At 52.8% G+C, this 51,210-nt stretch carries 47 protein-coding genes; 29 read left to right on the top strand and 18 right to left on the bottom strand.

Features of this window, described 5'->3' with window-relative positions; all coding sequences use genetic code 11:
- The first annotated feature begins 1,086 nt into the window (after nt 1–1,086).
- The 9 genes from MKMG_RS02170 to pdxT all read left to right on the top strand — a co-directional run bounded on the left by MKMG_RS02170 (nt 1,087) and on the right by pdxT (nt 8,648).
- Nucleotides 1,087–2,346 carry an ORC1-type DNA replication protein gene (locus tag MKMG_RS02170; protein ID WP_254059053.1) on the top strand — a complete coding sequence of 420 codons (1,260 nt, stop codon included), beginning with the start codon at nt 1,087–1,089 and terminating at the stop codon, nt 2,344–2,346.
- On the top strand, nt 2,343–2,846 hold the full coding sequence (locus MKMG_RS02165) for an Lrp/AsnC ligand binding domain-containing protein (protein WP_371415188.1): 504 nt from the start codon (nt 2,343–2,345) through the stop codon (nt 2,844–2,846). Before MKMG_RS02170 ends, MKMG_RS02165 begins: the two co-directional genes overlap by 4 nt.
- An 11-nt stretch (nt 2,847–2,857) precedes the next feature.
- Nucleotides 2,858–4,015: an aminotransferase class I/II-fold pyridoxal phosphate-dependent enzyme gene (locus MKMG_RS02160; RefSeq protein ID WP_165074993.1), complete on the top strand. Its 1,158-nt coding sequence runs from the start codon at nt 2,858–2,860 to the stop codon at nt 4,013–4,015.
- 390 nt (nt 4,016–4,405) lie between these two features.
- The gene (locus MKMG_RS02155) at nt 4,406–5,407 is read left to right on the top strand and encodes an adenylosuccinate synthetase (protein WP_165074991.1); all 1,002 of its coding nucleotides are present in this window, start codon (nt 4,406–4,408) and stop codon (nt 5,405–5,407) included.
- Between the two features lie 4 nt (nt 5,408–5,411).
- Nucleotides 5,412–5,615, top strand: a complete 204-nt coding sequence (locus tag MKMG_RS02150; protein ID WP_165074989.1) for a methytransferase partner Trm112 — start codon at nt 5,412–5,414, stop codon at nt 5,613–5,615.
- Nucleotides 5,616–5,643: 28 nt separating this feature from the next.
- Nucleotides 5,644–6,186, top strand: a complete 543-nt coding sequence (locus MKMG_RS02145; RefSeq protein WP_165074987.1) for a hypothetical protein — start codon at nt 5,644–5,646, stop codon at nt 6,184–6,186.
- Complete coding sequence (cbiB, locus tag MKMG_RS02140; RefSeq protein WP_165074985.1) at nt 6,168–7,088, top strand: adenosylcobinamide-phosphate synthase CbiB; 921 nt, start codon at nt 6,168–6,170, stop codon at nt 7,086–7,088. The genes MKMG_RS02145 and cbiB overlap by 19 nt, the downstream gene beginning before the upstream one ends.
- Nucleotides 7,089–7,165: 77 nt before the next feature.
- Nucleotides 7,166–8,062 carry a pyridoxal 5'-phosphate synthase lyase subunit PdxS gene (gene pdxS, locus MKMG_RS02135; RefSeq protein ID WP_165074983.1) on the top strand — a complete coding sequence of 299 codons (897 nt, stop codon included), beginning with the start codon at nt 7,166–7,168 and terminating at the stop codon, nt 8,060–8,062.
- Complete coding sequence (gene pdxT, locus MKMG_RS02130) at nt 8,052–8,648, top strand: pyridoxal 5'-phosphate synthase glutaminase subunit PdxT (protein ID WP_165074981.1); 597 nt, start codon at nt 8,052–8,054, stop codon at nt 8,646–8,648. The genes pdxS and pdxT overlap by 11 nt, the downstream gene beginning before the upstream one ends.
- Nucleotides 8,649–8,706: 58 nt before the next feature.
- On the opposite strand, the gene MKMG_RS02125 is transcribed toward pdxT, so the two are convergent.
- Entirely contained in the window at nt 8,707–10,836 is a 2,130-nt protein-coding gene (locus tag MKMG_RS02125) for a PAS domain S-box protein (RefSeq protein WP_165074979.1), read from the bottom strand.
- Between the two features lie 196 nt (nt 10,837–11,032).
- Between MKMG_RS02125 and MKMG_RS02120 the strand changes: the two genes are divergently transcribed.
- Both MKMG_RS02120 and MKMG_RS02115 read left to right on the top strand, forming a co-directional pair.
- Nucleotides 11,033–12,262, top strand: a complete 1,230-nt coding sequence (locus MKMG_RS02120; protein WP_165074977.1) for a histidine kinase dimerization/phosphoacceptor domain -containing protein — start codon at nt 11,033–11,035, stop codon at nt 12,260–12,262.
- Between the two features lies 1 nt (nt 12,263).
- On the top strand, nt 12,264–12,647 hold the full coding sequence (locus tag MKMG_RS02115; protein ID WP_165074974.1) for a response regulator: 384 nt from the start codon (nt 12,264–12,266) through the stop codon (nt 12,645–12,647).
- 2 nt (nt 12,648–12,649) lie between these two features.
- On the opposite strand, the gene MKMG_RS02110 is transcribed toward MKMG_RS02115, so the two are convergent.
- From MKMG_RS02110 to MKMG_RS02095, 4 genes are all read right to left on the bottom strand, one after another.
- On the bottom strand, nt 12,650–12,841 hold the full coding sequence (locus tag MKMG_RS02110; protein ID WP_165074972.1) for a hypothetical protein: 192 nt from the start codon (nt 12,839–12,841) through the stop codon (nt 12,650–12,652).
- A 416-nt stretch (nt 12,842–13,257) separates the two neighbouring features.
- On the bottom strand, nt 13,258–14,343 hold the full coding sequence (locus tag MKMG_RS02105) for a DMT family transporter (RefSeq protein WP_165074970.1): 1,086 nt from the start codon (nt 14,341–14,343) through the stop codon (nt 13,258–13,260).
- Nucleotides 14,344–14,501: 158 nt separating this feature from the next.
- A complete protein-coding gene (locus MKMG_RS02100; RefSeq protein ID WP_165074968.1) occupies nt 14,502–16,430 on the bottom strand; it encodes a HAMP domain-containing sensor histidine kinase in 1,929 nt (642 codons plus the stop codon).
- A 124-nt stretch (nt 16,431–16,554) separates the two neighbouring features.
- On the bottom strand, nt 16,555–17,232 hold the full coding sequence (locus MKMG_RS02095) for a HisA/HisF-related TIM barrel protein (RefSeq protein WP_165074966.1): 678 nt from the start codon (nt 17,230–17,232) through the stop codon (nt 16,555–16,557).
- A gap of 117 nt (nt 17,233–17,349) precedes the next feature.
- On the opposite strand from MKMG_RS02095, the gene MKMG_RS02090 reads away from it, so the two are divergent.
- A complete protein-coding gene (locus MKMG_RS02090; RefSeq protein ID WP_165074964.1) occupies nt 17,350–17,487 on the top strand; it encodes a hypothetical protein in 138 nt (45 codons plus the stop codon).
- A gap of 21 nt (nt 17,488–17,508) precedes the next feature.
- Here the strand turns inward: MKMG_RS02090 and MKMG_RS02085 are convergent, their stop codons facing one another.
- Complete coding sequence (locus tag MKMG_RS02085; RefSeq protein WP_165074962.1) at nt 17,509–17,973, bottom strand: CARDB domain-containing protein; 465 nt, start codon at nt 17,971–17,973, stop codon at nt 17,509–17,511.
- 88 nt (nt 17,974–18,061) lie between these two features.
- On the opposite strand from MKMG_RS02085, the gene MKMG_RS02080 reads away from it, so the two are divergent.
- Both MKMG_RS02080 and MKMG_RS02075 read left to right on the top strand, forming a co-directional pair.
- Nucleotides 18,062–18,541 (top strand): peptidylprolyl isomerase, encoded by a 480-nt coding sequence (locus MKMG_RS02080; protein ID WP_165074960.1) that lies wholly within the window; start codon nt 18,062–18,064, stop codon nt 18,539–18,541.
- A 287-nt stretch (nt 18,542–18,828) separates the two neighbouring features.
- Nucleotides 18,829–19,275 (top strand): ribonuclease III domain-containing protein, encoded by a 447-nt coding sequence (locus MKMG_RS02075; protein WP_165074958.1) that lies wholly within the window; start codon nt 18,829–18,831, stop codon nt 19,273–19,275.
- Nucleotides 19,276–19,894: 619 nt separating this feature from the next.
- On the opposite strand, the gene MKMG_RS02070 is transcribed toward MKMG_RS02075, so the two are convergent.
- Nucleotides 19,895–21,214: a PEGA domain-containing protein gene (locus MKMG_RS02070; protein ID WP_165074955.1), complete on the bottom strand. Its 1,320-nt coding sequence runs from the start codon at nt 21,212–21,214 to the stop codon at nt 19,895–19,897.
- A gap of 167 nt (nt 21,215–21,381) precedes the next feature.
- Between MKMG_RS02070 and MKMG_RS02065 the strand changes: the two genes are divergently transcribed.
- Both MKMG_RS02065 and MKMG_RS02060 read left to right on the top strand, forming a co-directional pair.
- Nucleotides 21,382–23,157 carry a YIP1 family protein gene (locus tag MKMG_RS02065; RefSeq protein WP_165074953.1) on the top strand — a complete coding sequence of 592 codons (1,776 nt, stop codon included), beginning with the start codon at nt 21,382–21,384 and terminating at the stop codon, nt 23,155–23,157.
- Complete coding sequence (locus tag MKMG_RS02060) at nt 23,157–25,292, top strand: PKD domain-containing protein (protein WP_165074951.1); 2,136 nt, start codon at nt 23,157–23,159, stop codon at nt 25,290–25,292. Before MKMG_RS02065 ends, MKMG_RS02060 begins: the two co-directional genes overlap by 1 nt.
- A 170-nt stretch (nt 25,293–25,462) precedes the next feature.
- Here MKMG_RS02060 and gpmA read toward each other — a convergent pair whose 3' ends face one another.
- The 8 genes from gpmA to MKMG_RS02020 all read right to left on the bottom strand — a co-directional run bounded on the left by gpmA (nt 25,463) and on the right by MKMG_RS02020 (nt 32,962).
- Nucleotides 25,463–26,212: a 2,3-diphosphoglycerate-dependent phosphoglycerate mutase gene (gene gpmA / locus MKMG_RS02055; protein WP_165074949.1), complete on the bottom strand. Its 750-nt coding sequence runs from the start codon at nt 26,210–26,212 to the stop codon at nt 25,463–25,465.
- A gap of 121 nt (nt 26,213–26,333) precedes the next feature.
- On the bottom strand, nt 26,334–27,251 hold the full coding sequence (locus MKMG_RS02050) for an AEC family transporter (RefSeq protein WP_165074947.1): 918 nt from the start codon (nt 27,249–27,251) through the stop codon (nt 26,334–26,336).
- 69 nt (nt 27,252–27,320) lie between these two features.
- Nucleotides 27,321–28,205 (bottom strand): hypothetical protein, encoded by an 885-nt coding sequence (locus tag MKMG_RS02045; RefSeq protein ID WP_165074945.1) that lies wholly within the window; start codon nt 28,203–28,205, stop codon nt 27,321–27,323.
- Between the two features lie 298 nt (nt 28,206–28,503).
- On the bottom strand, nt 28,504–28,794 hold the full coding sequence (locus tag MKMG_RS02040) for a hypothetical protein (RefSeq protein ID WP_165074943.1): 291 nt from the start codon (nt 28,792–28,794) through the stop codon (nt 28,504–28,506).
- Between the two features lie 173 nt (nt 28,795–28,967).
- Entirely contained in the window at nt 28,968–29,372 is a 405-nt protein-coding gene (locus tag MKMG_RS02035) for an LEA type 2 family protein (protein ID WP_165074941.1), read from the bottom strand.
- 50 nt (nt 29,373–29,422) lie between these two features.
- Nucleotides 29,423–29,980 (bottom strand): KEOPS complex subunit Cgi121, encoded by a 558-nt coding sequence (gene cgi121 / locus MKMG_RS02030; protein WP_165074939.1) that lies wholly within the window; start codon nt 29,978–29,980, stop codon nt 29,423–29,425.
- Complete coding sequence (locus MKMG_RS02025; RefSeq protein ID WP_254059052.1) at nt 29,973–32,249, bottom strand: ATP-dependent DNA helicase; 2,277 nt, start codon at nt 32,247–32,249, stop codon at nt 29,973–29,975. Before MKMG_RS02025 ends, cgi121 begins: the two co-directional genes overlap by 8 nt.
- 170 nt (nt 32,250–32,419) lie before the next feature.
- Nucleotides 32,420–32,962: a KH domain-containing protein gene (locus MKMG_RS02020; RefSeq protein ID WP_165074937.1), complete on the bottom strand. Its 543-nt coding sequence runs from the start codon at nt 32,960–32,962 to the stop codon at nt 32,420–32,422.
- A 265-nt stretch (nt 32,963–33,227) separates the two neighbouring features.
- Here MKMG_RS02020 and MKMG_RS02015 point away from each other — a divergent pair, with 265 nt between their 5' ends.
- The 3 genes from MKMG_RS02015 (at nt 33,228) to MKMG_RS02005 (ending at nt 36,263) form a co-directional block, all read left to right on the top strand.
- The gene (locus tag MKMG_RS02015; RefSeq protein ID WP_165074935.1) at nt 33,228–34,448 is read left to right on the top strand and encodes a glycine betaine/L-proline ABC transporter ATP-binding protein; all 1,221 of its coding nucleotides are present in this window, start codon (nt 33,228–33,230) and stop codon (nt 34,446–34,448) included.
- A complete protein-coding gene (locus MKMG_RS02010) occupies nt 34,448–35,287 on the top strand; it encodes a proline/glycine betaine ABC transporter permease (RefSeq protein WP_174235641.1) in 840 nt (279 codons plus the stop codon). Before MKMG_RS02015 ends, MKMG_RS02010 begins: the two co-directional genes overlap by 1 nt.
- A 139-nt stretch (nt 35,288–35,426) precedes the next feature.
- On the top strand, nt 35,427–36,263 hold the full coding sequence (locus MKMG_RS02005; RefSeq protein WP_371415189.1) for a glycine betaine ABC transporter substrate-binding protein: 837 nt from the start codon (nt 35,427–35,429) through the stop codon (nt 36,261–36,263).
- Here the strand turns inward: MKMG_RS02005 and MKMG_RS02000 are convergent.
- A complete protein-coding gene (locus MKMG_RS02000; protein WP_165074931.1) occupies nt 36,253–36,510 on the bottom strand; it encodes a hypothetical protein in 258 nt (85 codons plus the stop codon). The two genes, MKMG_RS02005 and MKMG_RS02000, sit on opposite strands and share 11 nt — an antisense overlap.
- 163 nt (nt 36,511–36,673) lie before the next feature.
- Between MKMG_RS02000 and MKMG_RS01995 the strand changes: the two genes are divergently transcribed.
- The gene (locus MKMG_RS01995; protein WP_254059050.1) at nt 36,674–37,510 is read left to right on the top strand and encodes a glycine betaine ABC transporter substrate-binding protein; all 837 of its coding nucleotides are present in this window, start codon (nt 36,674–36,676) and stop codon (nt 37,508–37,510) included.
- A gap of 593 nt (nt 37,511–38,103) precedes the next feature.
- Here the strand turns inward: MKMG_RS01995 and MKMG_RS01990 are convergent.
- Together MKMG_RS01990 and MKMG_RS01985 are read right to left on the bottom strand one after the other, a co-directional pair.
- The gene (locus MKMG_RS01990) at nt 38,104–38,886 is read right to left on the bottom strand and encodes a serine protein kinase RIO (protein WP_165074927.1); all 783 of its coding nucleotides are present in this window, start codon (nt 38,884–38,886) and stop codon (nt 38,104–38,106) included.
- A gap of 38 nt (nt 38,887–38,924) precedes the next feature.
- Complete coding sequence (locus MKMG_RS01985) at nt 38,925–39,872, bottom strand: tyrosine--tRNA ligase (RefSeq protein ID WP_165074997.1); 948 nt, start codon at nt 39,870–39,872, stop codon at nt 38,925–38,927.
- 141 nt (nt 39,873–40,013) lie between these two features.
- Between MKMG_RS01985 and MKMG_RS01980 the strand changes: the two genes are divergently transcribed.
- The 9 genes from MKMG_RS01980 (at nt 40,014) to MKMG_RS01940 (ending at nt 51,156) form a co-directional block, all read left to right on the top strand.
- Nucleotides 40,014–40,151, top strand: a complete 138-nt coding sequence (locus MKMG_RS01980; RefSeq protein ID WP_254059049.1) for a hypothetical protein — start codon at nt 40,014–40,016, stop codon at nt 40,149–40,151.
- Between the two features lie 120 nt (nt 40,152–40,271).
- A complete protein-coding gene (locus MKMG_RS11645; protein WP_256366056.1) occupies nt 40,272–40,403 on the top strand; it encodes a hypothetical protein in 132 nt (43 codons plus the stop codon).
- 235 nt (nt 40,404–40,638) lie between these two features.
- Nucleotides 40,639–40,989, top strand: coding sequence for a helix-turn-helix domain-containing protein (locus MKMG_RS01970; protein ID WP_165074925.1), 351 nt, complete (start codon nt 40,639–40,641; stop codon nt 40,987–40,989).
- Nucleotides 40,990–41,320: 331 nt separating this feature from the next.
- Entirely contained in the window at nt 41,321–42,106 is a 786-nt protein-coding gene (locus MKMG_RS01965) for a hypothetical protein (RefSeq protein ID WP_165074923.1), read from the top strand.
- A 5-nt stretch (nt 42,107–42,111) separates the two neighbouring features.
- Nucleotides 42,112–45,372 (top strand): tubulin-like doman-containing protein, encoded by a 3,261-nt coding sequence (locus tag MKMG_RS01960; RefSeq protein WP_165074921.1) that lies wholly within the window; start codon nt 42,112–42,114, stop codon nt 45,370–45,372.
- A 128-nt stretch (nt 45,373–45,500) separates the two neighbouring features.
- Entirely contained in the window at nt 45,501–46,934 is a 1,434-nt protein-coding gene (locus tag MKMG_RS01955) for a hypothetical protein (protein WP_254059048.1), read from the top strand.
- A gap of 35 nt (nt 46,935–46,969) precedes the next feature.
- Nucleotides 46,970–48,397, top strand: a complete 1,428-nt coding sequence (locus MKMG_RS01950; protein ID WP_165074917.1) for a hypothetical protein — start codon at nt 46,970–46,972, stop codon at nt 48,395–48,397.
- On the top strand, nt 48,397–50,118 hold the full coding sequence (locus MKMG_RS01945) for a PEGA domain-containing protein (RefSeq protein ID WP_165074915.1): 1,722 nt from the start codon (nt 48,397–48,399) through the stop codon (nt 50,116–50,118). The genes MKMG_RS01950 and MKMG_RS01945 overlap by 1 nt, the downstream gene beginning before the upstream one ends.
- A gap of 78 nt (nt 50,119–50,196) precedes the next feature.
- A complete protein-coding gene (locus MKMG_RS01940; RefSeq protein ID WP_165074913.1) occupies nt 50,197–51,156 on the top strand; it encodes a serine/threonine-protein kinase in 960 nt (319 codons plus the stop codon).
- The last annotated feature ends 54 nt before the right edge of the window (nt 51,157–51,210 follow it).

Here is a 51,210-nt window from a genome sequence, read left to right as displayed (position 1 = left end):
CCTGACAGTTACGATCCTAATTATGATCGGATTTACAATTCCTGATCGAGTTATGCCCTGACAGTTACGATCCTAATTATGATCGGATTTACAATTCCTGATCCATTTTGGATCTGATTTATTGTTTAACTGCCAATCTACGGTTTTTTGGTACATTATTAAAGTACTTTATATATCATTAAAAATAAAATGCTCAATGGCTTTTTTTATTACACTCTTAAAAAAATACTTATTTTTTCTCTCCACAAAATTTTACCCAACCATGAATTTTGTTGTTCCAATGGAAATAAAGGGGTGGGGGGGTAAACCATTCTCATAAAATTCTCATAATCTCAAAAAAATTAAACTCTTTCAATATTTTAGCAATTAAACCAAAATTATATGATTTTTTGAGAAGTGGAGATGAATATCAGGTTCCAGTGGAAACAAAGGGGTATTGATGATATTTTAAGTTGTAAAAATCAAACAATATTATATTTAAAAGTTGATCCTGAGTTATTATTGAAAAAGAACCATTAATTTGCTATTTTTTCAATTTATTGAATAATGTTTGATACTTAACTGAAAAATATTGAAAAATACTGAAAAAATTTTATTTGCATAGTGCGGCAGGTCAAAAAAACCCTTCAATTTTTTTCAACATTCACCACAAGGAGCCCCCGGTCTTTAGGCCGGGGAGGAATTGACTTCACATACGATTTTTCCACATCCCCTTTACCATTTGTTCATTCCATTTTTTTCCCTTCCCTGCCTAATCTCATTTAATGTTTCCAATGCTTTTCATCCGATGATCTGCACGTAAAATACCCTGATTTTCAAACAATCCGGACAATATTAAATCCATTTTTATCCCTGATATGGATCCCACTGCTCTTTCCCGGTTGCTTCTGTCTATCTTCTGACCTCGCGAAGACAGACCAGTTTAGATACCTTTAGTATAGCTCCCATCCACATACATACATCCAATGGAAATACCGCATATGGAGGTGACGGATTCAAATGGGGGATGAAGGTGACACACCCAATCATATATATGAAGACCGTCCAGAGGAAGGGGACCCATCTGAAGAGGAACAGAATTCTTCAATAGGGCTTTTTCAGAAATATCTTAAAGACCGATCGATCTTCAAAAACAGGGAGGTGCTCAGGCACTCGTACCGTCCACAGATACTGCCGCACCGGAAAGAGCAGATGGATACGATAGCATCCATCCTCGCACCGTCCATCCGGAATGAGACACCCTCAAATATCCTGATTTACGGGAAGACCGGAACCGGAAAGACGGCCTCTGTCCGTTATGTTGGTGCAGAACTGGAGAAGGCCTGTGGCTCGGTGGGGGTGGAGTGCAATGTCGTGCATCTCAACTGTGAGATCATCGATACCCAGTACCGGGTCTTTGCACAGATAGCAACGCTTCTCGAAGACGATGAAGGGCGCTCGTCTGATCGCCCGCGTTCCATCATCCCGATGACCGGGTGGCCGACTGACCAGGTATATACGGAACTCAAAAACCTCATCGAGGCAATCGGTGGAGTCCATATCGTCGTACTTGACGAGATCGACAAACTGGTCAAAAAATCAGGTGACGAAACTCTCTACAACCTCTCGCGCATCAATTCTGAACTGAAAAATGCGAAGGTCTGCATCGTGGGCATCTCCAACGATCTGCTCTTTACCAGTTATCTGGATCACCGGGTACTCTCGTCCCTTTCAGAAGAGGAGATTGTCTTCCCACCATATAATGCGCCGCAGCTTGTGGATATTCTTCAGCAGCGTGCTGATTATGCGTTCAATGAAGGTGTTCTTGATGAGGGCGTGATCCCGCTCTGTGCGGCCCTCGCCGCCCAGGAACATGGCGATGCCCGCCGGGCACTGGATCTCCTGCGGGTCTCCGGTGAACTCACAGAACGCAAGAATGCTGAGATGGTCACTGAAAAACATGTACGTGAGGCCCGCAATAAGATTGAAGCCGACAGCCTCATTGAATGCGTCAAGACACTGCCATCTCAGTCAAAGGCTGTCCTCTATGCAATGCTGCTCTTTCCAGAAATGAACAAACAGGTCTTCACTTCCGGAGAAGTGGTTCAGGTCTACCGCGACGTCGCCCTGGCGCTTGACCTTGATGTTCTCACCCACCGGCGTATCACTGACCTCATATCAGAACTCGACATGCTCGGTGTCATCAAGGCACGCCTCGTTTCGCGCGGGCGCTATGGACGGACAAAAGAGATGTGGTTTGGTGCCGGAACAAAGAAGATCCTCGAGACCCTTCAGCAGGAAGGCCGGTTTTCAGACGAGCGGCTGAATCAGATTGATATATCTCGATATAAAACATTATTCCGGTGAATAAAATCATGGACGCCAAAGACTGGCTGCTCCTTCGCATTCTCGAAGAAGACAGCACACAGGAGACGAGTGTGGTGGCTGACCTCACAGACCTGAGTGAGGCTGAGGTTAAAGACCGTGTCTGTGTCATGGAAAATGACAGGATCATCCGAGGCTACTGCGCGAGTGTAGACTGGGAGAAGGCAGGCGAAGGAGTGGCAGCGGCGACCGTGAATCTTAAAATAACTCCTGAACGTGACGTCGGCTACGACCGTATCGCCGAGCGCATCGCCCGGTTCCCACAGGTCTGTTCCCTGCGCCTCATCAGCGGAGAATACGATTTTGAACTCCGTGTTACCGGGAGGAATATCCAGGATATCACCCGTTTTGTCTCAGAACAGATCGCGCCGATGGAGCAGATTCGTGAGACTGCCACGATCATTGTGATGAAGACCTACAAGGAGAACGGGAGAATACTCTACGACAGGAAAGAGGGAGAACGCCTTCCATTTTCATTTTAGGGTGAAATATTATGAGAGATTTTATTTCAGCACGAACCCACAGGATTCCACCGTCGGGTATTCGCAGGTTCTTTGATATCGTACAGGAGATGGACGATGTCATCTCCCTCGGGGTCGGCGAACCTGATTATGCAACACCATGGGTTGCCTGCGAGGCAGGCATCGCCTCCGTTGAGCAGGGCCAGACGTCGTACACCTCAAACCGTGGCCTGCCCGAACTGCGCACCGAGACATCACGATACCTTGCAAAGCGCTTCGGGATCCAGTACCACCCGGAAGACGAGATGCTCATCACAACCGGCGCATCCGAAGCGCTCGACATCGCCATCCGGGCAGTCACTAACCGGGGCGATGAGATTCTCATCGCAGACCCGTCCTATGTCTCATACTCTCCCGGCGTCATGCTCTCCGATGGCGTGCCGGTGCCGGTGCCCTGCCGGATGGAGGATGAATTCCGGCTGACCCCGGACGCCCTGATGGAGAAGATCACCCCGAAGTCAAAGGCTGTCATCTGCAACTTCCCGAACAATCCGACCGGGGGGGTGATGTCACGGGAGGACTACCGTGGTATCGCGGATGTCATCTGTGATCATGACCTGCTCTTAATATCAGACGAAATTTATACCGAGATGACCTACGACGGCGAGATGACGAGCGCTGTCCAGGCGGAGGGCCTCCAGGAACGCACGATTCTCATCAACGGGTTCTCGAAGTCGTATGCGATGACCGGCTGGCGGGTCGCTTATCTCTGTGCCCCGAAAGAACTCTGTGACGCAGTACTCAAAATCCATCAGTATGTGATGCTCTCGGCGCCGACCATGAGCCAGTACGCGGCAGTCGGTGCCCTGAAGAACGCTGACCTCGACCGCGAGGAGATGGTGACCGAGTATCAGATGCGGCGCAACCTCTTTGTCCGGGGCTTAAACCGCATCGGTCTCACCTGCCATCTGCCCCGCGGGGCGTTCTACGCCTTTCCGTCCATTAAGGATTTCGGCCTCTCTGACGTTGAATTCTCAGAACGCCTCTTAAAAGAGCAGCATGTGGCAGTGGTACCCGGCAGTGTCTTCGGCCAGTCCGGAGAAGGGCACCTGCGCTGTGCCTATGCGGTCTCCCGCGAGGACCTGCGTGAGGCAGTTCGGCGGATTGAGGCATTTATCACGTCATTGTGACGGGGCATTTCCCCCTGCACAGTCTCTTTTTTTCCATGGGAAATCATCGCCGTGTGAGGAGAGGAATCATAGAGGCCAGATACAATATACCCCCCTTTTTCCACTGGAGCCGGAGTGGTCTGTCCAATAGTGCAGGACAGGTATTCAGACCTGGATCGTCTTTTCAGTCTATGCGACCCAGGCATTGTCCGGGTTGCCGGCCTGGTGGCCCGGTGGGGGCGGCAGGTCTGGTGACGCTACGTATCCGGGTGCGGCAGATAAAGCATTCCGATCCGTTTCAACCCCCCTGTTTCCACTGGAGACCTGTAGTGCATCAGCGCAACCGGCTGATTTTCAGATTCGATTGTAAGGTTTATGTGCTCGGTGTTCCAATGATTATCTGATCGAATAATGAGCTGCACAATCATCGTCGGTGGGTTTTTTGGAGATGAGGGGAAGGGCAAAATAGTTGCCCATGTCGCCCATAAGGACAAACCGTCCATCATCTCCCGGGGAGGAGTCGGTCCGAATGCCGGCCATACAGTAAAAGTCGGGGAAAAGGAGTACGGCGTACGGATGATTCCGTCCGGGTTTGTCTTTCCGGATGCACGCCTCTTTATCGGCACAGGCGTGCTGGTCGACCCAAGAGTACTGAAACATGAAATAGAGTCAGTCGAGGTTGACGGGCGGGTATTTATCGACGGGCGCTGCTCCATTATTGAGGAGAAGCATATCGAGCGGGACCGTGGCGATGAACACCTCTCCAAGACCATAGGTTCCACCGGAACCGGGTGCGGACCTGCGAATGTCGACCGGGTGCAGCGGGTTGCAACGCAGGCAAAAGATGTGCCCGAACTCGCACCGTTCATCATCGATGTCGCCCAGGAACTCAATGATGCCCTGGACCGCAACGAGACTGTTATTCTGGAAGGGACACAAGGGTTCGGTATCTCTCTTTATTACGGGACCTACCCATTCGTCACCTCCAAGGATACATCGGCGTCGCAGATTGCAGCCGACAATGGTGTCGGCCCGACCCGTATCGATGATGTGATCGTCGTATTCAAGGCCTATCCGACACGGGTCGGCGAAGGGCCCTTCGGGACCGAGATGACAAAAGAGGAGTCACATGCCCTTGGTATCGAAGAGTTTGGCACCGTCACCCACCGCGAACGCCGTATCGGCTGCTGGGACGGGAAGATGGCCCGTTACTCTGCCATGATCAATGGCTGCACCATCGGTGCCATCACCGGCATCGACAATGTTGACGAGGCATGTTTCGGGGCAACCGAGTACAGCCAGCTGACCGAGAAGGCACTGGCCTTTATCCGTCAGGCAGAAGAGGATATCGGTGTCCCTATCAAGCTCATATCAACAGGGCCCGAGATAACTCAGATCATCGATATCCGGTGAGAGCATGAAGACTGAAACAATTGAGATCCTCTGCTGCCCGGTCTGCAGGGGGGATCTTGAGCTGACTGCAACCGAGACTGTGGAAACAGAGAGCGGAGCCACCGATGTCGTGGTGGGTATCCTGCGGTGCGGCGCATGCGGCATTGATTATCCGATAGCGGATGGGATCCCGAATCTCCTCCCGCCGGAGAATAAACCGGACCAATAATATCCATCATAGGGGAGAATGGCACTGTATGACAGGTATCTGTGAAATACATCTGAACAGGCGGCAGATAAATGCGGTCGACGCACCGCAAAAGACAATAGTTGAGCCCGGGACTGACCTCGTCGTCCGGTTTGTCAACCACGGCTCATCGATTCACCTGACGCTGAAGGCCATCAATGCATCCCCGTTCACAGATTTTTTTCACGCAAATATCTATGTCCCGGATACCGAGGAGTTTTACATCCCCATCCGGGAGTATGCACACTCCGGCGAATTTTCCCTGCAGGTGATCGTCGGCTACGGGACAAGGAGTGAGGAGACGGTAATAGAGGTCCTGCGCCCGGACGTCGAGGAGACGTTCACCGATAGTCCGGACCTCCCCGAACCGGACGATGACAGGCGCGGTGCGGGCCACTTCTCACCGGGCGGCATCCTCCCGGTGGCCGTTACGATTGGGCTCTCCCTGCTCCTCTACAGTCTCTGGCTGATGGAGGGGAATATTATCTATAACTACATCGCCTATACGCTCCTCTTCCTTGGTGTCCTCGCTGCATGGTTCTCGAACCGGTGATCATCTGGGCGGCCCTCGCGGCTGATCGTGCCGCAGGTGACCCGCCCAACCGGTGGCACCCGACTGCCTGGCTGGGGAGGTTCATCGGGTGGTGGGGCATGCCCGGCCGTTTTTCCCCGGCAGCAGAGCGTCTGTATGGTGCCGTCTGTTGTCTGTGTACGGTTTTTATCTTCGCAATGCCGTTCTATCTGGTATCGCGTTTTTTTCCACCGCTCTTCTATATCGTGGCGGGTGCCGTCCTGCTCTCCCTGACCGTGGGGTGGCGGTCCCTTGAGGAGCATGTCGCAGCAGTGGAACACGGGCTTTCCCACGGTGGCGGCCGGGACGAGGTGCAGATGCTTGTCTCCCGCAACACAGGCACCCTGAGCGACGAAGAGGTCCTCTCTGCTGCCTATGAATCGATGGCAGAGAATCTTACGGATGCAATAATCGGTCCTCTCTTCTGGTTTACTCTGTGCGGCCTTCCGGGGGCCGCTGCCTTCCGGGCCGCAAACACGATGGACGCGATGCTCGGCTACTGCGATCACCGCCGGTATATCGGCTGGTTTCCGGCCCGTCTGGACGACGTGCTCTGTTACCTGCCCGCACGGTTCGCCGGTCTCTGCCTACTTCTCTGGTTTATTCCCTCTGGGCGTGCCGGTGACGCCTGGCGCTGTATGCGCCGCGATGCACACCTGCGGCCGGGGTATAACGGCGGCATCACGATGGCGCTCGTTGCAGGCGGAACAGGGACTGCCTTTGTGAAACCGGGAGTCTATACCATCGGCGACGGCGAACAGAGCCTCCGGGAGGGCGGTCAGGCCATTGTCTCTGCGGTTCGCGGGGCGACAATCATCAGTGCTTTCATCTGCACCGCGGTGCTCCTTGCGGCCGGTGCTCTCTTTCCCCTCATTTTTCCCTGAAGGAGGGCCTGTCACAGGGAGACAGGGATGTATCTGACCATGTATTTATTGCGGTTTCACGACAAGACGTACAGACAATGAAACTTGAAGAGCTCAGGTTCGGGACTGAACTCGTGAAGCGCGGCTTTGCAGCGATGCAGAAAGGCGGCGTCATCATGGATGTTGTGAATGCAGAACAGGCAATGATCGCAGAAGAGGCGGGCGCTGTTGCAGTGATGTCACTTGAGCGTGTTCCGTCTGATATCCGCAAGGCCGGCGGCGTTGCCCGTATGGCAGATCCGGCAAAGGTCATAGAGATAATTGATTCAGTCTCCATCCCGGTGATGGGGAAGACACGTATCGGCCACTTTGTCGAGGCGCAGGTGCTTGAGGCACTGGGCGTTGACATGATCGATGAGTCTGAAGTGCTGACACCGGCAGATGAGGACTATCACATCGTGAAGACCGCATTCACGGTACCCTTCGTCTGCGGTGCACGCAATCTTGGCGAGGCATGCCGCCGTATCAACGAGGGTGCTGCCATGATCCGGACCAAAGGCGAGGCCGGCACCGGCAATGTGGTGGAGGCAGTCCGGCACATGCGTGCGATCACATCCGGGATCCACGAACTGCAGGGCATGGACGATATTGAGATCGCCGCCCGGGCACGTGTTATCGAGGCACCGTATGAAATAATGAAGGATTGCGCTGTCCGTGGCCGTCTGCCGGTCGTGAACTTCTCCGCAGGCGGCATCGCGACACCCTGTGATGCGGCGATGATGATGCAGCTCGGCTGTGACGGTGTCTTTGTGGGCTCCGGTATCTTCAAGTCAGAGACACCCGCAGAGATGGCACGGGCCATCGTTGAGGCGGTAAATCACTATGACGATGCATCCGTCATCGCAGAGGTCTCCCGCGGCCTTGGTGACGCGATGCCGGGCCTTGATATCCACACACTGCCGGAAAACGAGGTGCTCCGGTTCCGTGGGAATTAATATCGGTGTCTGCGCCCTGCAGGGCGATGTTTCCGAGCATGTCGCGGCATTTAAGGCTGCACTCTCTGCATCCGGGCAGGAAGGAGAGGTCTTCTCCTTCCGCCGGGCAGTGGATATATCCCGCTGCGATGCGATTGTGCTGCCGGGCGGGGAGTCTACCACCATCTCCCGTCTGCTCCGAAAAAACGATATGTATGACCCGCTCCGTGCATTCAGAGGGGGCATCTTTGCGACCTGTGCCGGCCTGGTGCTCATCGGCCGGGAGGTCGATGATCCGCGGGTCGAACCGCTCGGCATCATGGACATTGCAGTCGGGAGAAATGCGTTCGGCCGCCAGCGTGACTCCTGCGAGAGGGCAGTCACCATAACAGGTGACAACCGGCCCTTCCGCGGCTACTTCATCCGGGCACCCGTCATCCTCTCGGTCGGGCCGGATGCGATGCCGCTCTGTTACGCTGATCACAGCGTGGTGGGTGCTGTCCAGGGCCCACATATGGTACTCTCCTTTCACCCTGAACTGGGTGGAGACCTCCGTCTCCACCTGCTCTTTCTGGAACGCCTCGGTGCATACACACCTGCACTATAGGCAGATTCACAGGGCATCTGATCCTTTTTTTGCGCATACACAATCTGTGGGGCAGCTGTTACACGTGATCCTGCCGGGGGATATGGAAGGTAAACGCAACCCCCGGCCCCCCGGTCTCTATCTCTATTGTACCCCGCATCTGGCGGGTGAGGACATTGATGAGTTTGATGCCCAGGGAGTCGAGGCTGGTGATATCAAAGTCAGCAGGCAGACCACAGCCGTCATCGCTGGACGAGAGGATATATTCGTCATCCGTCTCATCCAGCCCGATCGTGATTTTTCCCTCTTTTCCGTCTTTGAATCCGTGTTTCAGGGAGTTTGATACGAGTTCATTTACAATGAGCCCGCAGGGGAGGGCGGTGTCGATGTCCATAGTGTGGACGGTGATGCTGAACTCCACCGTGATGACGGTCTCTAGGGAGTATGAGGATATCACCTCGGATGCCAGGTTTCTGAGATATCCTGCCGGGTCGATGGATGCAAGGTTTTCAGACTGATAGAGGGATTCATGCACCAGTGCCATTGACTTGATCCGGTTCTGGCTTTCACGAAGGCGTTCCAGGCTCTCCGGGTCAGTAATCGAGTCTGACTGCAGAGAGAGGAGGGATGAGATGACCTGCATATTGTTCTTGACGCGGTGGTGCACCTCCTTTAAGAGCACCTCTTTCTCCTGCAGGGACCGCCGCAGTTCATCCTCTGCTCTCTTGCGTGAGGTGATATCCAGGATGGAGGCGACATACCGTTCAGTCCCTGGAATCCGTGACGTCCAGCAGATCACGTCCCGGTATGTCCCGTCACGGATCAGAAACTGTAGTTCAGATTCCCACAGCTGCATTCCGAGCATCCGGCCCATGTCGATCTCCGGCGGCCACTGTATGACAGAGGACTCAGTTTCTCCCTCATTTCCCGGCCCTCCGGTCCTTGTGGGAATAAAATCCTGCCAGTTCATCCGGTCTTCCACCTCTGACCTGTTATAGCCACTGAGGCGTTCAAACCGGGTATTGATGAGGGTCAGTGTCCCCTCCCGGGTCAGAATTGCGGTTGCCGCACCGCCCACCTCAAAGAGGGTCCGGTAGTTGGCCTCAGAGAGGCGAATCTCCTCCTGCATTCTCCGTGACTCGGTGACGTCCTCTGCTGAGTAGAGCACTGAGTTGATAAGTGCGTTTTCATCCCGGAGGACGGTAAAATGACCGGCAATAAGCCGTTCTCCCCTCGGGGTCAGGACGGGGTATTCAAAGGAGTCATCAGAGACTGGTTTTCCGGCGAGTATCTGGTTGAACCGGCGGCGTTCATCGTCACGAATCCCTTCTGACAGGAAGGTGGAGAACCAGTTACGGCCGATGATCATCGATTCGTTTTGCCCGAGGACCTCGGCTGCCCGCCGGTTTGCAAGTGCGATGCTGTGGTTTGCCTTTATCACAAAGAGCATCACCCCTGCGGTGTTGAGATAGGTCTGGGAACGCAGACGTTCCTGTTCGCGTTCCTTCTCGGCAATTTTGCGGGCGGTGATATCGATCACAGTGAGCACCACGGATTTGCCGTAACCGCTGCCGACAGAGAGCAGCACCACGATTTCATCTCCGTTTTTGCGGAGAAACCGCGTCTCCACGTCTGAAGCTGACCGGACATCTGCGATGGCAGAGAAGAATGCTTCCATCTCATTTGTGTCCTTCCAGATACGGCTGAGATGTGCTCCCTGCAATTCACCCTGGCGGCAGGCAAGCATCCGTTCAAGGCGGCCATTTACTTCACTGATGATGAGGTTCGGGCGTTCGATGAGGAGAATACCTGCCTGTGAGGTGGAAAATATCGCCTCGTACCGTGTTTTCTCTTTGCTCACCTCTCCAGAGAGTAGAGATATTGCAACGCCCGCCCCTACGAGCACAATGGAATTGACAAAGATGAGATAGGGTTCTGCAAGGACATCAAAGAACGGGTAGTGAAGGAGCATATTGAGAATCCCGACAATGAGTGAGAATGAGATGCCCCGTTCAGGAAAGCGGTAGGCGACAAAGATGATGGGGATGATAAAGAGATATGGCGTCAGGTTCGTGACCCCGATGGATATGCCATATAGAATGATGACAACTGAGATGATACTGAATGTGATGATGACTGCAACCCAGAAATTCAGGTGCCATACGTCATCGGCCGGGGTATACCCTCCGGTTCTTCCTGTACCCTCCATATATATCCATTGGTTTTCTCACATTAAATGCACGCGATACTTTCAGATGGCCGGGAACAGCAACAGTATAAAGAAAATATTTGGCATTGTTCTCTGTATCCGGTAACAGATGCAATATATATTCTGTATTGCATATCAAAAGAGAACAGGATTATATAGCAGGAAAAAAAATACTAACGCGTAGGGAGCGATAGGTTTGGCACTGGAAATTGACGAGAGTAAGCAGGAACTTTCAAGGGTAAAAGAGCTTCTGAAGAATGAACCGCGGGGGCTTTCCATCACAGATATTTCGCGAATATTGAATATGAACCGGAATTCGGTATCAAAATATCTGAATATGCTTCTTGTCTCCGGGCATGTTGATATGCGGTCTGTGGGGGTCGCAAAGGTCTATTTCCTCTCCCAGCGGGTGCCAATCTCTGCCATGCTGGACTTCTCTTCTGACTGTATCATTGTCCTGGACGCAGATCTGAAGATTGTGCAGCTCAATGACAATTATGTCGATTTCTCCGGCTGTCCGCGTGAGGAGCTTATCGGCACCTCAATTATGGACCGGGAACTCCCGGTGCTGACCGATGCGATTGACCCGCATGTATTCGAAGAAGTGCTTCGCGGCCAGGATCTCTCCCGTGAACTCTGGTGGGAAGCAGACGGAGAGGACTTTTCGTTTTTAATCAAGATGATCCCCACGGTCTTTGACGACGGTCAGCCGGGTGCCACGGTGATACTCGAAAATATTACGGATCTGAAACATACAGAACAGGAGCTGAAACACGCACTTGCAGAGAAAGATCAGCTCTTAACCGAGATTCACCAGCGCATCAGAAATAACCTGCAGGTGATCTCAAGCCTCATCAACCTCCAGACATCAGAGGTGAAAGACCCGGACGCACAGCGGATTGTACAGCAGACGCAGAGCAGAATTGAGGCCCTTGCCCTGGTTCACGACAACCTCCATAACTCTCCTGACCACATGCATATCGCGGTGGAGGAGTATGTGAACGAACTGGTGGAGTCGCTCTTTGTCACCTATCGGGTGCCGAAGGAGCAGATTCGCTACTCTGTCAATGCCCCTGGTGTCCTTATAGGCCTCGATACTGCAGTCTCATTCGGTCTTATCATCTCCGAACTGGTTACCAATGCGATAAAACATGCCTTTCCGGACGGGCGTGAGGGCTATATTGCACTCACCATTGTAAAGGATGACGGAAACCGTGTTGTTGTCTCGGTAAAGGATAATGGTGTAGGCATCCATGACAAACATCGCTTGGGTGATGAGCAGTCCATTGGCCTGATGCTGGTCTCCACACTGGTTGACCGGCAGCTGAACGGGACGATGGAGATCTCAAACACGAACGGCACCGGTTATATGATTCAGTTTATTGAACAAAATGAGAAACCGGGTTCATTGACGAAGGAGTACTGATATGGGGAAACACCTGCGGATACTGGTTGTTGAAGACGATGCGATCATCGGCATGGATATTGAGCACCGGGTAAAGAAGCTCGGGTATGAGGTATGCGGTGTTGCAGATACCGCAGCAGAGGCATTGGATATCGCCTCCGCTACAAGTCCTGACATCGCACTCATGGACATCCGTCTGAGGGGAGAGGTGGACGGTATTGAGGCGGCCCGGATGCTCAGGGACACACTTGCGGTGCCGGTTATATTCATCACCGCCTACTCGGATATGAAGATGCGGTCCCGGGCACTGGATATGGACCCGCTGGGCTACATCGTGAAACCGCTTCGTGAGGTGGAACTGAAAAATACACTGGAAGCGGCAGAAGAGAAGATCCGCACCGGGTAGGTTCACTGGCGATTTTTTTTGAATCGGTTGCCGGAGACACCGGCAGAATAGTGATTCCGCTCATTCTTTGCTGCCTTATTGATTATACTCATCTTCCGTTTCTCAACCACGGAATTCATGTTATTCTTCCGGGTGATGGGCACCGGACATGCTGTTTGCTCACTCCTGCAGCCGTGGTATACGATCCTCGTCATTTTGGGCAAAATCTCGGCATCGGGTGCTAAATTGTGCTTAAATAACACATCCTGCGGATCTTTGCCCCGGAAAAATATATCCACACAGAAGCCCGGAGCGGGCTGTTCTCAGTTGAGACAACCGATACGTCCTCTCAAAATACTTGTCAATAGCGACCCCTCAGTAGTTCGCAATAATCCGTATCTTTAGCAAATAAAAGGCATTACAGCGGTCATTTTCCGGCAGTAAAAAAGAGCAGAAAATACGTCCGTTCTGCCCACCGATTCCCCAGCACAGGGGGTCAAAAAGGGTGGACACAGGGTGACAAAAAACAGGGGTTAGGCAGTACTTCCGTTTCCGATATTCATCCGGCCGGGTCTTCACACTTACACACGTTTTCTTTAACAGGGCCGAAAAAATCTTTTATTTTTTCTATTCAGTGCTTATGCCGATGGTGCAGATCGGGCCGGTGGGGATGCTCGTGTTCCCGCGGTTTGTGCCAGTGCGGGTGGGAATGAAATCCGTCTTTGTCCACCGGCGGTGCCTCCGGGCCGTGGATGTGGTCATCATGGTGCAGGTCGTCATGCGAGTGGCGGTGGGAATGGCGCAGTGCGTCATGGGTATGGCGGTGCGAGTGCTTCTCTGAAACCAGGAGCCAGGTGCCTGCACCCATAAAAAAGAATGCGATGATAAACCCTGCCTCCGGGAGTTCACGGAATATCAGCAGGGAGACAATGACCCCGAATACCGGGTTGGTGGAGAAGAGTGCGCCAGCCCGGGCTGCACCCAAAACCCGGAGAGACCTGAGGAAACAGATTGTCATAACCCCGCCGAAACCGATGATGCCCACGGCCATTCCGGCGAGAATGAGGGGCAGGTCCGGGTAGGGCTGCCCGAGGATGAGTGCAATAGCCGTGAGGGTGATGCCTCCTGAGAGGCCCTTGACAGAGACCAGCTGTATCGGGTCTTTGCCCGAGACGTGGCGGGATATATTAGTGTCAGCGCCCCAGAGAAAGCAGGTGAGGATGATACCAAGTGCACCAAGGGAAAACCCGAACGGGCTTGCCGGGTCCCAGGTGAGCACCGCACAGGAGACGGTGATACAGGCGAGGGCCAGCCATATCCGGCGGCCCACCTGTTCATGAAAGATGAGGGTGGCAACGAGTGTCGTTGCGACGGCCTCAAATCCCAGGAGGACTGCAGCAGTTGCAGCGGGGGTATACTGCAGAGAGACCATCAGGACAATGGTGGCAAGGACGGAACCAAAGAGGGCAGATCCCGCCATCCACGGCAGGTCACGCCGTTCAACCGGGGCCTCGCGGGCATGGTTTGCGGTAAAAAATGTGCGCCGCACAAGCCAGAATCCGGCAAAGAAAAGGCCGCTTCCCATATAGAGCAATGAGGCAAGGGTGACCGGTGCGACACTGGTGAGGAGCAGTTTGGTGAGGGGTGCAGCTGATCCGAAGAAGAATGCTGCTGCAAGAATATACAGCACACCGCGGGTGCCCTCACTCACCTTCATTGTGATGAATCGTTGCGTCTGTTGCACGAAAAATACCGGTGTAACGGAGCGATCAGCGGCGGGATTTCGATGACAGAGATGCAGGGTTTTGTCATGCCAGTACTCCGGAAATCCGAGTAGACATATGAGGCGATATTTGCATACACCGGATCTGCGACTCAGTCCTCCTCCCGGCAGAGGCGCCAGGAAGCAGACGGCACATCCATCTCAAAGCAGGCCCCCTCCCCTTCCGTTCCGCATTCACGGATGGTGATGCCGGTGATGGCGAGGATCTCTGCCACCAGAAAGAGTCCGTATCCGGTATTTGATCCATATCCCCGGTGGAATATCTTCTCCTTCTTTGCTGTGGCAACCCCGTCCCCGTTATCGGTGACCGTAATCCGCCCCGTCTCCCCCGGTGTGCCGGTAAAAGAGATTCCAATCTCTGAGAGATGCTCACCTCCATGCCGGATCGCATTTTCAAAGAGATTGTAGAAGACCTTCTCAAGCATCGGGTCGGCATGGATCTCTGCCCCGCCTGTCTCCATGGTAAACCGCAGATACGGGGCATGGATGGCGGTAATGGCATTCTTCACCACATCGGTGAGGGACTGGAACCGCGGCTCTTCGAGACCCATTGACTCATAATCACGGGCAAAGGTGAGCTGATGCTCAATCTTTTTCAGGGTCTGCTCCATCTTCACAATATAGTCCGAGAGTTCAGGGCAGCGGTCGGTGAGCTCCTCCAGGAGATCGCAGTACATCCCGAGGGCCGCAAGCTGGTTGAGGATGTCATGGCGTGTGATGGTGGACAGGAGGGAGAGTTTCCGGTTTGCATCCCGGAGGTGTTTTTCCACCTCTGCCTTCTCCTTCAGTTCTGTGTCAAGGGCTTTGCTCTGTGCCTCTATCTCAGCAATATCTTCCCCCAGCCGCTGGACGAGAATACGTATAGAATCTTCCAGGCGCCTGAGTTCATAGCCATGCGTGCGGCGGATTTCATGTGTAAGATTGCCTAGGGCGATCTCGTCGACATCCTCTGCAATCATTCTCACCGGGCGGCCCAGCGTATAGGCGACGATGTATGCCACCCCTGCAGCAAAGATCAGCCCGCAGACAAGGATAAGCATATACCGCGAGAGGGTGTCTGCAAGCGAAGCATCGAGAACTTCTGTGGAGTAGACCATCACTGCTGCATAGACGATGTCTGACGGCACGATTGTTTCGTTGCCCGGATCGATGAGGAAGATATGAACCAGCCGTTTTTGATCCGGAAAGGCCTTCTCGATGCTGACCCCGGTTCTAAGCACCTGTGCTGCCATCTTGGTGATATCGTCTGCAGAAAGGTAGGGGTGGCTGGTATACCAGCTATCAAGGTCTTCCTGGCTTTTCTCCACAACAACTCCGTTTGTGTCAACCAGGAGGACAGATTCGATTGCATTGTCAACTGCTTTAAGATCGTCTGTGACGTCACCAAACGAGAAGTAGAGGCTACCCGGATCAGCTAAGTGTTTATTAAAGAGGCCGATCTCCAGAATATACCGGTGATCCGGTGTCGGGAGGTAGGCATACTTTCGGACCAGACCAGGGTCAAGCACACTCTGCTCCCATGGGTCTCCCACGTAGGTGGTTCCTTCCCGGATAGCAGTAAGACGTTCTGATATGGCAGGATACGCCGAGAAGTCTCCGCCTAGGTGGACCATATCGGTCGTGTCGATGATCACGTTATGTTCATCAATGATATAGAGCTGCACATCACAGGTGAAATCCTCCTGAATGGTGGCCTGGAGAAGTGGCAGGTCCATGTTTGCCGGATCGCCTCCCGCTGCCGTGTAATCTTTCTCCATCCGGTTCAGTGCATTGCTCATCGGCGGGTCATAGATGGAACTGAGGGTCATCGTTCCGCGGGCGACCAGAGTGACAGCCGTTGTGATCGCTGTCTCGCTCTGTTCGATATTTTCGGAATATGACGTGATGATCCGATCTGTTTCTGTGACAAACCCATGGTATGAACAGGTGCAGACAAGAAGGGTGAAGATGAAGAAAAAGACCAGCAGAATTTTTGTCCCGATGGAGAGGTTCAGGTAGTTTCTTGCTGGGCTTTTGTTCATTCATACTCCTGGTATGTACTATTAATGTCTTTATCTTCGTATCAAAACATTAATCTGCTGAATTGAGTCTGTCAGATTATTCTATAAATATTTGTATATCCATTTCTCCTGAAAATAGTGGTGTTTACGGGTAAGTACCCTGCTGTAGGATATCCAGCGGGATGGCTCCGTGGTGAACTGCGGTTGCGACCAGTGCCCCGTCATAACCTTCTTTAGATACCAGTGCACAATCGGCCCCGGATGCAAGCCCTCCGCCGTAGAAGAGGGTGCCTTCATAGGCGGAGCGCATATCAGCGAGATAGGCCGGCAGTCCCCGTTCGGTCCCCACCGAGCCGAGATTGATCACAATGCAGACATCATAGTCCCAGGCATTGGCGGTTCTCAGGAACGCCGCAGGCGCTTCGCCGGTCGGGTAGATGCGGTCCGCCTTCAGGTCAACGGTGAGGGCGCCGCCGTGATATGCTGCAAGGTCCTGTCCGCCGGTCTCGGTGGAGATGACGGGAAAGACACCTGCCCGGCGGTCTTTCTCACTCACGGTATACGCCCGGCGGCCGCGGTTGACATAGCTTTTTTTCAGGATGCGGCAGCAGGCCCGGACGCCCTCTTCATTGTCCCGGCCGGTCTGTTCAATACCGTCCAGGTCGGCCACATAGCCATAGACAGGTTTCATCGCCGCTGTGTATGCGGCAGGTGCGGCATCCGGGACCAGTCCCCAGTCGAGAGGCCGGTAGCTCGCCCGGTTGCCGGACTGCCCCTGGACGACAGCACCTCCCATGATATCGATTGCAAGCAGAATGTCCATAGAGATTCTGATAAAAAAAGGGTGCCCGGTAGGCAAAAAACTGTGCATGTTCCGAATAGATCAGGGTGGTACCGGTCCGGCGGCCGGACCAGGGATGGCCGGAGTCAGAAAAGGTTCGTGAATTCCTGCGCAGACACCATGACCGGGACCCGGAAGAGCCAGGTGACCTGTCCTGACATGTTGGTATGGTCCATGCGTCTTTGTCCGTCTTCTCCTGCAGGTCAGCAGGAGGCATCGGCCGGGAATGACGGATAGTAATGAAGAGACACTCTCTTTTCAGAAGAAAGCATCAGAATAGGTGCCGACGACGGTCGTTGCCGGGGTTGTTTCGTTCACAAGCATGGCATAGGTCTCTTTTCCCACCCGGAGGTCGGCGGTATCTGTGCGTGTTATTGTTTCTCCTGCGGCAATACGCCCGACCGGGAAGATGAGGTCTGTCTGCTGCCAGTCGGGGGCACTTGGGGGTGTCGTCAGGTAGACGGAGACTACCGTATTATCTGCTGTGGCTGTTCCGGTGTTTGTCACGGTCAGGGTGATGGTGTAGGTGACTGTGAGATTCGCAGGGTCAGTCTCTGCAAGTGCGGTCTCTGTCCCATAGGTGAGGGCCGGGGCGCCGGGTTCGCCGAATACGGCAAACAGAAGCAGACAGCTGCCGGCAATGATAAGGGGAATGTACCACTTCATCCTGCGGTAGACTGGGGGTTGGATGGTTATGCCTGTTGTGGCAGGACAGGCCCGCATAACCCATGATTATTTATCTGCGGGGGTGAAAAAGACTGGGAATACAGGTGCGAAATTGTGCCTGCATATTGAAAAGGAGCAACCCCCGATGCCAACCAAAGTTAAATTAGAAACCACCAAGGGCGACATTACCATCGAACTCTACGATGACATGCCAATCACTGCAGGAAACTTCAAAAAACTTGTCGAGGACAAATTCTATGACGGAATCGTTTTCCACCGGGTGATCCGCAATTTCATGATCCAGGGCGGATGTCCGAAGGGCACTGGCACAGGCGGACCCGGCTATACCATCAAAGACGAGTTTGTCAAGGGCCACTCAAACGCCCGCGGCACCATCTCGATGGCCAACACCGGCCAGCCGAACAGCGGCGGTTCACAGTTCTTCATCAACCTGGTAAACAACAAGTTCCTGGATTTCGATAATCATGAGACACCATCCAGCCACCCGGTCTTTGGTGAAGTGGTCGAAGGTATGGACATCGTTGATGCCATTGCGTTCTCCCGCATCGACAAGAACGACCGCCCGGTAGAGAAAATTGTCATCACAAAGGCAACTGTTCTCTGAAATATTTATTTTTTTGTCCGTTTCGTCTTCTGCCCGCGAGAGCAAGAGGCAGGCCGGGGTATAACCTTTTCTTCCGGGTGTGGTCAGGCCCAAAAGAGGAAGACACCGGCGGACGCTGCAATAAATAACACGATCATTGATACCATGAGGCCACATTCCCTTCCCGTGAGCGTCTTTTTTTCCAGGTGTTATTCATACTGTTTTTGCTTATATGTGGCAAAAAGAGACTATGTGGGATAAAAAAAGATGTTATTATCTGATCACTCCGGATATACTAACACACACTCATGAATCCGCTGTACAATGAACTGGAGACGGCACTTGGCTACCGGTTTTGTGACCGTGCTCTTTTAGCCCGTGCCCTGACCCGGCTTGCGGCTGCAAAAGAGGATGGCCGGGGTGATGGCAGTGCGATGGACGGCCTTGCTACACTCGGGGATGCGGCCATCGATGTGGTGGTGCTGGAGCATCTTATAGCGGGCGGGATGGAAAGCAAGGGGGAGCTCTCTTTAACCAAGATGAATATGGTTAATATGACGGTCCTCCGCCGCCTGGCCGAGTCCTTCGGTCTGCACCGGTATGTGACGTGGGGAAAGGGGGAGCGTAGTCAGGAGATCTGGCGGTCGGGCCGGGTGCTTGCGGAGTGCATGGAAGCGGTCTGCGGAGCTGCCTACCTTGACGGTGGTATGGGGGCTGTTCAAAGAATTCTTGTGCATCTCGGATTCTTCCTTTAAAGTGTACCATAATATCCCGTTCTGGCCGTTGTCAGTGATGACACATTATAAATCTTGTCCCTGATGAATTATTAACAAATAGCATATAGTTTGCGCGTAAAGTACTTGTTTTATATCGGGAAGAGTTGTCTGGCAGGTTATTGTCTGATGAAATATCACAAAATAGGGTTATTAATGCAATATGCTGGCATTTTTATCTGATTTTTGTCTAATCGTGGTGTGATCATTTGCCATGCGTATCTGCATGCAGAATTGCATGCACATTCTCCTGGTAAATAACGCCGTAAGGCGGACCTGTGGTGGTGCCTGTTGTCAGTGGCACAGACAGCACTGCTGTCTCTCTTTACTATCCATGACATGTGTTCCTGCCGGTCCGGGTATATCCGATAACAGTTCCGCGGGCAGTTCCGGTTAACCTCCTTTCTGTCCGTCCGGAATCTGAATACGTTTTCCCTCTCCTCCCGATTTTTAAGATATTTGTTCCCCTCTGCTCACAGAGTTAACTGAATAAACCGCCGGGTCGGTATGACACTATCAGCCGGTTCGTTCTGATTATTGGGTTTATTCGGATTATCTGGAAAATAGAGTGTTTTTGTATCTGTTCCCTGATCCGGCCGGATCACCGGATGTCTCGCCACCGGGCGAAGAGCAGAGCCAAAAGCCCTGCTGCCGGGAAGAAGAGAGGTGCCGGGCTTTTGGTGGGCACGGGTGGTGTCGCTTCGCCCGGTGCGAGCGGCAGGGAGAGTGAGGCTGTCTGGCCGGCGGTGACAGTCACCGTCGCCTCAGCAGGTGCATATCCGGCAAGCTGCAGGCGGATAGTGTGGGTGCCTGCGGGAATGCCTGTGATGGTCGCCGGTGTCATACGATCAGATATACTTCCGTCAATACGGATCTCCGCACCCGGCGGGCTGGTGCTCAGGGCGAGTTTCCCTGTCCCCGCAGACGGTGTGGTAGTGGCGCTGCCCGATCCTCCTTCCAGGTTGGCATAGACCGTCACGGTCTGCCCTTCTGAGAGGGAGACTCTCTCCTGGTAATCGTCGTATCCTCTGAGTCTGAGGAGGATGGTATGTTGTCCTGTCCTGAGGTCGGTGATGGGAAAATATCCGCTCTCCATCGTCTCCCCCTGGTAGATGCCGTTGAGGTATATTGCAGCGCCGGCCGGGACTGAACTGATGCGTATGGCATTCTTTGGTGTAGCAGATCTAAGGGTGGCGTATATGGAGCGGGTGCCGCCACCGGTCATGTCAATCGTCTCACGCCAGTTATAATAACCGTTTTTTATGATGACAATCTGGTGTTCCCGGGGTGTTACATCGGTTGCCGTGTGGGGTGTTGTGCCAATGATGGTGCCGTCGAGTTCAATAAATGCGCCAGAGGGGTCAGAGGTGAACGTGATTGCGCCGTTGCCGCCCAGGTTGAGGGTGACGGTCCGGTATTCACCACCTGTTACGGTGACAACCTCGGTTGCACTCTCAGAACCCGGCATCTCTGCAATTACGGTGTACGTGCCCGAGCGGATGCCGTTGACGGTCACGGGGGAAGTTCCCTGATAGATGCCGTTGATATACACCGAGGCGCCTGAGGGTGTGGTCTGCACCGCAAGCGTAGCGGTGGTTACGCTGCTGTCCTCGTTCAGGGTGAAGTAGAGGTCAGTGGACGAGCCGTCCGTTATATATGGCAGGCTCTGTGAGGTGGTGTAATATCCGGCCTTCCGGACTTCTGCTGTGCTGTAGCGGGTGCCGGTGGTGGAGACACTGACGGTCAGCACTCCCCCGGATATCTGGCCCTTATAGACGCTGTCAAAATAGACCTGTGCGTAGTCAACATTGGAGTGGATGCGGTAGTGTGCCATTCCTGCTGCTGCGGGGCATAGGAGGAGGGCACCTACAATGAGGATCAGGATGCCGGCACAGAGACGCCGGTGTGCACGACCTGTCATACGTGATATTCAGTGGGTGCCGTGATATAGCTGACTGGTAGGGAATGGAGGTGTCGGGACGTGCGATATTTGGCATGTATGAAGGCGATACTATATTTTAATCTCAGGAAAAACATTCTTCAGGTGATTATACGATATATCCTGACCTCGGCGATGACGAAAAACTGGTGACGACCTCACCTGCTGTCAGGGTCAAATCCCATTCTTTTGATCTCTTCCTCACGCAAAAGCGTCTCATTCTCACACAGCCCGATTATCCGGATGCGCATCCGGTGGATATTCTGTTCACCAATGTGCTGGAGTTCTCGCGCGGTGAGACAGCGGAGGGTGACCCGTCTCTCTTCCTTACCGTCACATCCGGGGGGAATGAGCGGATGATGGTCCTTGCGTTTGACGGTGGCGGTGGGTTTAAGGCGGCTGATGAACGCGATCGGGTGGCAGAACTGGTGGCCGGCATGCTGGAGGAAGTGGCGGCACCGCCGCCTGCTGCCCCTGCACCGCCCGCACCAGACGTGGCAGATGCAGGTGCCCTACCCTCTGCCGGCTCCACGGATATTCTGGTATCTGCACCGGCGCCATCAGTCCCTGCCCCGCCGGCCCCTCCCGCAGCGGATGTGGCGGATACAAGTGTCCCCTCCCCTTCCGGCCCGGCAGAGACCACAGAATCTGCACCGTCTGCACCATCGGCGGCCCCGCAGAAGCTGTCTCCACCGGTCTCCGGGCTGAAAGCGGATCATATCATTGTGAAAGGCCATGAGTTCACTGCCTCCCTGACACCGGAGTTATTATCCCTCGTCCACAATGAGAACCCGGAGGCAGTGCCGCTTACCGTGCGGCTGGCAGACATTACCGGCATCGTCCCGAAGGAATCAGCGGGGGGTGATCCCTCCCTGCATCTCCGTGTGCGGTCCGCAGGCGGCAACGAGCGGACCATGGTGCTGGTCTTCTCGGAGTGGTACTCCGGCGGCAGAGCAGAGGAACGCGATGAGTGGGCGGCAGCGCTCACGGATACCACCCGTGCGACGGTGGCGTCACGACCGTCTGCGCCTGTACAAACCGGGGCCCGCATATCTCCTGCTCCGGTCAGAGCACCTGCCGCCACGCAGGTATCCGGCGGGGCAAAGTTCTGCACCGGTTGTGGTGCCTCGCTCACAGGCAGCCCCCGGTTCTGCCCGAACTGCGGGATGGCGATCACCGGTGGTCCCTCAACAATGGAGACCGCCGGCGGTATCCGGGACCTGCCCTTTGATACCGCAGCAGATGAACGCACGGTAACAAAACGCAGGACCCGGCAAAAACGGGAAAAGCCGGAAAAGCGCCAGCGGCAGCCCGGGGCGCGGCGAAAAGCCTCCTTCCGGTTCCGCAGCCAGGAACTTGGGCTCTCTGAAGTCCCGTTCGTTGAGAAGTATATCGGCTTTCTCGCTGCACCGGATGACGCCTTCCGGTATACAAAGAACGACACTTTCGGGCAGGCGATAATCTATCTTGCGTCAGTCCTCGCCATCTTTGCGGCGGTCACATCCATTGTGCTGCACCTCTTTGCAGGCTCTCTTGATGCAGCGGAGTATCCCCGGATGGCGGCTTTGGGCGCAGATCTGGTGGACACCATCCTTCTCATCCCCAAAATTGTCATTCTCGGTATCGTGGCAATCCTCCTCTGGTCCGTTGTCATGCACATCTTGCTGCGCCTTGTCGGCCAGAGCGATGACGTGACAGAGACCTTCCAGACCTGTGCGTATGCGGCAACGCCCTTTGGCACCGTGGGGCTTATCCCATTCTTTGGTGCACCTCTCGCAGCACTCTGGATGCTCTTCCTGCAGTATAAAGGGCTTGTCGGCGCAGATGGCGTGGAGAGCAGGTTTGCAGCACTGGCGGTCGCAGTGCCGGTCATTCTCTTTGGCGCTATCTTCTTAATCTTCCTCTCAGCAGGAGGTTCTCAGTGATGAAAAAATCAACTCTTCCCTTTCTACAAAGGATACTGAATCTTCCGGAGGGCATACCATCCGGCCTTCTGATTACGCTTGTGGCGGTGCTTGTCATCTTTGCCTGTGCTGTCCCGGCGGTTAGTGCGGATACTCCCCTGACGGTATCCTTCAGTTTCTCCCCTGCCAGTCCGGATGTGGGTGAGTCAGTCTCCTTCTCCGGTACATCCACCTGGTCCAACATCACCAACTGGGCATGGAATTTTGGTGATGGCGGCTCCTCAGCCAGTCAGAACCCGACGCACACCTACGATGCCGCAGGGACCTACAGCGTGTACCTCACGGCGTCGAATGCTGCCGGAACAGCTACTTCAAGCCCCCAGTCAGTTACGGTTAACGCTGCGGCAAACCCCCCGGTAGCCTCCTTCACATTCTCCCCTGCCAGCCCTGTCGTTGGTCAGGCAGTCTCCTTTACCGATGCATCAACGGGTGATGGTATCACTTCGTGGAGCTGGGATTTCGGTGACGGGCAGGGCAACACGTTGCAGAATCCGTCCCATGCCTATGCGTCTGCAGGCACGTATACCGTCAGCCTGACCGTTACGAATGCTGCCGGTACGTCTTCCCCCTATACCCGGTCAGTTACGGTTACGGCGGAAAATCCCCCGGTGGCCTCCTTCAGTTTCTCCCCTGCCAGTCCTGCCGTAGGGCAGGCAGTCTCCTTCACTGACGCATCAACGGGGGGGGGTATCACTTCATGGAACTGGAATTTTGGTGACGGACAGTCCAGCACGTTGCAGAACCCGTCCCATGCCTACACGTCTGCCAATACCTATACAGTAAGCCTGACCGTTACGAATGCTGCCGGTACATCTACTCCATATACCAGGTCGGTTACGGTTACGGCGGCTTCGAATGTGCCGGTCGCTTCGTTTAACACCGATCTGAAGACCGGCGATGCGCCCCTGACTGTGAAATTCACTGACACCTCACAGGCATTTAACGGTGCAAGTATCGCTACTAGGAAATGGGATTTTGATGATGGAAGTGGCATTATAACTGAACAAAATCCCGAACATACTTTCACGTCTGTTAAAAGCTATACCGTACGCCTGACCGTTACGGATGATGCCGGGCTGTCTTCATCCACTACTGAGATAATAACGGCTGAAAATCCCCTGGAGGCAAAATTCACGTGGAACCCGACAAATCCTGACGCGGATGAAAAGGTCACCTTCACCGACCAGTCTGATGGATATCCCGATGAATGGATATGGGATTTTGGTGACAATACCGGATATGTGGGTAAGAATCCCCCCGACCACTCCTTCACCAAAGATGATGAGTATGACGTGAAACTCACCATCAAAAAGGATGGATTGCCCTCTGTCTCGGTCATCAAAGAGATCACCGTCGGGGAAGGCACCACCACCTTCACCGGGGATAACCCCGTCGCTGACTTCACCTGGTCACCGACAAGCCCGGTAGTGGGACAGGTAATCTCCTTCTCTGACATCTCGACGGGTGATGACATCGATCGGTGGAAGTGGCACTTTGATGACAGGATGGACTTCTCCGGAAACCGGTTGAGCACTCTTGAAAACCCAAAGCATACCTACGAGAATGCAGACAGTTACGATGTGACGCTCACGGTCTGGAACAGCGGCGGCGGCAAAGATCACATTTTAAAAACGGTCACCGTCGGCACGGTCAGGCTCAATGCCAGGTTTAATGCCTACCCTTCAAGTGGCACCGCACCGCTTGCTGTGCGGTTTGTTGACGCATCCACCGGCGCTGACATAGACTCCTGGTACTGGGACTTTGGCAACGGCCAGACCTATACCGGAAAATCCCCGTCGAATGTTGTATACTCGTCCCCCGGAACCTACACGGCCTCCCTTGAGGTGAGAGACGGCAGCAAGACGGATGAATACACGGCGAGAATCACCGTCAGTCCGCAGGCGACCGCGACAGCGGTACAGACCGCTGTTCCCACGGCCACTCCGGCGCCTGCCAAGGAGGTCGGGTTTATCGGCGGGGAATACCGGAAGATGGCCGGTCTCTATAATGAGTATATCAGCATTATCTTCGGGTTTCTGGGCATCCACGATGAACCTGATTTCCTCATCATTGCGGTGAAAGACAGCCAGACCTGAGTATATCCCTTTTTTTCGCATCGTTACTGTGCGCACATTCTGTGCAGGGATCAATACCCAACTGTTTATCAGCCTGAACCGGTCTGAGCATATGTGTCCGGTGCTCTGTTAATCTCTTTGAAAACGCCGTGCAGCACAGGGTGTCCAGCGTGTCTGCCAAAAAAAATGAATTATTTCTGTGCTTTTCCCTGGTTTGCAACGGCCTGCATCGCCGCACTGACCGCCTCTTCGTCACCGAGGTAGTATGACCGGATGGGCTTCAGGTCTTCATCAAGTTCATAGACGAGCGGCATGCCGGTCGGTATATTGAGCTGTGATATATCCTCGTCTGATATGCCTTCAAGATTTTTTATGAGCGCCCGCAGGCTGTTGCCGTGGGCGGCGATGAGGACATTCTTTCCTGATTTAATGGCCGGTGCAATCTCCCCGTTCCAGATGGGAAGGAAGCGGGCGACCGTATCCTTCAGGCACTCGGTGAGGGGGAGTTCATCAGGCGAAAGAGCAGCATACCGCGGGTCGTTTACGGGTGAACGCTCGTCATCCGCTGCAAGGGGTTCGGGCGGAATGGTGTAGCTCCTCCGCCAGATGAATACCTGTTCGTCGCCGTAAACAGCCGCGGTCTCCGCCTTGTTTAAGCCCTGCAGGGCACCGTAGTGGCGTTCGTTTAGGCGCCAGGAGCGGTGCACGGGAATCCACATCCGGTCCAGTTCATCGAGCGTGATCCAGAGGGTCCGGATGGCCCGTTTCAGCACCGAGGTGTAGGCGACATCGAAGGTGAACCCCTCGCGGCGAAGCAGTGCCCCTGCCGCATGGGCCTCTGTCAGCCCCTTCTCAGAGAGGTCAACATCGGTCCACCCGGTAAACCGGTTCTCCCGGTTCCATTCACTCTCCCCGTGGCGTAGTAATACCAGTCTGTACATGTATCGGAAGTCTCCTGCATACCTCTCGGCGGGACAAAAAAAATAGCTTGCCATCCTGCCCGTTCCCTGTGGTCCCCACGTTCCGGTCAGGCGGCGGGATTGGTGCACCCTTTCCCCGGCCTCAGGTGATCAGGAGAGTGATGAGCGGGAGTGTTACAAGCGAGAGTATGGTTGTGAGAAAGACCCCTTTCGATGCGAGGGTGGAGTCCACATGGTACTCTTCTGCAAGCATCACTGCATTGGCTGCAACCGGCATTGCTGCAAGAAGCACCGGCACACCCAAAAGGAAGGGTCCTTCCACAAAGGGCCGGAGTATGAAGAAGACTGCAAGGGGAATGACACAGAGGCGCAGTATGGTGATGACCCAGATCTTTTTGTCCGTAAAGAGCCCCTCTACGGGCAGGGTGGCAAGGAGTGCTCCCACAACAACCATCGCAAGCGGGGTGGTGGTGCTGCCAAGCAGGGTGAAGACATCAGCAAACGGTGACGGGATATGGACCTGCAGGACGAAGAGAATGAGTCCTGCCACCGATGCGATGATGCCTGTGTTTAAGAAGAGTTTCGGGTCAAGGTACCTGCCCATGTCTGGCCTGAGCATCAAAACCCCCACCGAGAAGAGCAGGATGCTGAACGTGAGGTTGAATATGGAGACATAGAAGATGGACTCAGGCCCGAATACCGCTCCTGCTACCGGGATACCCATGAACCCGAGGTTTGAGAAGACAAGCATAAACCGCATCACGCCCTGCTCCAGATCAGAGTCTGCGACGAACCGGGGCACAGTGAAGGCGAGCGCAAAGGAGACACCATAAAATACGACCAGTCCGAGCAGTATGCCGCCTGCATTGGTCACCAGTTCCGGGGTGAGGGGCACCTGCATTGCCATCACAATCAGGGCCGGCAGACTCACGTTCACGACAAACGAGGAGAGTCCGCGGGCCCCGTCAGGTCCGATGACACCGCTGCGCCTGCAGAGAAAGCCGACACCCATCAGCAGAAAGAGGATGATGATGCTCTCTGCTATCACCATGATACTCATATGTCCTGTATATTGGATAACCGGACAAAATACTCTTTACGGAAAGCGGCGGGCGCAGAAAAAAAGAAGTTACCGGCGGATAACCACCAGTGCTGCGGCAGAGCCGAGAATCGCTGCCATCATCCCGAAGCCGGGAACCGGTGTGGGGGCTGGTGCGGCTGTGGTTGAGGGGGGTGTGGCTGCTGTTTCAGGCAGTGTTGCCGGCACGGCAGTCGTCTCTTCCACGACCGTTGGGGTTGTGGTGGGCACAGCAGACGCGACATTCACCGACCTGATGAAGAACTCAGAGACTGCCTGCGGGCCTACAATCATCCCGCTCTCCGGGCAGGCCGATGCAGGGGCCTCACCTTTCATGAAGAGGATCTCCAGATATTGCTGGTTTTCTTTCTTTTCTGTATTCCATGTATCCGCTGGCAGCAGGGTATGTGTTCCGACATCTGCTACTGTGTACTCCTTGCCGTTTGCGTCATACCCGACGGTTGTAACCGTCACGTCCACCGACCGGGCATAGCAGACTGACCCGATGCATGAGTCACAATTCGGCGTTGCGTTATACGATACCCTGTAGCTGCCGACGAACGGTGAGATCATGGCGTTCGGGTCGCCGGCCATCCAGAGCAACTGTTTCTGGGTGGACTGTTTTGACCCGACAAGGCCGACTGCGATCCATTGTTCGCTGCCCATCAGGGTGCCGACCACCTCATCACTCTGTTTGATGTTGTCAAAGAGCAGATCAAATGTTGAGGTACCGGAGATGGTCACCGGGTCGACCGGTGCAAACTGCTTTCCGTCCCACTTTGCGGAGACCTTCACATCAAGTGCGCCTGTCGCCTTATCCGCCTTCGTTACTTCTCCCAGATACGTCTCTTCCAGTTCAACTGCCACTGCGGGCATCACCATACACATTGCAATGAGACAGATGATCAGGACTGTCATTATATATCGTTTTGTCAATATAACACACCTCCACGGGGCAGTACGTTGCCTCCGGTCCTGTGGTGTTCTTCCAATACTACCCCTCTCTATAATAACCTTGGGTGCTGGTTTTGGCCGGGATGGAAATATTGCGACGCTCTCCGCGGTTCGGTCGATACGGCCGTTTCTGTATAGACCTGCTGAAGGATAACAGACATCCGGGAATGCACAGGTATGGTGTCTGTATCTCCGGTCAGGGATTATTATCCGGGAAACTCCCGGTCGCATCCTGTTTCTGTGAACCACGGATGAGCAGAACAGGCAAAAAAGATGTGAATCATTCCGTCTTTTTCAGTCTCTTCCGTGCGTCTTCAACGGCCTCGTTGATTGCCTTCTCCATCTTCTCTCCGGCCTTTGCCGCTTCCTTTTCCAGGTGGTCCCGTCCGTTTTTGGTACCGAAGAGGGTCTTTCCGAGGATCTTTACATCGCTCACTGCCCGGGAGACAGATTTACGGGCTGCATTCAGTGTCTCCTGGACATTGACCTCAGGTGCTGTCTTTTCTTCTTCGCCCGGTATCGGTTCTTCCACCCATACGCCTTTCTCAAAGTGTCCTCGTGTTCCTGCCATAATATCCGGGAGATATTCTCATTTGTCTGTAATAATGGCACGTGTTGTTTCATGTGACGGGTGTCAGGTGAGGTGGATGCCTGCACCTGCAGCCACTGAGAGAATGGCGAAGAGAAGAGCGCGGGGTCATATTTTCATGAGGCAAAAAATTATGTATGGCAGGAATTCACCGGTCACCTCATCAGGAGGGACGGTACAGTGACCACTTCGTCAAACGGAATAATGATCTCGGAGAGATAGGCATCTATCTTCGCTGTACCCCGGACACGGGCGTCCATGTCACGGGTCAGGGCATGGGTGAGGAAGCGGACGGCCTCTGCTGAGGTGATGGTAACCGGCACCGACACCTCGGTGGTGGAATAGGCACCCAGACTGACGTTCTCGGCCCAGCCGTGGATGATGGGCCGTTCAGGCGTTGCGTCAGCGGGGAGTACGTCAAACCTGACCTCTGAAAGGGTCAGCCGGGCTGGTGCACGGGAGGTGACGGCGACCGTTACGGTTCCTCCGATGGATGCAGGAGATATGCTTTTGATGGAGACGGCCCGCACGGCCACTGAGCAGAGACGGGAGAGATCCATGAATAGTGGTGATATGGAGTGCCGGGTAAAAAATAATTCCGTTCGTGCACCTAACGGTACACGGCAGAGAGGGCGACCCGTTCTGCGACAAGTTCAGGGAGTCGTTTCAGGCCGACGGTCGAAAGTTCTGCCTCACTGATGGAGAAGTCCTGCATCAGGCGTGCCTGCTTCTCTGCACCCATCTCCTCTGCTGTCGCAGGGGGGGCGGGATACAGGGTAAGCCCGGGCAGACGGGCGATCTCTGCTGTTGGACTCTCCTCTGCTGCCACCACCACAACCCAGAGGGGCATCGTCCCTTTCTGTGCTCCGAACCGGGCGGCAACACTTGTCTGTCGGCCTGCCGCCACCCAGAGGAGGACCTCCATCTCAAAGGACCGGGCGATGGGGTTCTTATCTGTAAACCAGGTCCGGCAGGCATGGGCCAGGGCGGTCGTTATGTGCAGGCGGCCGGCGACCCTGTCTGCATTGATACAGATGATGCGGGTGTGTGCACCGAGATTTCCGGCTGTGGTATGCACGGCCGCAAGAAAGGCGGGGATGTCGGTGATCTCTGCATCGGCGTAGGTGAGGTGGTATGGGGGCATGATGGGGCCGGCTGTGTCATTCACCGGTCTTCCCCCCGAATGAGAAGAGGGTGCGTTGTGCCCCGGAATCTCCATTATTTCCTGTATCGTTCTCTTCTTTCATTTTTCCTGCTGGTGTGTTGTCGTGCCGGTCTTCTGAAGGGCTGACGCTGTCCCGTGCGGCCGTTCGTTCGGATATGATATCCCTGCGGCTGCTTCCCCGTCTCGCAGCTTTGGCTGCCCGGATGATGCTTTCTGCGGTCTTGCCGCCCACGATCCGGCCGACAACGGCGGGGTCTGCTGCGGCAAGTGCTTCCGGGCCGGTGATGCCATTGTTAAAGAGCCGTCGTGCCCGTACGCGGCCGATGCCTTTGACCCGCACCAGGGGGATCAGTTCATGCCGGATACCGTGGCGGACCCGGAGTGTGGTCTCCTCCACCATGTCACGCTGTTCGGGGGCCACGAGGCGAGCCAGCCTTCCGGAGGCGTGCAGCAGCCAGCCGATTCCCTGTACTGCATTGTAGATGTCGCCCGGCCCGACACCGTAGCGGGTGCATATGGTATCGTCACCCAGTTCGTCCGTCCAGTCAGAGAGGAGCATCGCGGTCTTGAGGCTGCGGAAGAAATCCTCCATGTCGTCATAGGTGAACTCGGTCCTGAACTCCTCCTCATGCTCATAGAAGAACTTCTCGAGCATGCCGACGTCGTTATTTTTGACATAGAGCGTAAACATGTCGGGTGTCATGCAGAGCAGCTGGAGGAGGGCGAGGTCGGTGAGTTCCCCTTCTTCCCGGAGGGCTGTTGTGATTATTTCGGCTGAATGCGGGTCAATATAGAGTCTGCTTGTCAGGTCACCGTATTCGGTTGCATGCAGCATGCCGGAGAGGTTGGTCAGCATCTCTGCATCGGTGAGAAATGCGAGGGCATCGTCCAGTGTGCGGTTGAGTGCCCGTTTGCCGGTGTGCTGGTATGCGTAGAGAGTCTTCTCCAGAAATGCCATCAGGTCATCGCGGGACCGGGCATACCCGGTTGCGACGAGTGAGAGTATGTGTGCGGTGAGGACACCCGGTTCCCCGCAGCGTGACCTGACATCCTCGTCAGGTGCCTCCACATACTCCTCGTGCAGATTGTTCACCGCGTATTCGGCCTTTGCAATGAGAATGGCCTCGCCGTAGGGGTCCAGATGCGGTCGTCCGGCTCTCCCTGCCATCTGCCGGTATTCCCGCACCGGTATCGGCTGCATCCCCTCTCCCCCTGAGTAGCGGAGGTAGTCACGGATGATCACCCGGCGGGCCGGGAGGTTCAGGCCTGCTGCGAGTGTGGGAGTTGAGGAGATGGATTTAATAAACCCGTTCCTGAAGCCCTCCTCGACCAGCGTCCGCTGTATCCGGTTCATACCGGCATGGTGGAATGCCGCACCGTTTTTGACACAGGCGGCAAGCACCCGGCCCATATCGGTCTCCGCAGCCGCCTCCAGTTTCTCTGCAATACTGTCCAGTGCCGCATCTTCACATTTGAGGGCTGAAGCCGCCCGTTTCGCATAACCCTCAGCATTGCGCCGGGATGAGACAAAGACAAGGCACTGGCCCCCGTCTGCCACACAGTCAAGGAGCAGATTGATATCCTCAGTCTTCGCAGGAGCGGGGATTTTCTTCTCCTCATCGGCAAAGTAGATGGTATTGTGGTAGCAGATGCCTTCCCTGAGATCTACCGGACGCCAGTCTGAGGTGATGAGGTCAGCACCCAGCCACCCGGCGAGTTTCTTCGGGTTGCCGATGGTGGCAGAGAGGCCGATCACCTGCATGTCGGGGGAGGCATGCCGCAGTTTGGTGATCACCATCTCAAGGGTGGGCCCGCGGGATTCGTCATCGATAAGGTGCACCTCATCGACCACGAGGCAGGTGACCTGAGAGAGCCATGGAGCACCGTTTCTAAGGAGTGAGTCCACCTTCTCTGATGTGGCGATGACGATGTCGTTTGCACCAAGGCGTTTCTCCTTCTGGTCGTAGTCCCCGGTGGCGACACCGATTGCAGCGCCCTTGCCTGCAAATTCACGGGCCTTCTCGGTCGCAAGCGCCTTCAGAGGTACGATGTAGAGGCACATGCCGCCCCGTGCGATGGTGGCCTGCATCGCCATCTCGGCAATCAGTGTTTTGCCGGATGCGGTGGGGATGGCGATCAGCAGATCCGCTCCGTCCAGAAGGCCTGCTGCAATGCACTCATCCTGGGGCGGGTAGAGAGATTCGATACCTCTCTCTTTATAATGCTGAATAAACTTTTCAGGCAGTGGTAATTCAGAAAAGTGCACGGTCACCCCTTCTTTTCCTGTGTAAAACAGATCTTATTTCTTTATTCACCTTAAACGGGCAGAAAACGGGCATATATGTTCCAGTGGAAATCATCCATTTAATCCTGTAGCTTTCAGGGATTCATGTGTTCTTTACGGGATATGCCGTTCTCAAAATATATGTGACGGGGGTTTGGTCAGTAATAATAGTCGAGCATGTCGAACTTGGCCTCTTTCTTCTTGCGGTCCAGAAAAGAGAAGACGGTCGCATGCGGGAGACCTTCCACCAGCATCTCAACTGCGGTCCGGGCATTCTTCACCTGGTCGATCATGCCGATGATGGCGACGGTCTTGCCCTGGACTGAGAGGATGGCACCGCTCATATCCTCGATCTGTTCACGTGCCCGTCCTTCCTTGCCGATGATCCTGCCCCGGAGACGCTCCATCTGCTTTGGCGTGGTGCAGACGCTGGAGAGGTCCAGGATGTCAAGCATCATATCCTCATCCTCGAAGATGGTGGCGGCCCGTTCGGGTGAGAATCCCCGGTTGATGGCACGCACCATCTCTGTTGTCCGCAGGACCGCGATGGCATCCTCCCCTTCGATTCCGACAAGACCATCATCAGAATCGATGGTAAGTTTGGTGCCGGTCTTTTTTTCAATATCGCGTTTGGTTTTTCCGCCTTTCCCGATGAGGACCGGGATGCGGTTGGTGGTGATTTTAATCTCAGTGGTGGTCATGAAGGGTATTTCTCCCGTGTTATACTGTATGGTGGGATGGGGAAGGGGATAATGGTTGGCGGCTGGGTAATCTGCGCGCCTGACGGGAGGTGAGGGGAATTGTTCCTGCACCATATCGTTGGTGGGCCGAAATGCATATATTGTTCTGGGACATTAGGCACCCACTTTGTGGCGACCCAACCATTCAAGTGACTGTATTACAAAAAGGTTTATGTAATTCGGGATTGCCTTGGCAATTGCCCGAATTTTTCGGAGTTGCCATTTCATGGAAGAAACCCAGGAAGAAGACATACATAAAAATATCAAAGTCAGTGTCAGAAACCTTACGAAAATTTTCGGTAAACGTCCTGAGGATGCCCTTCGCCTTGTTGACCAGGGGAAGAAAAAGCAGGAGATTTTTGAGGAGACGCAGCAGAATGTTGCGCTCCGGTCCCTCTCTTTTGATGTCTACGAGGGCGAACTGTTCGTTCTCATGGGTCTTTCCGGCTGCGGAAAGTCAACCCTTCTGCGGTGCATCAACCGGCTTATCGAACCGACCAGCGGGGCTGTTGAGATAGACGGTGTGAATATCGTCGCGATGAACGCGGACGAACTCAGGCAGGTGCGGCGCACGAAGATTGGCATGATCTTCCAGGGCTTTGCCCTCCTGCCCCACCGGACGATACTGGAAAACGTGGCCTTCGGCCTTGAAATACAGGGTATCCCGCTCGAAGAGCGTGAACAGAAGGCGAGGGAGGCAATAGACCTTGTCGGGCTCTCCGGGTATGAGGAGAGTTATCCATCCGGGCTCTCCGGTGGTATGCAGCAGCGGGTAGGTCTGGCCCGGGCCCTTGCGAGCGATGCAGATATCCTTCTGATGGATGAGGCGTTCAGCGCACTTGACCCCATGATCCGCCGTGATATGCAGGATGAACTCATTGAACTTCAGGCACGGCTGAACAAGACGATCATCTTCGTCAGTCATGATCTGGATGAGGCCCTCAAGCTCGGGGACCGGATTGCGCTCATGAAGGACGGGGTCATCGCCCAGATCGGGACCGCAGAGGATCTCCTGCAGAACCCCAGCTGTGATTATGTGGAACGGTTTGTTGAAGATGTCAACCTCTCCCGTGTGCTTGTATCAAAGGACGTGATGAAACGTCCCGAACCACTGTTACTCCCGGATTCCGGGCCAAGAAATGCGCTTCGCCTGATGGAGGAGTATGGTATCTCCAGCATATTCGTTGCGGGAAAGGACCGTGTGTTCCGTGGCCTTGTGACCGTAGACGGTGCCGTTGAAGCCAAGAAACGTGAAATACCCCTCCGGGATGTGATGGTGACTGACAGTCCCACGGTCGAGCTGGACACCCCGGCACAGGAACTGATGCCGATTATGGCGGAGACTGCCTATCCGGTGGCGGTTCTTGACACTGAAGGAAGAATAAAGGGGCTTATTGTGCGGGGATCGCTGCTTGCAGGCCTTGCCCGGCTGGAGGTTGAGGTATAATGTCTGATATACTCCCGGTCGGTGAGGCGGCTGAAGCGGTCGTCGAATGGATCAATGAGACCTTCGGGTGGCTGCTCGACTGGATCACTATGGCCATGGATACGCTGGTCAGCGGCTTCCAGGATGGGATGGCAGCCGTCCCTCCCCTGCTTCTCATCGCCATATTTGCTGTTATTGCATGGGTGCTTACCAGAAAGAACGTTAAAATCGCGCTTTTAACTCTCTTTGGGCTGCTCTTCATCTATCTCCTGGACCTCTGGCCCGAGGCCATACTGACTCTTGCCCTTGTCCTCACCTCCACCTTTGTGACACTTGCAATCGCGATTCCCCTGGGTATTCTCGCCTCACGCTACGCATCGGTCAATATGGTGCTTCGGCCCGTACTCGACCTGATGCAGACGATGCCTTCGTTTGTCTACCTGATTCCTGCGGTCATCTTCTTCGGCCTTGGGAATGTGCCGGGGATGATTGCAACCATCATCTTTGCAATGCCGCCTGCCATCCGCCTGACCAACCTCGGTATCCGGCAGGTCCCGACAGAACTCATAGAGGTGAGCGAGGCCTTCGGGGCGACCGGGTGGCAGAAGCTCGTGAAGGTGCAGCTGCCGGTTGCATTGCCTACGATTATGGCAGGTGTCAACCAGTGCATCATGCTCGCCCTCTCGATGACCGTCATCGCGGCGATGATCGGGGCCGCGGGTCTCGGGCTCAATGTCCTGATGGGTATCCAGCGGGTTGATATCGGTGGTGGGTTTGAGGCGGGGCTGTGCATCGTCATCATTGCGATAATCCTCGACAGGATCACGCAGAATGTGATCAGCACAGGTCAGACCAAATAATTATAATCATCTTTATATTAACTCAAAACATATTTTACTCTAAGTCAGTTCTTAATCGGCCCCAGCGGTTTTTTTCTGACGTAATGGATGTGTTTATTTGGTTAATTCGAAAATGAAAGGACTTTTACTTATTTTGTTAGTGTTATTCAGTGTAATCTTTGTTGCCGGCTGCACGGATGAAGCCGGTTCTCAAACAACCGAACCCACAAAAGAGGTCTCCATCGGCTATGTGCTCTGGGATTCAGAGATTGCCAGTACCAATGTGGTAAAGAAAGTGTATGAACAGGCAGGCTACGATGTAGAGCTCAAGGCCGTTGATGCAGGTCCTCTCTACCAGGCACTGGCCGATGGTAAGGTTGATATGAGTGTCTCCGCATGGCTGCCCACTACGCAGGCAAACTACTGGGAGACCTACGGCGACGACATCGTGCTGGTTGGCAAGAACCTCGAGGGAGCAAAGATCGGTCTTGTGGTCCCTTCGTATGTGACCATTGACTCCATAACCGAGATGAACGATGTCGCAGACAAGTTCAATGGCAAGATTATGGGCATTGAACCGGGGGCAGGTATCATGATCAATACTGAGGTCGTCATCGAGAACTACAGTCTTGACTACATGCTTGTACCGTCGTCGAGTGCCGGCATGGCCGCACAGCTCACCGATGCATATGGGGATGGTGACTGGATCGTTGTCACCGGCTGGACTCCACACTGGATGTTTGTCCGCTTCGACCTGAAGTATCTCGATGACCCTGAGGGTGTGTATGGCGGCGAGGAGTATCTCGGAAGCCTTGCCCGCACAGGCTTTAAGGAAGAGAATCCTGAGGCATACGCCATTCTTGAGCGCTTCCACTGGGAATCCAGGGACATGGAATCCGTGATGCTTGCAATTGAGGGCGGCGAAACCCCTGAAGTTGCCGCAAAGGCATGGATGGATGCAAACCAAGACACTGTTAACTACTGGATCAACGGGTAATTACCCCGATATCTTTTTTAGACGCCACCCACCGGGTATGTGTGAAAGCCGTATCTGTAAGCATGGAGTATTGTGCCTGTGATGTGTTGTAAAACCGGATCACCTGAACATCTCCGGGGTTCACCTCTTCGTCCGGTGCATCACGTCCGCTCTCCTGATGACCGCCATCGCGGCAATGATCTGGGTCGTGGGTTTGAGGGCGTGCCTTGGCCTCATTGCTATCATCTCCGGTCATGTCACAGAGCATATGATCCACTCTGGTCAGGAGAGATTGATATAAATATACATATATAACCTTTCATCATATTTTTTATAAGTCAGTCCCGAATCGTTATTCGACGGTTTTTTGACTTAATGGATGTGTTTATGTGCTAAATTTAAAATCCAAAGGTATTTTTCTTGTTTTGTTAGTGTTATTCAGTGTAATCTTTGTTGCCGGCTGCACGGATGAAGTCGGTTCTCAAACAACCGAACCCACAAAAGAGGTCTCCATCGGCTATGTGCTCTGGGATTCAGAGATTGCAAGTACCAATGTATTAAAGACCGTATATGAACAGGCAGGCTACGATGTGGAGCTCATGGCCGTTGACGTCGGTCCTCTTTATCAGGGCCTTTCTGATGGGCAGGTTGACATGAGCATCTCGTCATGGATGCCCGCCACCCACGCCGCCTACTGGGACACCTATGGTGACGACATCGTGATGGTTGGCGAAAACCTTCAGGGAGCAAAGGTAGGTCTCGTAGTTCCCCAGTATGTGACCATCGACTCAATCGATGAGATGAACGATGTTGCAGACAAGTTCGACGGCAAAATCACCGGTATTGAGCCGGGTGCAGGCATCATGGCGATGACCGAAACCGTCATCGAAAACTACAGTCTTGACTACACGTTGGTGGCGTCATCGAGTGCCGGCATGGCTGCCCAGCTCACTGATGCATACGCAGATGGTGACTGGATCGTTGTCACCGGCTGGACACCCCACTGGAAGTTCGTCCGCTTTGACCTGAAGTATCTCGACGACCCCCAGGGTGTGTACGGCGGGGAAGAGTATATTGCAAGTCTTGCACGCATGGGCTTTAAGGAAGACAATCCCGATGCATACGCTATCCTTGAACGCTTCTCCTGGACGCCCGCTGACATGGAATCTGTCATGCTCGCTGTCGAGGGCGGCGAAACCCCTGAAGTTGCCGCAAAGGCATGGGTGGATGCAAATCAGGACACCGTTATCTACTGGATCAACGGATAATTTCTCCCACTTTTCCTCTTTTTTTGTAATATTTGACACGGGAGCTGCTGCCTTCCCTCCCTGTTTTTTGTCATTCTCTGTTTTTACCCTCTGCCCACCCTTTTTGATTCCCTGCGTTCGGGAATTGGAGGATAGAATGGGCGTATTTTTGCTCAGTATTTTCTGCCGGAAAAATATGGCTGTAATGCCCGTTATTTGCTAAAAATACGATTTATTGCGGACTAATAAGGGGTTGCTGTTGATGGATATTTTGGGAGGATGTATCGGTTGTCTCGATGGAGATCTGCCCGCTCCGGGCTGCTGTGTGGATGCGTTTTTCCGGGGCAAGGATCTGCAGAATGTGCAATTTAAACACTATTTGACTGACGATTCCGAGGTATTGCCCAAAATAATGTAAATCGCAGGCACCGACAATAATACCAGGATGGCCGGTGGAAAGGATTCATCACCAAATCCGTAGATGATGGCATATCACAGGTTATCCTGATGGACAGACGTTCTTCCGGTTGGTATTTGGTTAGCGTGTCAACTATTGTTTCAGATGGGGGTGCATACATTTCCGGAAAAAACAGGATGGTTGAAGAACCGGAGGATCAGATCTGCATCCGGTGCTCGCCGACGATATCACGGAAGAGTTCTTCCTCTTCTCTGATTGTGCACCGTTTGGCAAAGTAGCGGTTGATGTTCTTGATGTCCCGGACAAGGAATGCAATGGCCTTCGGGTGGTTGGGGGTCACTGCCTGTCCGATGTCGATAATGATCGGGTGCTCTCCGTCCCAGAGGATATTGAACTCGGAAAGGTCGGCGTGGACGAGTTCCGCCTCATTAAAGAGGGTCTTCATCGCGGCTGTGATCTCGTCATAGACAGCCTGATAGTCATCCGGCCGGGCGAGACGCAGCTGGGGATAGGCCACCTCGTCTTTGCCCATGAACTCCATGAGGAGGATGTTGCGGTCAAAGTGAATCGGGAGGGGCACCCGGAGGCCTGCATCACGGGCACGGGCCAGGTTGGAGTACTCCTTCTTGGTCCAGGCAAAGATTAGATCCTTTTTGGACTTTTTCACCGAGGAGAAGCGGGGGTCGCCGATAATATACTCGCTCATCGACCGGAAATTGGCCGACTGGATACGGTAGATCTTGATGGCAATAGGCATCTCCTCACCTTCGCCGTAGAAGACGTTTGCCTCTTTTCCGGTGGAGATGGGGCCACCTATCTCCTTAATCTTCTTCTTGTGCACCAGGCGGTAGAGGGATAGGAGGGTGATGTCATCAAAGACGTTCTCGGAGACCTTCATCTGGTCGGCATCCCGTATCCGGACTCCCATCCGCTCGGTTTCGCGGTCAAAGCGTTCAATGAGTGCGTCTCTCTTTCCCATGGTGTATGCATTCTCCTGTATTTGTTGTATGAATTCGCTTACTCACCGTTCATAAATGCACGGGCATCTGCCAGTGCCTCGATGAGTCCATTGGAAACAGCGGCCTTCAGGTCTGCCGGGTGGATGTTTCCTGCTGCGTATGCCGCCTCCATCTCATCATAGGAGGTGAAGGTGACATCACCGCCGAACTTATCCGGGCGGTGTATGCTGACGGTCCCGAGGCGGGGGAAGACGTGGTACTTCAGGATCTGGAGCACAGGGTTCTCCTCTGTCTCCGGCGGGCAGAAGGCCTTCTTCATCTTCTTTGCGATGGTCTCCTCTGAGTCTGCAACCGATATGTAGTTCCCGGAAGAGGAGGCCATCTTCTTTCCGTCAAGGCCGTTTATGATCGGCGTGTGGATGCAGAGCGGCGCCTTTGCCCCGATGGACGGGAGGTGTTCGCGGGCAAGCATGTGAATCTTGCGCTGGTCGATGCCGCCAAGGGCCACGTCCACATTGAGGCGGGCGATGTCGACCATCTGCATGATGGGATAGACCATCTGGGAGACGGTCGGGTTCTCCATCTGGCGTCCGACCTCGTTCATGGACCGGGTGGCCCGGTTGATGGTGATACGCTGTGATAGCATCAGCACATCGAGCTGATACTCAGGGGAGAGCTGGAAGTCACTGCCCATTACAAATTCTGCGTCTTTCAGGCCGACCGCCTCAAAACAGCGGCGGTTGTAGTCTGCCAGTTCCCTGACTTCGTCCATGGTGCCCTTGCGGTTCAGGTAGGCATGGAGGTCTGCCAGGAGGACGACGACCTCGAACCCTGCGTTCTGCAGGTCGATGAGTTTATTGATGGTGACGAGGTGGCCGAGATGAATCTCACCGGATGGTTCGTATCCGGCGTATACCCGCTTCCTGTCCTGTGCAAGGACAGAGCGGAGTTCTTCATCAGTGACGACTTCAACAGTATTTCGCGTTGCAAGCGCGTATGAGTCCATTGTCAGTACTGTGGTGTGCAGCGCATTAATGGTTGCTTCGGGGCGGGGGTTGAGGTGACCGGATCTCTGCAATTCTTACGGTCTCTTCGTTTAAAAGCGAACGATTACCTTATGCATCATAAGTCAACTACAATCCAGCCGATGCCATTGGAAGACAGAATTGAGCTCAGACCTCTTGAAACGGTGGAAGAGGCACTTTCATGTGCATATGCCTCTGAAAAGACTCTTAAAAAAGACTGGCACTCAAAAGAAGAAGATGAGGCATGGAAGAATTTGTAAAGGGCGATCTTCTGATTGTCCCGTTTCCCTTTTCTGATCTCTCCGATTCAAAGAAAAGACCGGTATGATCGATATTCAATCGAACTTACTGACGGGGGTTTTATATGCGGTGGATTACAGGTGGACAGCTATATTCGTCCCAACATGATTTTTACCGCCGACACGTCACTGATATTATACCGGACAGGAAGGGTGAAACCGGAAAAGATGAAAGAAGTCGAAGATATGCTTGTCCGGATTATTACCGGATGAATAAAATCGAAACATGCCACATATTTTTTTAGTCGAATAAGAGGTGGTAACACCCTCTCCCTATTCGACTTACCCTTTCGAGAGATGAGTTTGTATTTCTTTTCTGAAAATATGCACCGGAATATGAGTGAAGTGGCAGACTTGGGATTTAGTCAAAATTTAATGACCTTGTGGGTAACCGATATTTACAAACAGGTCAATAAAAACTGACTGGATTAGTGGAGGCAGATGCATTATGGAGGAAGTGGTGATGAAAAAATATCTTGAAATGGTGCCTGATGAGCTAAGGGAGATGGTGTGCGGCCTTTCCGATGAGAAACACTGGGCTTTGTACATCGCCGTTTTGAAAAATGAGATGATGACATTCAGTGAAATTAAGACTGAATTCGATGAACATCAGCAGACACTCTCAAATATCCTAAAGGATCTCGCAAAAGCCGGTTTGATCATCAAAAAGGCAAACACGCTCGAAAAAATGGCTGACAAAAGAAAATCATTCTACACGCCAACGGACGCCGGAGAAATATTTATTGAATGTTTAATGGAAAGTATGCTCTCATCCAAAAAGATCGTCCAAGTCATATGAGGAATATAATCTGCGGATCACTGTTAACAAAAACTCCGATTGATCTGTTGGCTCTGCATGGATGCCATCTGCATTTAAATCACAATCGGCCACCCGGCACACGATCCGGAATATGAATGTCCCCCGGTCCATACAGTCCGGTAAAACAGAGAGCCGCTACAATAGTCAGAATAGTCAGTGGAAAAAATAGTGTTCCCCTGATAAAACAAGTGAGAAGATTGCGTCTTCGCCGTCACCCTGCAAGACAAGAAAATAGTGCCTCTGCCAGCTCCTCCAACACCCCATTTTCGTTTGAGAAATATTTAACTGTTTTAAAAGAAATCATCTCAGTATGCGAATAAGGAATCGGGCATCCATATGTATATCACTGGCACTGATATTTTCATTTCTGCTGATATGTGTGCCTTCCGCTGCCATTGTTGCGGAATTAACGAATGGAACGCTTTCTGAATCCCTGAATGAGGGGGAATTAATACAATATACGATTGAAGTGAGTAGCATCCCCAAGCAGGCACGGATTATAGAGATAAATACTGATCTCATGCCTGTACCGGACACGAATCTCTGGCAGACAGAAGGGAGTGGTTTTAATGTATCTGGAGGGGACGAGGCATTAAACGACCATAAAATTGAGCTTACCGAGGTCGGAGAATTCCCGGACAAAATTACCGTAAGCGTATATGGCAGGGTGCCGGTGCTGACATCGGTTGAAATTGTTGACGGCGTTGTGGTAACAAAAAGAATCACCCAGACAACAGGGTATGTCTACTACCACATCGAGGCGCTTGATGAAAACCGTGATATTCTCGGAACAGGCACAACAGATACATTTTCGGTTACAATCCCTGATGACGAAGAGTTCATGTCACGGCTGAACGCAGTCACAGACCCTGATATGAGAGCGCTTATCGATGACCTCTACTCCAGAGGGCTCAGGGATGAGGCAGAAGACCTCTTACAATTCGCAGAATCGCCAGAAGATGCAAGCATTCCGGTTACAACAGCGATTCTGATTGCAGTTGTGCTTCTTGTCGCAGGATTTACAACCGGAATGGTATTCGGCCGGATAAGGGCCAAGAACATGCAGGATTTTCATAATGAATACAAGGGGGACTAAAAACAATGGCTCATGATGATATAATCGAGGGAAAAGCCTTCCAGATGCCTGATGAACTGACCGTCGTTGCCATAGGGGGGTGCGGAAAAAAACTCATATCAAACCTGTATGACCACGAATGGTTCTTAAAGCACTATCTTTCAGACGGAAAACGTCTCACCCTCTACACGATAGACACCGACTCAAACCAGAGAAAGGACGACATAGCACGATCAGAAGAGGTCAGGGCGAAGGTCGGCGGGATTCAGAAGACAAACAACCAGATGGGAGGGAGCGTAAAGAGCTATCATTACCACCTCCCTGACCTTGCCAATGTCGAGCGTGTGTCGTCCCTGACATCAAAGGGGATTGCCGAGCAGATCAAAAACAGGCGTGAACGCCCTCTTGTTGACGTATGGTGGATGAATGATCCCGAATACGGATTCGACTACCAGATGCTCAAGCAGATCGACAAAAACATCGTAGACGACTTCGGCGGGGGAGTACACCGCAGGCGTGCCATATCAAAGGCGGTGTTCTACAAGGCAATCACCCAGGGCGGAGAGCAGTTCCCGTCGTTTCAGGGCCACGGTCCTGTTGCCATCGTTGTCGGTCTCGGAGGCGGTACCGGCTCAGGGATGTTTATCGATCTTGCCCGCTACATCAAGGAAAAACGCGGCCAGGAGTCAAAAATCTGGCTCTTTGTGGTGCTTCCGGCGGCAAGCGAGGGTGAAAAGGAGCAGCTAAACGCTGCTATCGCACTCTCGGAGATTGAATATCTCAACATGAAGGACGACAAGCTCTTCAACTACATCATCGTCTCATCCCTGAGCCCCACCGGCTACGTGGACGGGGGGGACCGGAAGCAGGAGGTCGTCGAGTTTGACTCCTCCTTCCCCTACATGTTCATCAACTCCTTCTACCTCCCGACGGCCGACATATCCGCCATCGTGGACGCCAAAAAGGACTATTCCGGTTTTATCTTTGCGGATTCCCATGTGATAGAGTACCCTGTTGAAAACCTGCGATCCCTGAAGAAAGGCTTTGAGGACGTGATCGAAAGCCTATCGGGAATTTCACAGAACAGGGAGAAGATCCTGAAAGAGGTCACTGACTTTATCGCAACCAGTGAAACCCTCTGCCCTGAGGAGTTTTCAAAGACTGATACCGAGATCACCCACGATGACGTAAACCTCTACCGAAAGGAGATCGAGAAGGTAAAGAAGGTCTGGGAGAACGAGATCACCGATCTCTTAAACTTCAAGACGCAGTCCATTATCGAATCGGCGATCACCAACAACATGCCCGAGGAGCTGAAGGACATCTCCTCTGTTAAGGATTTTGATAAACTCTCGGAGTATGTCACACGGCTCAGGAGATCCCTTGAAAACGAGAGCAAACCGCACGAGAATGCAAAGGATCAGGAGTTATACGAAGTCATCAAAAAGAACCTCCAGCTCCTGGAGGAGATGTCCGAACTCCAGAAGAAGACGCTCTCGGTAAACGGAAAATCCGCAAGAACTGCACTTGTAAATATCATACGTGGCGAGGAGAACTTCGGCAAGGTATCAGGCATGCTCTCATCCCGCCAGTCGGCACTGAAAGGCGAAATAAGCGAGGCCGATGTCAGGGTCAAAAACAAGCGCTCAGAACTGGTTGATATTACAAAAGAGCAGAACAGGATGCTTGACCTCATCAGGTCTGAAGTCAACGCACTGGCAAGACCTGTCGATGATTATGTTGCACTCGGCCACGGCACAGCCGCTGCCGCCGGTCAGGACTCCATAGAAGTTCTCGAACGGGCATTTCTGGAGAAGTTTTCCACCCTGCTCATTGTCCTGCAGGAGAAGCTTAACCAGTCGGAGAAGAAGAAGGCAAAGCCCATTAAACGTGCGGCATGGCTCTCATCACTTTCGCTCGGAGACCTTCAGGGGGATATCGAACAGATCGAGCAGGCGACGTCGTCAGACTTCTCCTACCTAAAGGATCTGGCAGAGTCGGTATCCCTCTACTTCTACAACGACTACATGCTCAGGGTAGCCAGGAAACAGGGATTTACTGACAGTCTTTTGGGAAAGAAACTCAACTCCGAGATGTTCAGAAGCGAGAAGGCGACAAAGGAGGAGAGGATACGCAAGATATCCCAGATGCATCCCGGAAAGATATCCATACGCGACCCCTTTGAGGTCTTCATACAGGACAAATTCCTTACCCGTGAGTTCGACACCCGGCTTGGCTCTTTGAGGGAGGGGACAATTGCACCTCTTCTCTCGCAGTTCAACCTTGAATCGGAAGAGAAGGCAGAGCTGATCCGGTCCTTTTCCGGAAGGGACACCGCATCGGTTCTCACGAGCATCAGGGAGACACTGACAGAGATCGTAAACAGCCGCGAAGGCTACACCTCAAAGACTGGGAACATCAACACCGATATTGACTCTCTGATCCAGTCGCAGAAGCAGATGCAGCAGCAGATCGAATTTTTGGAGAAGACTGACAATCTGGTGAGCGCCACCTTTGACTCAAGAAAGAAATTCAATGCAGAAGTGAATGCGTATGAATCCGGCCTGAGGAGCATTGACGAGAAGAGAAAGAGCGGAAACGTAACCATCGAGGGGATGTACCGGACGTGGTTCGGTGAGATTAACCCCAACATTCTCTCACTGCTAAACGATGACTCAGATCTCTCTGTTCTTGACTATGACGAAGAGGGAAAACTCGAGATTGAGAAGCTCTACAACATTGTGCAGTGGAAGTACAAGGAGCTTGTCGATGCACACAAACTTGGTATCAACAACATATCCATCGGATACGGGAGTGCCGGTACCGAGAGATGGAGCTTTGACAAGGCCGCCCTTGTCGCATCGTCACCGTCCCACTGGCTCTCACAGCTGATAGACAACAAAGGCAGTGACTTCAGGCGCAATCTGGTAAAGTCCCTGGACTTAAAAGGTGTCGACAGCGCCAAGGTCAACTCGCACAACTACACCAAGCCCTGGGAGATATCGCTCACGTTCTTTGCAGCGGCAAGTTTCCTCGACAACATATCTCCCCTGACAACAGGCGGAGGATACTGGGAGAAGTACGAGAAGGCGAGGAACAATATCCTCCACCATGCCCTGTACCTGCACGAGGGGAAGTACGTTGTCCGTGATAAGACCCTGCTGTTAACCGAAGCAGCAGAGATCGCAGACCTTGAATCCGGTGACAAAGCACAGATTGAAGAGGCAAAGAAGAGGGTTCTGGACTTATACACGGTAAAGGATATCAAAGAGGCAGTCAGGGAATGATCATCAACAATAAAAGAAGACAATTGTATCTTCTTTTAGGTCTCCCTCTAAGCATCATTGTCGCCTGGATATTCACAACCGTGGCCCCGGTCTTTAAGCTCCACCCTCCAGGATTTGGGTTGACGGTTTTGGTTGAATTTTTATGCGGTCTTTTCTTCATCATCGCGGTGGGCATGCTCTTCAATGAGGATTCCCGGATAAACGGTGTCATATACGCGGGCATATTTGCTTTATTACCGGTCTTTTATGTCTATTCTTCGCCATGGGCGGATGTCAGTCTCTTACTCCTCATCTTCTCATTAGGCATCCTCTGCGGTGCGGTCTTTGTCGCACAGGCGGTTCTCACAAACCGTTACGACAATCTTGCAACATCCGCCAAGGTGCTCTTTACCCTGTTCTTTGCAATCATTGTCGGTTTTCTTGCCTATGAACTGTATATAACGGCCCTCGCACCGGATACAGCAGTCAGTGAGGCATATGCGACACAGAGCATCTTCTTCTTCGGTACGGGTATTGTCCTTTCTTTGATCCTCTACTGGCTTGCAATAAAGATCACCGTCGGGGTGAGGGCGTCTGAGATATTTATATTCGGCCCGCGATCATCCGGGAAGACATATTTTGTTCTCGGCCTCTGGAGCTACATATCGGAGCATTTCGACAAGGGGCATTCAAATGAGGGCGTTGTCTTAACGGGTGATCCGAATGACGAAGGCGACGCACTGCGCATATCAAATCTGTATGCAAACATCCTCGACGGGAAGATACTCTCACGGACATACCGCTACCAGATGGTGATGTACCAGCTTACCGGGAAGAAGTACGGGTTAATTCCTGTCAAATGGACGGTTGTGGACTATGCAGGCGAATATTACGATGAGTTAAACGAGATCAACTTCAAAAAGGCCGTCTCCCTGTTAAGCGAACAACTCGGTATGCCTTTGGGTGAGGTCAGAAAGAGTGCGGGGACGATTGATTTTGTCAGGTACATCAAACTGCACCACTCTGAACAACTTATTGACCCGGAGTTTACCAAAAGCGTCATCATATCGACGATGTACGGCAACTTCCTGAGGGCAGGCAAGGTCATCTTTTTGATTGACGGCGAAAAGATCACCGACAGCAGAAAAGGTCATGCACAGCTTGCACGGGAGTTTGGCGGGTATATGAAGACCCTTATTGACCTTGAAGGGAAGAATTACTTCGGGTTTTTCGGGTCGAACAAAAAATACGCCCTCGTTGTTACCAAAACGGATCTGGTCTTCTGGAAGAACAAGGAGATACGAAACCTGCTTCACTCAATGAATGCCGGTAAATTATCCGACATTCCTGAAAAGTCCAGAGAGGCACTGGATATCGAGAACAGTCTCTTTGATATCCTCAGTTCAAACAAGGTCTTTAAAAATCTGGTAAACATGATGAACGACATATCAATGTATTTTGTTGCTGTCTCTGTTGATGCATCGGCAGAACCCTTCCCGACAGAGGAAGGATTTGAAGAGGAAATTTCCCCGACAGGTCTTGCACCGTGGAGGTTTTCGGAGATATTCAAATTCGGCCTGTAAGGTCAGTAATTCTTCAGGGGGGTTAATCGAAAACAATGGATGATTCATACGGTATATTCACAACAGACGGCGAGACTGTCGCAGGCGGTCTGCATGACGAGTATGTAACAGATCTTGCAGAGAGACTTGACGAGAGCACGGCATCGTTGTATATCAGCACAAAAAACGGCATCGTTCTGCTCGGGACTGCGGTAAACGTGCAGAAGAAGGGGAGAAGGCCTGACACGTTCATATATCTTGAGAGAACCGGGTGGAGCGGGGGACTGCCGCCGCGAATTGATCTCCCCTTTATCCATGCGTTTTACGGCCGGGTCATGAGAAGGCTCTCAGAAATAGAGTATGAGGTGCGTGATCCCGCATCATACGGTGATTTCTTTGATGAACGCCACAAACAGGCAATAACCGGCCTTCTGAATTCAAATGCCGCGGACTACTCTGTCGGCAGGCTGCTTCTTGGAAAGGAGGTGGTCTGCGTTTCAGGTGACCGCTCGAAGTCTCTCGATTTTGCTGTTGCTGTTACAGAGAAGCTTCATTCCTTTCTGTCCTCGGGGTTTACCATCGTTGTTGCAAAGAGAACCTTCCGGGACGCAGACCTGCTGGTGACAGAGAAGTCATCCGGAACGGTTCATATCGACCTGAACACTGAACGGATAAATGATCCGGAGTGGGAGGATATCTACCGAAACATGGGTATCTTCGCACAAAACCCTGCCATCAGGCAGAGACTTTCAGGGGAGACGTCACGAAGAACTATTACGGAGCGGCTGGTTTCCGAGTACAAAAGAAACAAAAAAATGTCGCCCGGCATGGAAGGCCGTTTCGGGGAATTTCTGACCCGGGAGAAGATTGGCATCGTTGACCGATCGTTCCGGGATCTTTCATCCCCTGCATATGAACCACAGGAAAAAAAGCTACCGGAACACCCGAAAGAGTCGGACTACGGCAAATGGAAAATTAACGATTATGACCGGGAGGGTCTTGAACGCGAGTATGAGAAGCATATGGAGGAGGAAAAAAAGGCCAAAGTTCGCCTGCTGGCCGTTGTGGGAGTCTGTGCCATTCTTCTTGCAGCCGTAGTGTTTTTCTTTGTCATCCCTCCGGGATTTATAACTCCCGGTCATAATACAACCGGAATCCCGCATATCACGCCTTCGGCAACGATTGCTCCTGATATGTCCCTTATTATAACGCGGCTGAACACAACGCCGGGCAATATCCCCGCCAATCTGTCGGGATTCGGAAGTGCATACGATATCATGGTCTTAACTCCTCAGGACGTGACCATAGCCGTGAACGCGGATTACCAACCGGAACGGTCGTATTACCTGATGAGATACAACCAGTCGGTATATGCATGGGCTCTGGTGAACACCACGCTTCTGATATCCGGAGACTCGGCAACGTTCTTCATACCGGATTCGGGAATATACCGCCTCTTCACTGATAGGGAAGACAGTATTTAATGAATGATAAAGGGCTGATCTCTGCAACCGGATGGCACAGACGGGCATCGTTCATGAGAAATATTTCGGCAATGAGAATCATCTCCTGTATCATTTTTCTTCTGCTCATACAGGCGGCAGTCTCACCTGCCAGTGCGGATATACAGAAAGGCACGATATCTGTTACATCAAATCCACAGGGGGCGGATATCTATCTGAATGACGAGTTCCTCGGCCTTCAGACGAATACGGTGATTAAGGATGTCTTTCCGGGCATTCATTATATCCGGCTTGAGCTGCCGGGTTACCGGACATGGGAGACGATATTTGAGGTAAAGGAGGGGCAGACTGCCTACATCAGCCATAATATGGAGCCGGTGGTGGGCGATGCGTTCTCGGTATCAACAACACCCGAGGGTGCACGGATATTTATCGACGGGGCATTCTACGGCATATCGAATACCATCCTCTACGAGCTTCCCGCAGGCCAGCACCGCGTGCTCCTGCAGCTTGACAATTACTCCGACTATGCAGCAACGGTAACAATAAACGAAGGCATGTCGCAGTCGCTGGTGCATACGTTTGAGCCCGTATCCACGCTGGGAAGGATTACGTTTGAGTCTGTCCCGTCGAACGCTGAAATTTATCTGAACGGAACGTTTGAAGGCAACACCAGAAAGACGCTTGAAGATGTTCTGCCGGGAACCTATGATGTTGTCATCAAAAAAATTGGATATGATGACTGGACCGGCAGGGTTGATGTTGCGGCGGGAAGGATATCGGAGGTGAAGGCTGAGCTTTCGCCTGCAAAGGTCATACTGTCTGTTCACACCGCACCCGAAGGTGCCCGCGTTTCCGTCGACGGCGTTCTTTCAGGCAGCACCCCTATCGAAATCCCGGTCGGACAGGGGTTACACACGGTCTTTATAGAGAAGTTTGGCTACGGGAGTGCTGAAGAAGAGGTGGATGTCGGTGCGGCAGGTGCCTCTGTTTCATTTAATCTTGTTTCAATGGCGCCGGAGGCCATCGCAGAGGCGGAACGGGTGGTCTCTGAAAACCTTGCCTACAGCCCGAAAAAGGCCCGGGCACTCTTAGATGATGCAAAGAAAAGGTATGCGGCAGGCGATGCACCGGGTGCGATAGACTACGCGGAGTCTGCCATTGCTGCCGCCGTTGACGTCGACGGGGACGGGGTTTTAAATCCGCGTGACATCAGTCCGAATCTTCACAATGCCGTCATATACGTATCTCCGTTTATTCTTGTGCTTCTCGTCCTGGTATTTTTTGTAAAGGACTTTGCAGGGCACAGGGTAAAACCCGAGATCGTTGTGCACATCCCGGTGACCCTGCGGGAAAACGATACGCTTGCACGGGCTGAGGTTACCGCCGATGTCACCGGGGGGCCCTACCGGGGTTTTGTCTGCACCGTCTACATTGACGGCGTTTCGGTCGACCACTTCACCGACCCCGGAAGATATGATGTGCCACTCTCTGGAAGAAGCCGGGGTGTTCACCGTTTTATGGTGGACCTTCAGGTTGCCAAGGAGCGATACGGCAGAGCCGGGAAGAAGGTGGAGAAGACCTTCATCGTTGAACCGGTGGAGCAGGTGCATCATGTTCCGGATCAAAAAGACGATGGCGAGGGGACTGTTGTTACGGAAGACGACCGCTCAGGACTTGATACGTTGTATGAGGGGAAGGGAGCTGATGCTGCCAGTAGGGACGATGATTCTGAAGATTAAGTCAGTGGATAAATCATCATCTTATTTTCAGAAATCGGTTCTAATAGATTATTATTGAATAATAAACCATACTCACTCATGGAGGATTATACAATTGTCCGGGAAATTGGTAGGGGGGGACAGGCAGTTGTCTACGAAGTCGAAGATAGTCAGGGAACGAAATATGCACAAAAAATATTGAATTCTACTGATGAATCAGCTAAAAAAAGATTTGAAAGAGAAATCCGGCTGGTCTTAAATATAAGTCATAAAAATATCGTGCCCATTTTGTCCTTTGATACAAGCAGCGAGATGTATTCATATATCATGCCGCTGGGGGATGGAAATTTAAAAAAATATCTCAATGAAACATCCGGTGAGTCAGAATTATGGATATTTAAAGAAATACTGGAAGGGGTTAAGGCAGCCCATGACGGAGGAACTATTCATCGAGATCTAAACCCCAATAATATACTTTTATTTGCAAAAGATGGTGAAAAATTGCACGTAGCAATAACTGATTTTGGATTAGGGGTTTTAAGCGAAAGAGATACCACAACTCTTACGGCAACCCATGGTATGGGCACCTATCAGTATTGTTCTCCTGAACAATTGAAAAATGCAAAAGATGTCGATTTGCGGACTGATATTTATTCATTAGGGGTGATATTATCAAATATTTTGACCGGCTCTCCTTTTGGTACTGTCGAACCATCCGAGATCCCTGAGAAATATCGTCACATTGTTAAAAAATCCTGTGATCCGGATCGAACGAAGAGATATCAATCCGTTGATGAACTTTTGGAAGCTATAGAATCTATTGAAAACGGAGCCTATGACCGGCCTGAAGATGCCTTACAAGAAGAAGTTGAATTAACGAAAAGAAATTCACAATACTTCTCTGAAGGAACGAAAAATATAATCAACATCTATATTCAAAATTTGTCGGATCAATCATTGTATAAAGATAATTTACCCAACACGGAATTTATGATCTTAAAAACAATGATTGATCCCAAACTCCGGTTGAAAATTAGGGCTCACATTCCAATTCTCTAAGAATTTAGCTACATTGCCAATATGAAAGCTATAGCACCCAAAGATCTATATGCA

Origin of the sequence: Methanogenium sp. MK-MG (genome assembly GCF_009914725.1) — an archaeon.
GTDB lineage: Archaea > Halobacteriota > Methanomicrobia > Methanomicrobiales > Methanomicrobiaceae > Methanogenium.
Note: the sequence above shows the minus strand (reverse complement) of the source record. Positions and strands in the feature narration are given on the sequence as shown.

What these genes read in the sequence shown, in the direction of transcription:
- MKMG_RS02105 (WP_165074970.1), bottom strand. Translation starts at nt 14,343, where the DNA reads ATGAAGGTGAGTGAGGGCACCCGCGGTGTGCTGTATATTCTTGCAGCA.
- MKMG_RS02020 (WP_165074937.1), bottom strand. Translation starts at nt 32,962, where the DNA reads ATGACCACCACTGAGATTAAAATCACCACCAACCGCATCCCGGTCCTC.
- MKMG_RS01980 (WP_254059049.1), top strand. Translation starts at nt 40,014, where the DNA reads ATGCCATTGGAAGACAGAATTGAGCTCAGACCTCTTGAAACGGTGGAA.
- MKMG_RS02050 (WP_165074947.1), bottom strand. Translation starts at nt 27,251, where the DNA reads ATGAGTATCATGGTGATAGCAGAGAGCATCATCATCCTCTTTCTGCTG.
- MKMG_RS02070 (WP_165074955.1), bottom strand. Translation starts at nt 21,214, where the DNA reads ATGACAGGTCGTGCACACCGGCGTCTCTGTGCCGGCATCCTGATCCTC.
- MKMG_RS02000 (WP_165074931.1), bottom strand. Translation starts at nt 36,510, where the DNA reads ATGCTCTGTGACATGACCGGAGATGATAGCAATGAGGCCAAGGCACGC.
- MKMG_RS01990 (WP_165074927.1), bottom strand. Translation starts at nt 38,886, where the DNA reads ATGGGAAAGAGAGACGCACTCATTGAACGCTTTGACCGCGAAACCGAG.
- MKMG_RS02085 (WP_165074962.1), bottom strand. Translation starts at nt 17,973, where the DNA reads ATGCGGGCCTGTCCTGCCACAACAGGCATAACCATCCAACCCCCAGTC.
- MKMG_RS01940 (WP_165074913.1), top strand. Translation starts at nt 50,197, where the DNA reads ATGGAGGATTATACAATTGTCCGGGAAATTGGTAGGGGGGGACAGGCA.
- MKMG_RS02095 (WP_165074966.1), bottom strand. Translation starts at nt 17,232, where the DNA reads ATGGACATTCTGCTTGCAATCGATATCATGGGAGGTGCTGTCGTCCAG.
- MKMG_RS02145 (WP_165074987.1), top strand. Translation starts at nt 5,644, where the DNA reads ATGACAGGTATCTGTGAAATACATCTGAACAGGCGGCAGATAAATGCG.
- MKMG_RS02160 (WP_165074993.1), top strand. Translation starts at nt 2,858, where the DNA reads ATGAGAGATTTTATTTCAGCACGAACCCACAGGATTCCACCGTCGGGT.
- MKMG_RS02125 (WP_165074979.1), bottom strand. Translation starts at nt 10,836, where the DNA reads ATGGAGGGTACAGGAAGAACCGGAGGGTATACCCCGGCCGATGACGTA.
- pdxS (WP_165074983.1), top strand. Translation starts at nt 7,166, where the DNA reads ATGAAACTTGAAGAGCTCAGGTTCGGGACTGAACTCGTGAAGCGCGGC.
- gpmA (WP_165074949.1), bottom strand. Translation starts at nt 26,212, where the DNA reads ATGTACAGACTGGTATTACTACGCCACGGGGAGAGTGAATGGAACCGG.
- MKMG_RS01985 (WP_165074997.1), bottom strand. Translation starts at nt 39,872, where the DNA reads ATGGACTCATACGCGCTTGCAACGCGAAATACTGTTGAAGTCGTCACT.
- MKMG_RS02100 (WP_165074968.1), bottom strand. Translation starts at nt 16,430, where the DNA reads ATGAACAAAAGCCCAGCAAGAAACTACCTGAACCTCTCCATCGGGACA.
- MKMG_RS02015 (WP_165074935.1), top strand. Translation starts at nt 33,228, where the DNA reads ATGGAAGAAACCCAGGAAGAAGACATACATAAAAATATCAAAGTCAGT.
- MKMG_RS02035 (WP_165074941.1), bottom strand. Translation starts at nt 29,372, where the DNA reads ATGGATCTCTCCCGTCTCTGCTCAGTGGCCGTGCGGGCCGTCTCCATC.
- MKMG_RS01950 (WP_165074917.1), top strand. Translation starts at nt 46,970, where the DNA reads ATGGATGATTCATACGGTATATTCACAACAGACGGCGAGACTGTCGCA.
- MKMG_RS01960 (WP_165074921.1), top strand. Translation starts at nt 42,112, where the DNA reads ATGGCTCATGATGATATAATCGAGGGAAAAGCCTTCCAGATGCCTGAT.
- MKMG_RS02060 (WP_165074951.1), top strand. Translation starts at nt 23,157, where the DNA reads ATGAAAAAATCAACTCTTCCCTTTCTACAAAGGATACTGAATCTTCCG.
- MKMG_RS02150 (WP_165074989.1), top strand. Translation starts at nt 5,412, where the DNA reads ATGAAGACTGAAACAATTGAGATCCTCTGCTGCCCGGTCTGCAGGGGG.
- MKMG_RS01965 (WP_165074923.1), top strand. Translation starts at nt 41,321, where the DNA reads ATGCGAATAAGGAATCGGGCATCCATATGTATATCACTGGCACTGATA.
- MKMG_RS02110 (WP_165074972.1), bottom strand. Translation starts at nt 12,841, where the DNA reads ATGACGAGGATCGTATACCACGGCTGCAGGAGTGAGCAAACAGCATGT.
- MKMG_RS02155 (WP_165074991.1), top strand. Translation starts at nt 4,406, where the DNA reads ATGAGCTGCACAATCATCGTCGGTGGGTTTTTTGGAGATGAGGGGAAG.
- MKMG_RS02010 (WP_174235641.1), top strand. Translation starts at nt 34,448, where the DNA reads ATGTCTGATATACTCCCGGTCGGTGAGGCGGCTGAAGCGGTCGTCGAA.
- MKMG_RS02080 (WP_165074960.1), top strand. Translation starts at nt 18,062, where the DNA reads ATGCCAACCAAAGTTAAATTAGAAACCACCAAGGGCGACATTACCATC.
- MKMG_RS01970 (WP_165074925.1), top strand. Translation starts at nt 40,639, where the DNA reads ATGGAGGAAGTGGTGATGAAAAAATATCTTGAAATGGTGCCTGATGAG.
- cbiB (WP_165074985.1), top strand. Translation starts at nt 6,168, where the DNA reads ATGGTTCTCGAACCGGTGATCATCTGGGCGGCCCTCGCGGCTGATCGT.
- MKMG_RS02075 (WP_165074958.1), top strand. Translation starts at nt 18,829, where the DNA reads ATGAATCCGCTGTACAATGAACTGGAGACGGCACTTGGCTACCGGTTT.
- MKMG_RS02115 (WP_165074974.1), top strand. Translation starts at nt 12,264, where the DNA reads ATGGGGAAACACCTGCGGATACTGGTTGTTGAAGACGATGCGATCATC.
- MKMG_RS02040 (WP_165074943.1), bottom strand. Translation starts at nt 28,794, where the DNA reads ATGGCAGGAACACGAGGACACTTTGAGAAAGGCGTATGGGTGGAAGAA.
- MKMG_RS01945 (WP_165074915.1), top strand. Translation starts at nt 48,397, where the DNA reads ATGAATGATAAAGGGCTGATCTCTGCAACCGGATGGCACAGACGGGCA.